55 protein-coding genes (2 of these 55 only partly in view) are annotated in these 56,382 nt (G+C 67.5%); 33 read left to right on the top strand and 22 right to left on the bottom strand.

Annotation, left to right across the window (positions count from 1 at the left end; genetic code table 11):
• The 4 genes from G8A07_RS07285 to G8A07_RS07270 form a co-directional block, all read right to left on the bottom strand.
• Positions 1-563, bottom strand: partial view of a beta-ketoacyl-ACP synthase III gene (locus G8A07_RS07285; protein ID WP_195796392.1) — the 5' portion only. 430 nt of this gene lie to the left of the window's left edge; 563 of the gene's 993 nt are visible here — the first part of the coding sequence; it begins with the start codon at positions 561-563; the stop codon falls past the left edge of the window.
• The gene (plsX, locus tag G8A07_RS07280; RefSeq protein ID WP_195796391.1) at positions 560-1,666 is read right to left on the bottom strand and encodes a phosphate acyltransferase PlsX; all 1,107 of its coding nucleotides are present in this window, start codon (positions 1,664-1,666) and stop codon (positions 560-562) included. Before plsX ends, G8A07_RS07285 begins: the two co-directional genes overlap by 4 nt.
• A gap of 211 nt (positions 1,667-1,877) precedes the next feature.
• Positions 1,878-2,060: a 50S ribosomal protein L32 gene (rpmF, locus tag G8A07_RS07275; protein ID WP_133604370.1), complete on the bottom strand. Its 183-nt coding sequence runs from the start codon at positions 2,058-2,060 to the stop codon at positions 1,878-1,880.
• A gap of 265 nt (positions 2,061-2,325) precedes the next feature.
• The gene (locus G8A07_RS07270) at positions 2,326-2,895 is read right to left on the bottom strand and encodes a DUF177 domain-containing protein (protein WP_195796390.1); all 570 of its coding nucleotides are present in this window, start codon (positions 2,893-2,895) and stop codon (positions 2,326-2,328) included.
• A gap of 43 nt (positions 2,896-2,938) precedes the next feature.
• On the opposite strand from G8A07_RS07270, the gene G8A07_RS07265 reads away from it, so the two are divergent.
• Together G8A07_RS07265 and G8A07_RS07260 are read left to right on the top strand one after the other, a co-directional pair.
• Positions 2,939-3,559: a Maf family nucleotide pyrophosphatase gene (locus tag G8A07_RS07265; protein ID WP_195796389.1), complete on the top strand. Its 621-nt coding sequence runs from the start codon at positions 2,939-2,941 to the stop codon at positions 3,557-3,559.
• Positions 3,556-4,347: an SAM-dependent methyltransferase gene (locus G8A07_RS07260; protein ID WP_195796388.1), complete on the top strand. Its 792-nt coding sequence runs from the start codon at positions 3,556-3,558 to the stop codon at positions 4,345-4,347. Before G8A07_RS07265 ends, G8A07_RS07260 begins: the two co-directional genes overlap by 4 nt.
• A gap of 6 nt (positions 4,348-4,353) precedes the next feature.
• On the opposite strand, the gene G8A07_RS07255 is transcribed toward G8A07_RS07260, so the two are convergent.
• Positions 4,354-5,829, bottom strand: a complete 1,476-nt coding sequence (locus G8A07_RS07255) for a DEAD/DEAH box helicase (protein ID WP_195796387.1) — start codon at positions 5,827-5,829, stop codon at positions 4,354-4,356.
• Positions 5,830-5,858: 29 nt separating this feature from the next.
• Complete coding sequence (locus tag G8A07_RS07250; RefSeq protein ID WP_195796386.1) at positions 5,859-6,995, bottom strand: glycosyltransferase; 1,137 nt, start codon at positions 6,993-6,995, stop codon at positions 5,859-5,861.
• A gap of 141 nt (positions 6,996-7,136) precedes the next feature.
• Here G8A07_RS07250 and G8A07_RS07245 point away from each other — a divergent pair, with 141 nt between their 5' ends.
• From G8A07_RS07245 to G8A07_RS07100, 30 genes are all read left to right on the top strand, one after another.
• Positions 7,137-9,119 (top strand): SLBB domain-containing protein, encoded by a 1,983-nt coding sequence (locus G8A07_RS07245; protein ID WP_249937256.1) that lies wholly within the window; start codon positions 7,137-7,139, stop codon positions 9,117-9,119.
• Between the two features lie 36 nt (positions 9,120-9,155).
• Positions 9,156-10,331, top strand: a complete 1,176-nt coding sequence (locus G8A07_RS07240) for a Wzz/FepE/Etk N-terminal domain-containing protein (protein ID WP_249937255.1) — start codon at positions 9,156-9,158, stop codon at positions 10,329-10,331.
• Between the two features lie 154 nt (positions 10,332-10,485).
• The gene (locus tag G8A07_RS07235; protein WP_195796385.1) at positions 10,486-10,872 is read left to right on the top strand and encodes a MarR family EPS-associated transcriptional regulator; all 387 of its coding nucleotides are present in this window, start codon (positions 10,486-10,488) and stop codon (positions 10,870-10,872) included.
• A gap of 27 nt (positions 10,873-10,899) precedes the next feature.
• A complete protein-coding gene (locus G8A07_RS07230) occupies positions 10,900-11,892 on the top strand; it encodes an FAD-binding oxidoreductase (protein ID WP_195796384.1) in 993 nt (330 codons plus the stop codon).
• Between the two features lie 40 nt (positions 11,893-11,932).
• Complete coding sequence (gene rfbF / locus G8A07_RS07225; RefSeq protein WP_195796383.1) at positions 11,933-12,706, top strand: glucose-1-phosphate cytidylyltransferase; 774 nt, start codon at positions 11,933-11,935, stop codon at positions 12,704-12,706.
• Positions 12,697-13,773, top strand: a complete 1,077-nt coding sequence (gene rfbG / locus G8A07_RS07220; RefSeq protein WP_249937342.1) for a CDP-glucose 4,6-dehydratase — start codon at positions 12,697-12,699, stop codon at positions 13,771-13,773. Before rfbF ends, rfbG begins: the two co-directional genes overlap by 10 nt.
• Positions 13,770-15,122: a lipopolysaccharide biosynthesis protein RfbH gene (gene rfbH, locus G8A07_RS07215; protein WP_195796381.1), complete on the top strand. Its 1,353-nt coding sequence runs from the start codon at positions 13,770-13,772 to the stop codon at positions 15,120-15,122. The genes rfbG and rfbH overlap by 4 nt, the downstream gene beginning before the upstream one ends.
• Positions 15,122-15,976 (top strand): transketolase, encoded by an 855-nt coding sequence (locus tag G8A07_RS07210; RefSeq protein ID WP_195796380.1) that lies wholly within the window; start codon positions 15,122-15,124, stop codon positions 15,974-15,976. Before rfbH ends, G8A07_RS07210 begins: the two co-directional genes overlap by 1 nt.
• Complete coding sequence (locus tag G8A07_RS07205) at positions 15,973-16,887, top strand: transketolase family protein (protein ID WP_195796379.1); 915 nt, start codon at positions 15,973-15,975, stop codon at positions 16,885-16,887. The genes G8A07_RS07210 and G8A07_RS07205 overlap by 4 nt, the downstream gene beginning before the upstream one ends.
• Complete coding sequence (locus G8A07_RS07200; protein WP_195796378.1) at positions 16,865-17,875, top strand: NAD(P)-dependent oxidoreductase; 1,011 nt, start codon at positions 16,865-16,867, stop codon at positions 17,873-17,875. The genes G8A07_RS07205 and G8A07_RS07200 overlap by 23 nt, the downstream gene beginning before the upstream one ends.
• 26 nt (positions 17,876-17,901) lie before the next feature.
• On the top strand, positions 17,902-18,894 hold the full coding sequence (locus tag G8A07_RS07195) for a glycosyltransferase (protein ID WP_195796377.1): 993 nt from the start codon (positions 17,902-17,904) through the stop codon (positions 18,892-18,894).
• Positions 18,891-20,138: a lipopolysaccharide biosynthesis protein gene (locus G8A07_RS07190; protein ID WP_195796376.1), complete on the top strand. Its 1,248-nt coding sequence runs from the start codon at positions 18,891-18,893 to the stop codon at positions 20,136-20,138. Before G8A07_RS07195 ends, G8A07_RS07190 begins: the two co-directional genes overlap by 4 nt.
• 26 nt (positions 20,139-20,164) lie before the next feature.
• Positions 20,165-21,388 (top strand): O-antigen ligase, encoded by a 1,224-nt coding sequence (locus G8A07_RS07185; protein WP_195796375.1) that lies wholly within the window; start codon positions 20,165-20,167, stop codon positions 21,386-21,388.
• Positions 21,389-21,438: 50 nt separating this feature from the next.
• Entirely contained in the window at positions 21,439-22,425 is a 987-nt protein-coding gene (locus G8A07_RS07180) for an NAD-dependent 4,6-dehydratase LegB (protein ID WP_195796374.1), read from the top strand.
• Positions 22,426-22,434: 9 nt separating this feature from the next.
• Positions 22,435-23,583, top strand: a complete 1,149-nt coding sequence (locus G8A07_RS07175; RefSeq protein ID WP_195796373.1) for a LegC family aminotransferase — start codon at positions 22,435-22,437, stop codon at positions 23,581-23,583.
• Between the two features lie 2 nt (positions 23,584-23,585).
• Complete coding sequence (neuC, locus tag G8A07_RS07170; RefSeq protein ID WP_195796372.1) at positions 23,586-24,752, top strand: UDP-N-acetylglucosamine 2-epimerase; 1,167 nt, start codon at positions 23,586-23,588, stop codon at positions 24,750-24,752.
• 30 nt (positions 24,753-24,782) lie between these two features.
• Positions 24,783-25,856: an N-acetylneuraminate synthase gene (neuB, locus tag G8A07_RS07165; protein ID WP_195796371.1), complete on the top strand. Its 1,074-nt coding sequence runs from the start codon at positions 24,783-24,785 to the stop codon at positions 25,854-25,856.
• Positions 25,853-26,497: an acetyltransferase gene (locus G8A07_RS07160; protein ID WP_195796370.1), complete on the top strand. Its 645-nt coding sequence runs from the start codon at positions 25,853-25,855 to the stop codon at positions 26,495-26,497. Before neuB ends, G8A07_RS07160 begins: the two co-directional genes overlap by 4 nt.
• Before the next feature lie 39 nt (positions 26,498-26,536).
• Complete coding sequence (locus G8A07_RS07155; RefSeq protein ID WP_195796369.1) at positions 26,537-27,583, top strand: nucleotidyltransferase family protein; 1,047 nt, start codon at positions 26,537-26,539, stop codon at positions 27,581-27,583.
• The gene (locus tag G8A07_RS07150; RefSeq protein ID WP_195796368.1) at positions 27,580-28,620 is read left to right on the top strand and encodes a Gfo/Idh/MocA family protein; all 1,041 of its coding nucleotides are present in this window, start codon (positions 27,580-27,582) and stop codon (positions 28,618-28,620) included. Before G8A07_RS07155 ends, G8A07_RS07150 begins: the two co-directional genes overlap by 4 nt.
• On the top strand, positions 28,617-29,300 hold the full coding sequence (locus tag G8A07_RS07145) for a cytidylyltransferase domain-containing protein (protein WP_195796367.1): 684 nt from the start codon (positions 28,617-28,619) through the stop codon (positions 29,298-29,300). The genes G8A07_RS07150 and G8A07_RS07145 overlap by 4 nt, the downstream gene beginning before the upstream one ends.
• Positions 29,297-30,079: an oxidoreductase gene (locus G8A07_RS07140; RefSeq protein WP_195796366.1), complete on the top strand. Its 783-nt coding sequence runs from the start codon at positions 29,297-29,299 to the stop codon at positions 30,077-30,079. The genes G8A07_RS07145 and G8A07_RS07140 overlap by 4 nt, the downstream gene beginning before the upstream one ends.
• A gap of 11 nt (positions 30,080-30,090) precedes the next feature.
• Positions 30,091-31,416 carry a hypothetical protein gene (locus tag G8A07_RS07135; protein ID WP_195796365.1) on the top strand — a complete coding sequence of 442 codons (1,326 nt, stop codon included), beginning with the start codon at positions 30,091-30,093 and terminating at the stop codon, positions 31,414-31,416.
• Entirely contained in the window at positions 31,413-32,564 is a 1,152-nt protein-coding gene (locus G8A07_RS07130) for an N-acetyl sugar amidotransferase (protein WP_195796364.1), read from the top strand. Before G8A07_RS07135 ends, G8A07_RS07130 begins: the two co-directional genes overlap by 4 nt.
• The gene (gene hisH, locus G8A07_RS07125) at positions 32,561-33,175 is read left to right on the top strand and encodes an imidazole glycerol phosphate synthase subunit HisH (protein ID WP_195796363.1); all 615 of its coding nucleotides are present in this window, start codon (positions 32,561-32,563) and stop codon (positions 33,173-33,175) included. The genes G8A07_RS07130 and hisH overlap by 4 nt, the downstream gene beginning before the upstream one ends.
• A 3-nt stretch (positions 33,176-33,178) precedes the next feature.
• Positions 33,179-33,976, top strand: coding sequence for an AglZ/HisF2 family acetamidino modification protein (locus tag G8A07_RS07120; RefSeq protein WP_195796362.1), 798 nt, complete (start codon positions 33,179-33,181; stop codon positions 33,974-33,976).
• Between the two features lie 8 nt (positions 33,977-33,984).
• The gene (locus G8A07_RS07115; RefSeq protein WP_195796361.1) at positions 33,985-35,019 is read left to right on the top strand and encodes a polysaccharide biosynthesis protein; all 1,035 of its coding nucleotides are present in this window, start codon (positions 33,985-33,987) and stop codon (positions 35,017-35,019) included.
• Between the two features lies 1 nt (position 35,020).
• Entirely contained in the window at positions 35,021-36,136 is a 1,116-nt protein-coding gene (locus tag G8A07_RS07110; RefSeq protein WP_195796360.1) for an NAD-dependent epimerase/dehydratase family protein, read from the top strand.
• Complete coding sequence (gene wecB, locus G8A07_RS07105; RefSeq protein WP_195796359.1) at positions 36,133-37,266, top strand: non-hydrolyzing UDP-N-acetylglucosamine 2-epimerase; 1,134 nt, start codon at positions 36,133-36,135, stop codon at positions 37,264-37,266. The genes G8A07_RS07110 and wecB overlap by 4 nt, the downstream gene beginning before the upstream one ends.
• Positions 37,267-37,273: 7 nt before the next feature.
• Positions 37,274-38,512, top strand: a complete 1,239-nt coding sequence (locus G8A07_RS07100) for a glycosyltransferase family 4 protein (protein WP_195796358.1) — start codon at positions 37,274-37,276, stop codon at positions 38,510-38,512.
• Here G8A07_RS07100 and G8A07_RS07095 read toward each other — a convergent pair whose 3' ends face one another.
• From G8A07_RS07095 to G8A07_RS07045, 11 genes are read right to left on the bottom strand one after another with little or no spacing between them, the layout of a single operon-like run.
• Positions 38,513-40,396 carry a nucleoside-diphosphate sugar epimerase/dehydratase gene (locus G8A07_RS07095; protein WP_195796357.1) on the bottom strand — a complete coding sequence of 628 codons (1,884 nt, stop codon included), beginning with the start codon at positions 40,394-40,396 and terminating at the stop codon, positions 38,513-38,515. It lies immediately after the preceding gene.
• Between the two features lie 13 nt (positions 40,397-40,409).
• A complete protein-coding gene (locus G8A07_RS07090) occupies positions 40,410-41,006 on the bottom strand; it encodes a sugar transferase (RefSeq protein WP_195796356.1) in 597 nt (198 codons plus the stop codon).
• A 10-nt stretch (positions 41,007-41,016) separates the two neighbouring features.
• Entirely contained in the window at positions 41,017-42,189 is a 1,173-nt protein-coding gene (locus tag G8A07_RS07085; protein WP_195796355.1) for a DegT/DnrJ/EryC1/StrS aminotransferase family protein, read from the bottom strand.
• Positions 42,186-42,899, bottom strand: a complete 714-nt coding sequence (locus tag G8A07_RS07080) for a class I SAM-dependent methyltransferase (RefSeq protein WP_195796354.1) — start codon at positions 42,897-42,899, stop codon at positions 42,186-42,188. Before G8A07_RS07080 ends, G8A07_RS07085 begins: the two co-directional genes overlap by 4 nt.
• Positions 42,896-44,113: a glycosyltransferase family 4 protein gene (locus G8A07_RS07075; RefSeq protein WP_195796353.1), complete on the bottom strand. Its 1,218-nt coding sequence runs from the start codon at positions 44,111-44,113 to the stop codon at positions 42,896-42,898. The genes G8A07_RS07080 and G8A07_RS07075 overlap by 4 nt, the downstream gene beginning before the upstream one ends.
• Positions 44,110-45,189: a glycosyltransferase gene (locus tag G8A07_RS07070; RefSeq protein WP_195796352.1), complete on the bottom strand. Its 1,080-nt coding sequence runs from the start codon at positions 45,187-45,189 to the stop codon at positions 44,110-44,112. The genes G8A07_RS07075 and G8A07_RS07070 overlap by 4 nt, the downstream gene beginning before the upstream one ends.
• Positions 45,186-45,755 carry an acyltransferase gene (locus G8A07_RS07065; RefSeq protein ID WP_195796351.1) on the bottom strand — a complete coding sequence of 190 codons (570 nt, stop codon included), beginning with the start codon at positions 45,753-45,755 and terminating at the stop codon, positions 45,186-45,188. The genes G8A07_RS07070 and G8A07_RS07065 overlap by 4 nt, the downstream gene beginning before the upstream one ends.
• Positions 45,739-46,995 (bottom strand): lipopolysaccharide biosynthesis protein, encoded by a 1,257-nt coding sequence (locus G8A07_RS07060; protein ID WP_195796350.1) that lies wholly within the window; start codon positions 46,993-46,995, stop codon positions 45,739-45,741. The genes G8A07_RS07065 and G8A07_RS07060 overlap by 17 nt, the downstream gene beginning before the upstream one ends.
• 5 nt (positions 46,996-47,000) lie before the next feature.
• Positions 47,001-48,095, bottom strand: coding sequence for a DegT/DnrJ/EryC1/StrS aminotransferase family protein (locus G8A07_RS07055; protein ID WP_195797643.1), 1,095 nt, complete (start codon positions 48,093-48,095; stop codon positions 47,001-47,003).
• Between the two features lie 5 nt (positions 48,096-48,100).
• Positions 48,101-48,676 (bottom strand): acyltransferase, encoded by a 576-nt coding sequence (locus G8A07_RS07050; protein ID WP_195796349.1) that lies wholly within the window; start codon positions 48,674-48,676, stop codon positions 48,101-48,103.
• Positions 48,677-48,680: 4 nt separating this feature from the next.
• On the bottom strand, positions 48,681-49,745 hold the full coding sequence (locus G8A07_RS07045) for a Gfo/Idh/MocA family protein (RefSeq protein WP_195796348.1): 1,065 nt from the start codon (positions 49,743-49,745) through the stop codon (positions 48,681-48,683).
• Positions 49,746-49,819: 74 nt separating this feature from the next.
• Between G8A07_RS07045 and lysS the strand changes: the two genes are divergently transcribed.
• Complete coding sequence (gene lysS / locus G8A07_RS07040) at positions 49,820-51,340, top strand: lysine--tRNA ligase (RefSeq protein ID WP_195796347.1); 1,521 nt, start codon at positions 49,820-49,822, stop codon at positions 51,338-51,340.
• Positions 51,341-51,429: 89 nt separating this feature from the next.
• Here lysS and G8A07_RS07035 read toward each other — a convergent pair whose 3' ends face one another.
• The 5 genes from G8A07_RS07035 to G8A07_RS07015 form a co-directional block, all read right to left on the bottom strand.
• Positions 51,430-51,888, bottom strand: a complete 459-nt coding sequence (locus G8A07_RS07035; RefSeq protein ID WP_195796346.1) for a DUF4148 domain-containing protein — start codon at positions 51,886-51,888, stop codon at positions 51,430-51,432.
• A 148-nt stretch (positions 51,889-52,036) separates the two neighbouring features.
• Positions 52,037-54,178, bottom strand: a complete 2,142-nt coding sequence (locus G8A07_RS07030) for a bifunctional diguanylate cyclase/phosphodiesterase (RefSeq protein WP_195796345.1) — start codon at positions 54,176-54,178, stop codon at positions 52,037-52,039.
• A 157-nt stretch (positions 54,179-54,335) separates the two neighbouring features.
• Positions 54,336-55,124, bottom strand: a complete 789-nt coding sequence (locus G8A07_RS07025; protein ID WP_195796344.1) for an enoyl-CoA hydratase — start codon at positions 55,122-55,124, stop codon at positions 54,336-54,338.
• A 46-nt stretch (positions 55,125-55,170) separates the two neighbouring features.
• Positions 55,171-56,226 carry a DUF3108 domain-containing protein gene (locus G8A07_RS07020; protein ID WP_195796343.1) on the bottom strand — a complete coding sequence of 352 codons (1,056 nt, stop codon included), beginning with the start codon at positions 56,224-56,226 and terminating at the stop codon, positions 55,171-55,173.
• On the bottom strand, positions 56,211-56,382 hold the final stretch of the coding sequence (locus tag G8A07_RS07015; RefSeq protein ID WP_195796342.1) for a M61 family metallopeptidase. 1,574 nt of this gene lie beyond the right edge of the window; only the last 172 of its 1,746 coding nucleotides appear in the window; the start codon falls outside the window, past its right edge — the gene reads right to left on this strand; it ends in the stop codon at positions 56,211-56,213. The genes G8A07_RS07020 and G8A07_RS07015 overlap by 16 nt, the downstream gene beginning before the upstream one ends.

Raw genomic sequence — 56,382 nt, 5'->3', positions numbered from 1 at the left:
GCCAGGATGCCCGGCGCGTCGGAGGCGCCGAGCACGACCGCGCCGGCGCCATCGCCGAACAGCACGCAGGTGGTGCGGTCCTTGAAGTCGAGGATGCGCGAGAACACCTCGGCACCGACCACCAGGGCCTTGTTCGCGGCGCCGGTCTTGATCATCGAGTCGGCCACGGTCAGCGCATAGACGAAGCCCGAGCAGACAGCCTGCACGTCGAAGGCGGCGCAGCCCGCGACGCCCAGCTTCTGTTGCAGCAGCGCGGCGGTCGAGGGGAACACCATGTCCGGCGTCGAGGTCGCGACGATGATCAGGTCGATCTCTTCGGCCGCCACGCCGGCCGCTTCCAGCGCGGCGCGCGCGGCCGGCAGGGCCAGGTCGCTGGCGGTCACGCCTTCGGCGGCGAAATGGCGGGCGCGGATGCCGGTGCGCTCGACGATCCATTCGTCCGAGGTCTCGATGCCGTCACGGGCCAGCTGGGCGGCCAGGTCGGCGTTCGTCAGGCGTTGCGGCGGCAGATGGCTGCCGGTGCCGAGGATGCGGGCGTAGCGGGGGGATGGGGATGTGCTCATGCAGCTTGCGCGGCGGCAGGCGCCGCCTTGTCTCCTGCATCGCCTTCAACGGCCGCGGGCATGGCCTGCAGCGTGGCGATGATGCGATCGTGAACCCGGTCCAACAACCGGTTGCGGGCGGCATCATACGCCCGGTTCAGCGCCTGCTCGAAAGCGAAGGCATCGGCCGAGCCGTGGCTCTTGAACACCAGGCCGCGCAGGCCCAGCAGCGCCGCACCGTTGAAGCGGCGATGGTCGAGCCGGCCCTTGAAGCGCTTCAGCACCGGCAGCACCAGCAGCGCGGCCAGCTTGGTCAGCGCGTTGCGGCCGAATTCTTCCTTGATGATCGCGGCGATCATCGCGGCCAGGCCCTCGGCCGTCTTCAGCGCGACATTGCCGACGAAGCCGTCGCAGACCACCAGGTCGGTCGTGCCCTTGAAGATGTCGTTGCCTTCCACATTGCCATGGAAGTTCAGCTGGCCGGCCGCATCGGCCTGGCGCAGCAGTTCGCCGGCGCGCTTGATCGTCTCGCTGCCCTTGATGGCCTCCTCGCCGATGTTGAGCAGGCCCACCGTGGGTTCGTCGCGCCCTTCGACCGCCGACACCAGGGCCGAGCCCATCACCGCGAACTGCAGCAGATGCTCGGCCGTGCAGTCGACATTGGCGCCGAGATCCAGCACGGTCGTGTAGCGGCCGGTCTGATTCGGCATCACGGTCGCGATCGCCGGACGGTCGATGCCCTCCAGCGTCTTCAGCAGGTAGCGGGCCACCGCCATCAGCGCGCCGGTGTTGCCGGCCGAGACGCAGGCCTGGGCCGGCGCCGGGGCGCCGTCGACGCTCTTGAGCTGGCCGATCGCCACCCGCATCGACGAATCCTTCTTGCGGCGCAGCGCCACCTCGACCGGATCGTCCATCGTCACGACCTCGCTGGCCGGCACGATGCGGCAGCGCGGCCAGGCCGCGGCCTCGGCCAGCGCCTCGGGGCGCCCGACCAGCAGCAGCTCGGCCCGGGGGTGCGCGGCCAGGAAGGCACGGCAGGCCGGCAGGGTCACCGACGGGCCATGATCGCCGCCCATGCAATCGACGGCGAGGCGCAGGGGCAGACTGGAATCAGAAGCAGGCATCAAAGGCAGAGGAGCTGCTTTTGGCAGCGGCTGTCGTTCGAAGGCGCCGACCTTACGCGAGGCGGGGAGGCCTCACAAGCGGGAGGCACCCGCAGGACTGCGCCGGACACAAACACAAAAACCCGGCACCGCATCAGAGCAGTCCGGGTCTTGTTCTCTTCACCACCACATCGCATGCCGCATGGTGCGGCAGGCGCAGGATGAATTCAGATCAGGCGTCGGCCTTGGTTTTCAGGACCTTGCGGCCACGGTAGAAACCGTTGGGGCTGATGTGGTGACGCAGATGCACCTCACCGGTGGTCGGCTCGATCGCGGTACCCGGGTTCACCAGGGCATTGTGCGAACGGTGCATGCCACGCTTGGAAGGCGACTTCTTGTTTTGCTGAACGGCCATGAAATTTCTCCTAGGGCTTCGGTGGTTGAGGCCTGCTGCGAACCCGAAACCCGGATCTGCTACCGCCGCCCCATCATTGATCACTTGTCGCCAGACTCAACATCCGGCCAGTCGGCCCCCTCTTCGAGGACCCATCCCGGCGACCACCTGTACCGCGAACCCGAAGCCTGGACGACTCCTGCGCATGCACAAACGGCCCTCAAGCCGGGAAAGCCAAATATTCTAGCACAGGTGCGGGAGATATGCCCCACACCATCGTGCGGACCTACTTTTTCTTCAGCGCGGCCAGGGCCGCGAAGGGATTCGGCCGCGGCGCCTCGGACTCCAGCGCCGCCTCGCCGGCCGATTGTGGCAGCGCTTCGGGGCAGGTTTCGTGACGGGGCACCAGCGGCAGGTCCAGCAGCAGCTCGTCCTCGACCAGCTCGCGCAGATCCAGCGAGCGGCCCAGCGCCAGCACCTCGTCCTCGCTGTCGGCATCCAGCTCGGCCGCCTCGTTCTCGTCGCGCACGAAGCGGAACCAGCGCGAGAACTGCAGCGCCTCGCGCACCGGCTGCAGGCAGCGCTGGCAGGTCAGCGCCACCTCGGCCGAGGCCTCCAGGCGCATCCAGGTCTGGGCCTCGCCGCCGCGCGGTTGGCGCAGCTCGCCCTGCACCGCCCATTGCACCTCGGGCCAGCCGGCCACCGGCGCCTCGGGCGCCGCGCCCTCGGCCAGGCGTTCCAGTTCGGCCGCCGGCCAGGCGCCGGAGAGGCTGGCGCCATCGCGGGCCAGGGCCGCGACATCCAGCTTGCGAGGAGCCTGGGGCTTGGCCGCCCCCCTGTTACTGCGCGTGTTCATGCCGCAAGTGTAGAGGGCCGGCGATGGGAGAATCCGCGCCATCATGAGCCACGAGATACCGCAAGAGCCGCGCCGACTGATCCTCGGCTCCAGCTCCCCCTACCGTCGCGAACTGCTGCAGCGCCTGCGCCTGCCCTTCGAGACCCACAGCCCCGCGATCGACGAAAGCCCCCTGAGCGGCGAGACCCCGGCCGCCACCGCCGCGCGCCTGGCCCTGGCCAAGGCGCGGGCCGTCGCCGCCCTGCACCCCGACGCCATCGTGATCGGCTCCGACCAGGTGGCCGATCTGGAGGGGCGCGCACTCGGCAAGCCGGGTCATCACGCCGGCGCGCTGGCGCAGCTGCGCGCGATGAGCGGGCGGACCGTGTCCTTTCACACCGCCATCGCGGTCGTCTGCGCCGCCGACAGCTTCGTCGCCGAGGATCTGGCGCCGGTGCAGGTGCGCTTCCGGGACTTGAGCGAGGCCGAGATCGAGGCCTATCTGCGGGCCGAGCAGCCCTATGACTGCGCCGGCAGCGCCAAGGTCGAGAGCCTGGGCATCACGCTGCTGGACTCGGTGCAGTCCGACGACCCCACCGCCCTGATCGGCCTGCCGCTGATCCGCACCGCCGCGCTGCTGCGCCGCGCGGGCCTGAGCATCCTGAGCGGAGACCGCCTCGCATGAACAAGACCCCTACCGGCAAGCTGTACCTGATGCCCAACACGCTGGACTTCGGCGTGCCCGGCGCCGAGGTCGACCTGCAGCAGGTGCTGCCGCTGCACGCGATCCAGATCGCCGCCCGCCTGGGCCATTGGGTCGCGGAGAACGCCAAGACCACTCGCGCCTTCCTGAAACGCGTCGACGCGGTGCAGGCCCTGGCCCAGCCGCTGCAGAGCCTGCAGATCGTCGAGCTGCCGCGTCCGGGCAAGGGTGGCGGCAGCAGCAAGACACCCGCCTCCCCATCACCCACCGATGCCTGGGGCGCGCTGCTGGCACCGACCCTGGCGGGACATGATCTGGGCCTGATCTCGGAGGCCGGGCTGCCGGCGATCGCCGACCCCGGCGCGCAGCTGGTGGCGGCCGCCCATGCACAGGGCGTCGAGGTGGTACCACTGTCGGGGCCGAGCTCGCTGCTGCTGGCGCTGGCGGCCAGCGGCCTGAACGGCCAGAGCTTCGCCTTCGTCGGCTACCTGCCGGTCGAAGGACCGGCGCGCATGACGCGCATCCGCGAGCTGGAGGTACTGTCGCAGAAGGCGCAACAGACCCAGCTGATGATCGAGACGCCCTACCGCAACGAAGCCCTGCTGCAGGCCCTGCTGCAAGGCCTGCGGCCGACGACGCGGCTGTCGGTCAGCTGCGGCCTGAGCCTGACGCAGGGCTGGACACACAGCGCCACGGTGGCGCAATGGCGCACCCAGCCGCGAGCGCTGCCGGACAAGGTGCCGGCGGTGTTTGCGCTGCTGGCGCCCTGAGCCCGATCAGGACTCGGTGGAAGTCGCCGCGGGCTGCGGCGGCTTGGCGCCGAACAGGGCCGCCACCTTCTTCTTGGGCTTGATGTAGGGCGACAAGCCCTTGCCGCCATGGGTCGAGGTGGCCGCGGCGCGGTCGCCACCCTTCTCCCAGGCGGGAGCCTCGCCACCGCTTGCGCTGGGCTCGTAGGGCTTGTCGAAGAAGGGGTCGCGCGGGGCCGGTGCCGGACGCGGCGCGCGCGGGGCGGCCGGCGCGGCATGGAACGACGAAGGCGCTTGATCACCATAGTCGCGACGGGGCGGGCGGCGCGGCCGCTCTTCTTCCAGCTCCAGCGGCTCCAGTTCCATCTTGCGCTTGATCAGCTTCTCGATCTCGCCGGTCAGGCGCGCATCGGACTTGGTGACCAGGGTGATCGCGATGCCCGAGGCGCCGGCGCGGCCGGTGCGGCCGATGCGGTGCACATAGTCCTCGGCATTGAAGGGCACATCAAAGTTGAACACCGCCGGCAGATCGGCGATATCCAGGCCGCGCGCGGCCACGTCGGTACAGACCAGCACATCGACCTCGCCGCGCTTGAAGGCGTCCAGCGCCTTCAGCCGCTCGTCCTGCGACTTGTCGCCATGCAGCGCATTGGTGCGCAGGCCGTCGCGCTCGAAGGAGCGCGCCAGGCGGGCGCAGCCCAGCTTGGAATTGACGAAGACGATGGCCTGCTTGATCTCGCGCTCGCGCAGGATCTTCAGCACCGCGGGGCGCTTTTCCTCGTCGGTGACGCTGTAGAAGCGCTGCTCGACGGTCGAGGCCGTCGCGTTCGGGCGCGCCACCTCGACCAGCACCGGCGCCTGCAGATAGCTTTCCGCCAGGCGCTTGATCTCGGGCGAGAAGGTGGCCGAGAACAGCAGGGTTTGACGCGCCTTCGGCAGGTAGCTGAGGATGCGCTGCAGGTCCGGCAGGAAGCCGATGTCCAGCATGCGGTCGGCCTCATCCAGCACCACATACTCGACCTGGTTCAGCACCGCGTTCTTGGCCTCGATATGGTCCAGCAGGCGACCCGGCGTGGCGATCAGCACCTCGACGCCGCCCTTGAGCTGCAGGGTCTGCGGCTTCATGTCGACGCCGCCGAACACGCAGGCCGAGCGCAGATTGGTGTGCTTGGCGTAGGCCTTGACGTTGTTGGCCACCTGGTCGGCCAGCTCGCGGGTCGGCGCCAGCACCAGCGCGCGCACCGGATGCCGCGCCGGCGAGGCGCTGGAGTTCTCATGCCGCAGCATGCGCTGCAGCAGCGGGATCGAGAAGGCGGCGGTCTTGCCGGTACCGGTCTGGGCCGCCCCCATCACGTCACGCCCTTCCAGCACGATCGGGATCGCCTTGGCCTGGATGGGCGTCATCGTCGCATAGCCCTGGTCGGCCACGGCGCGCAGCAGCTTGGGATCGAGCGGCAGCGTGTCGAAACGAGGAGCCGGCGTGGTGATGGTTTCTTCGGTCATAACGTGGGATTATCGCCCAGGCGCGCCATTTACCTGGGTTTGCCCTGAGCCTCGTCAACCTCGCCCGGCGTCGATCCGGCACGAAAGACCAGCCATTTGGGCGTACGGAAGCGCACGATGCGCCAGTACAGGCCCACATAAAGCACGCCGAACACCAGCATGCAGCCGGCCAGGATCGGCGTGGAATCCCAGAACAGCAACGCCGGCACCAGCGAGGTGACGCACAGCATCCACAGATAGGGCGCCGTCATCGAATTGCGCTTGGTGATCGCACGCGCATCCTTGGCGCCGACCGCCCAGCGCATCAGGCGGCGATACACCAGCGAATGCAGGTGAATGCCGTCCGGATCGCCCGGCGAGGCATCGCGCAGGAAGCGCCGGCGGTAGATCGAGAACACCGTCTCGAACACCGGGTAGATGCAGACCATCAGCGGGAACAGCGGCGACACCTGCTCATGGCGCGCGATCAGCAGGATGCCGATCTCGGCCAGGAAGAAGCCCATGAAATAGGCCCCGCCGTCGCCCAGGAAGATCAGGCCGGCCGGATAGTTCCAGACGAAGAAGCCGAGGATCGCCCCGACCCCGGCCAGCGCCCACAGCGCCAGCTCGAGATCACCGACCTCGTAAGCCACATAGGCGAACACCAGCAGCATCAGGCTGACGCACATCGAGGACAGGCCGTTGAAGCCGTCGATGATGTTGACCGAGTTGGCCACGCCGGCGACCACGAAGACGGTCACCAGCATCGCACCCACGGTGGTCGCGACGAGCCAGTCGAGCCCGGGGATGTCGGTCCGCGTGATCAGCGCACCGATCACCCAGCCACCCAGGGCCGCCGACACCGCGGTGGCGAGCAGGCGCTTGGCCGGCGAGACCTTCTTCGTGAAATCCTCGATCAGGCCGGCGGCGAAGGCGGGTAGACCACAGAGCAGCAGCAACAGGCCCATCTTGGCTTGCCCGTGACTTTGGAGCCACATCAGCAGCACGCCACCAACCAGCCCGGCAAAGATGCCGACGCCGCCGATGCGCGGCACCGGCCGCGCGTGAAATTTCTGCGGCCCGGAAAGATCATGGTCGGCCGACAGGTGGCCATGCCTGGTCGAAGAGCGCACCACGAGCAGGGTCACGATGGTGGCGACCAGGAAAGGAATGAGCAAAAACAACATGACCGCCAGTGTACGAGGCCCGCCACCCCGAATATGAAGGGGGCAGGTCCGGCGCCCACTTAGAATGTCGCGCCGACAGCACACCCTGCCGGGCGCCACCGGGCGCCAGGATGTCATCGACCCAACGCCGAGACTGCTCTCATGAATGTTCGCGCCCGAAGCGCTTCCCCGTTGCCCTTTTCTGCCGCGTCGATGCGCTCGACAGCGTTCGCAGCAGCACTTGCCGGAGCCCTGCTTCTCGGCCTGAGCAACTCCGCCGCAGCGCAGAGCAACACCGGCTACAACAACAACGCCGACCAGAACGACAGCATCGGCCCGGTGCGATTGAGCGCCCCACGCAGCCAGGCATCCTCGCAGCCGCGGGAGCTTGAGGCACAGCGCAAGACCGTACGCCAGGCCTACAGGCCCGGCGAGTTCGAGATCTATGTAAACAAGCTACTAGGCTGGACGCCCCCCCCGGCGGCCCCGGAGTCGCAGCAACAACCGGTCGACCCACAGCGCCTTGGCGCCGAGCGCGAATTGATCGTCAAGCGCCTGGGCGCAGATCTGGTGCTAGCGGAGGCCGGCGGGGATCTGGCTGCCTCGATCGACACGCCGCGCCAGGTTCCGCTCGACTATGCGATCGGCTTCGGCGACGAGATCCAGCTGACCATCTGGGGTTCGGTCGATGCCGATCTTCGACTGACCGTGGACAATGCCGGACGCATCGTCGTGCCGCGCGTCGGCCCGGTCATGGTGGCCGGCCTGCGCTACGGCGACTTGAACGAGGCCATCAGCCGCCGCGTCGGCCAGGTCTTCAAGAACTACCAGGTCAGCGCCTCGCTGGGCCGACTGCGCGGCATCCGCGTCTATGTCACCGGCTTCGCCCAGCACCCCGGCAGCTACAACATCAGCAGCCTGTCCACCCTGGTCAACGCCCTGACCCAGGCCGGAGGCCCCTCGGCAGCCGGCAGCTTCCGCCAGATTGAGCTGCGCCGCGCCGGCAAGCCAGTTGTGAGGTTCGACCTCTACGATCTACTCCTGAAGGGCAACCGCAGCGCCGATCTGCCATTACAGGCCGAAGACGTGGTGCATGTTGGCCCCGTAGGCGCTCAGGTCGCGCTACTGGGCAGCCTCAACAAGCAAATCATCGCCGAGATCAAGCCGGGCGAAACCATTGACGACGCCTTAGCTATGGCCGGAGGCTTCAACCCGGTGGCGGACCGCACCCGGGTATCCGTTGAGCGCCTGAGTGACCGCAATGACCGCCGCGTAGCCGAGCTACCGCTGCCAGCGAGCGCTGGCGGCGTCGTACAGAATGGCGACATCATTCGCGCCTTCAGCAGCGTGGTTGCGTCCCTGCCCCAGCACAAGCAATACAAGCGCGTGCGCGTTGAGGGGGAAGTCCAGCGCCCGGGCGAGTACGTACTCCCCCCCAACAGCACACTTAACGAAGCCATACAGACCGCCGGCGGTGTGACCCCCCTGGCCTTCATCTTCGGCACCGACTTCTCTCGAGAGAGCGTGCGGGTCAAGCAGCAGGAGAACTACGACCGAGCCCTGCGCGACCTGGAAACCGAGTTCGCCCGCGCCACCACGACTCAGCGCGCAACAAATGCGGAAGATTCCGCAATACAACAGGCACGCGCTAGCAGCACGACACGCCTGATCGAACGCCTTAAGGCCGTCAAGCCTACCGGCCGCATCGTGCTGCAACTGAACTCTGACGCCTCAGCGCTGCCCGATCTGACACTGGAGGAAGGCGACCGCATCCTGATTCCAGCGCGCCCCACTACCGTAGGCGTGTTCGGCAGCGTCTTCAACAACGGCAGCTTCCTCTGGAAGAACGGGAGTTCCGTGGATGACGCCGTGCGCCTGGCCGGCGGACCAACCCGGGGGGCCGACACCGGCAGCACCTTCGTGCTTCGCGCCAACGGCAGCGTGGTCAGCGCCCAGCAGACCCACGGCGGTTGGGTGAGTTTTGGCAGCGCTCTGAGCAACGTAGCCGCCCTGCCTGGCGATACGGTGTTCGTACCCGAAGAACTTAACAAGACGACCTTCATCCAGTCAGCGAAGGAGTGGACGCAGATCCTCTACCAGTTCGGCCTGGGTGCAGCGGCACTACAGACCCTCAAGAACAAATGACACCAAACACGGCCTGATCTGCGGAGACTTGCACTCGTGAACCTGAACACCATTCCAGAGACTCCCAATAGCGCGCGCCCCTCCCAAGCCGATAATATTGACCTGATCGAAATGCTCACCGTGCTCGCGAGGAGGTGGCGCCTGCTTGTTGCTGCCCCACTAACCGTGGGCGTCCTTGCCCTGGGCATCAGCTACCTGATCAAGCCAACCTTCACCGCGCGAACCAGCTTTCTACCTCCTCAGCAGCAGCAGAGTGCGGCCGCATCCGCCCTTGCCTCACTGGGCGCATTGGCAGGACTCGCTGGCGGTAGTGCCAGCATGAAGACGCCTGGCGATCAGTACGTTGCTCTAATGCAGAGCACCAATGTCGAAGATCGCATCGTTGACCGGTTCAAATTGATGGAGCTGTACAAAGCCGAGTACCGGTTCGAAGCGCGAACGAGGCTGGAGCAGAATGTGCGTATTGGCCTAGGAAAAAAGGATGGGCTAATCACTATAGAGGTCGACGACACAAACCCGGCACTGGCGGCGGACATTGCCAATCAGTATGTGACGGAGTTGCGCCGCCTTTCATCGGAGCTAGCACTGACCGAAGCACAGCAACGTCGCACCTTCTTCGAGGGCGAGCTCAAGACGACCCGAAGCAAGTTGACACAGGCTCAACAGGCCTTGCAAAGCGGTGGATTCAACGCCGGGGCGCTGAAGGCCGAGCCCAAAGCCGCCGCCGAAAACTATGCCCGATTGAAGGCCGAATTCACTTCGGCCGAGGTTCGCTTGCAAACCCTGCGACGAGCTCTCACCGAAACCTCTCCCGAGGTCCAACATCAAGCCACGATGACCAGCGCGCTTCGCTCGCAATTGGCCCGGCTTGAAACACGCGAAGACAGTTCGACCAATGCTGACTACGTCGGTCGCTATCGTGAGTTCAAGTACCAGGAGGCGCTGTTCGAGCTGTTCTCCAAGCAGTACGAGATAGCGCGCCTGGACGAAAGCCGCGAAAGCACCATGATTCAGGTCATTGACGTGGCAACCCCTCCCGAACACAAGAGCAGACCCAAGCGGGGCGCAATCGCAGTTGTAGCCACAATTAGCACCCTGCTTATCCTCATGATCTACGTGCTGTCCAAGCATTTCTGGGACCAAGCCAAGAAAAACCCCGCCAACGCGGAGCGAATCAAGCAGCTGCGTGGCGCCTGGGGCAGCAAGCCCTAAGGCAGACCGGTTGGCGCAGCCCTTTCACAGCCACAGATGAACCAGACCAGCCAGGGAGGCTAGGGGCGGGGCCGAGGCTTGCAACATCAGGGCAGCAGAAAGGATTCGCTGAGCAGTGTTACAGTCACGCGTTCAAGTCTTGAACAGACTCTGCATGAATACGCCTCCCCAGCCTTCCGGCAAGCTTGATTACGAACTACTGTGCGCGCTCGATAGCCGTGACTACACCAGCCAACGATTACTGGCAGATCGTCTCGGGGTGAGCGTCGGGAAAATCAACTACTGCCTGCGCGCCGTTGTCGACCGGGGTTGGGTCAAGGTCAACAACTTTCGCCGCGCGGACAACAAATGGGCCTATGCCTATTTACTGACTCCGAGCGGCATGAGCGCCAAGCTGCAGCTCGCCCGGGCCTTCCTAGAGCAGAAGGAGCATGAGTACGCGCAGTTGCAGTGGGAGATCCAAGCGCTGCGCGACGCTGTTAGCCCCGCGGAATCGCAAGATATGCCCCCCCCTCCGCAGGAGCAGGGCGAGCCTTCCTGACAGACGGACCTGTCGCCGTTTCCAGTCATGCAAACCATCATCATCAGCAGTGGCAAGTCGTTCGATGCCAAGGACGGCGAAACCATCCTTGACGCGGCTCTGCGGCAACACGTCGTGCTGGACTACAGCTGCCGCACCGGCCGCTGTAGCAGTTGCAAGGGCCGCGTGCTTTCCGGCACTACGCAGCCCCTACACGACGAACTTGGCCTCAACGCACAGGAGCGCGCCGAGGGCTTCATCCTGACTTGCGTTCGACAGGCCTGCGGCCCGGTGGAGCTGGAGATCACCGATCTTGGCGACATCGCCCTGCCCGAAGCCAAAACCCTGCCCTGCCGGGTTCAGACCCTGGACCGTCTGACACACGATGTCCTGCGTGTGGTGCTGCGCCTGCCTCCGACGGCCGCGCTGGAGTTCCTGCCAGGCCAGTACATCGACGTCATCGGCGCCGAGGGCCTACGCCGCAGCTACTCGATCGCCAACGCAGCACGCGCGGACAAACTGATCGAGTTGCACATTCGCGAGGTGCCGGATGGCGCCATGAGCCGCTACTGGTTTCATCAGGCCAAGGTCAACGATCTGCTGCGCCTGCGCGGCCCGCTTGGCACCTTCTTCCTACGTGGGCATGCGGACAAGGATCTCGTGCTGCTGGCCACCGGAACCGGCATTGCGCCGGTCAAGGCCATTCTCGAAGGCCTGGCCGGGCAAGCCGAGGATATGCAGCCTCGCAGCATCACCATCTACTGGGGTGGACGCCACCGTGATGACCTCTACTGGCAGCCACCGGACCAGCCACGCGTGCGGTTCGTGCCTGTCCTCTCCCGCGCCGACGATACCTGGCACGGGGCCAGAGGGCACGTCCAGAACGTGCTGCTGGCAGAGCGTGGAGATCTCTCGAGCACCCTTGTATACGCCTGCGGCTCCGATGCCATGATCCACGCTGCGCAGTCGCAGTTGCGTACCGCGGGACTATCCGACCGCCAGTTCCACTCCGACGCCTTCGTGTGCTCGGCCCAGATCTGAACACCTTTTCGATCTCACGATCTCCCCATAGGACCTTTTCATGAAAGCAGTGATTCTGGCCGGTGGCCTGGGCACACGACTCAGCGAGGAAACCTCCACCCGCCCGAAGCCGATGGTCGAGATCGGGGGCAAACCCATCCTCTGGCACATCCTGAAGATGTATTCACACCACGGTGTCAACGACTTCGTGATCTGCTGTGGCTACAAGGGCTATGTCATCAAGGAGTACTTCGCCAACTACTTCCTGCACACGTCCGACGTCACCTTCGACATGCGCAACAACCGCATGGAAGTCCACCACAAGCGCGCCGAGCCCTGGAACGTCACGCTGGTGGACACCGGCGACGAATCGATGACCGGCGGCCGGCTGCGCCGCGTGGCCGACTACGTGCGCGATGAAGAAGCCTTCTGCTTTACCTACGGCGATGGCGTCGGTGACATCGATATCTCCGCCACGATCGACTTCCACAAGCGTCACGGCAAGGCCGCGACCCTGACGGCCACCTTCCCGCCCGGCCGCTTCGGCGCGCTCGACATCAAGGACCGCCAGGTCATGAGCTTCAAGGAGAAGCCCAAGGGTGACGGCGCCATGATCAACGGCGGCTTCTTCGTGCTGACGCCGCGCGTCCTCGACTATCTCGAGGACGACGCCACCGTCTGGGAGCAGCAGCCGCTGCAAGGCCTGGCCGCCGACGGCCAGCTGATGGCCTACGAGCACCACGGCTTCTGGCAGCCGATGGACACGCTGCGCGACAAGCACCTGCTCGAAGAGCTGTGGGCCTCGGGCAAGGCGCCCTGGAAGAGCTGGACATGAGCCTCGCACAGACCGATTCGGCGTTCTGGCAGGGCAAGCGCGTCCTGCTGACCGGCCACACCGGCTTCAAGGGCAGCTGGCTGAGCCTGTGGCTGCAGTCCATGGGCGCGACGCTGCGCGGCGTCTCGCTGACGCCGCCGACCGAGCCCGCGCTCTTCGACGTCGCCCGCATCGCGGAGGGCATGGAACACCGCATCGCCGACATCCGCGACTTCGCCGCGGTGAAGGCGCAGATGGACGAGTTCCAGCCGGAGATCGTCATCCACATGGCGGCGCAGCCGCTGGTGCGCCTGTCCTACCACCAGCCGGTGGAGACCTACGCGACCAACGTAATGGGCACGGTGCACGTGCTCGAGGCCGCGCGCCACGCCGGCTCGGTCAAGGCCGTCGTCAACATCACGACGGACAAGTGCTACGAGAACCGCGAGTGGGTCTGGGGCTACCGTGAAGACGAGCCGATGGGCGGCCACGACCCCTACTCCAACAGCAAGGGCTGCGCGGAGCTGGTGAGCAGCGCCTACCGTAAGTCCTTCCTGAAGGACGCCGGGATCGCGATGGCGACGGCCCGCGCGGGCAACGTCATCGGCGGCGGCGACTGGGCGCTGGACCGGCTGATCCCCGACATCCTGCGCGCGCTGCAGGACAAGGAACCGGTGCTGATCCGCAACCCGCATGCGATCCGCCCGTGGCAGCACGTGCTGGAGCCGCTGTCGGGCTACCTGCTGCTGGCCGAGCGCCTCTACACCCAAGGCCAGGCCGACGCCGAAGGCTGGAATTTCGGTCCGCGCGACGAGGACGCCCGTCCCGTGCAGTGGATCGTGGAGCACCTGTGCGGGTCCTGGGGGGACGGCGCCTCATGGACCCTGCAGCCGGGAAACCATCCCCACGAGGCCAGCTTCCTGAAGCTGGACATCTCCAAGGCGCGTCAGCGCCTGCAATGGGCGCCGCGCTGGTCGCTCGAGACCGCGCTCCAGCACATCACCGACTGGCATCAGGCCTGGCTCTCGGGCCAGGACATGCGCGCCATCTGCCTGAATCAAATCTCTCAATACCGATCCGACGTATGACCACCTCCACCGTCAACTTCCAGCCGCAGCTCGACAAGCTCCGCAGCCAGATCAGCGAGCTGGTCCAGCAGTACGCCGATATCGCGTATGCCCCCAAGCCCTTCGTCCCGGGCCAGACCCAGGTCCCGGTGTCCGGCAAGGTCATCGGTGCCGGCGAGCTCAAGATGATGGTCGACGCCTCCCTGGACGGCTGGCTGACCACGGGCCGCTTCAACGCCATGTTCGAACAGCGCCTGGCGCAGTTCCTGGGCGTGAAGTACCTGATCACGGTGAACTCCGGCTCGTCGGCGAACCTGGTGGCCTTCTCGGCGTTGACCAGCCCCAAGCTGGGCGACCGCGCCATCAAGCAGGGCGATGAAGTCATCGGCGTGGCCGCCGGCTTCCCGACGACCGTCAACCCGATCGTGCAGTTCGGCGCGGTGCCGGTCTTCGTCGACGTCGACCTGGCCACGCACAACATCGACGCCTCCAAGATCGAAGCGGCGATCTCGCCCAAGACCAAGGCCATCATGCTGGCCCACAGCCTGGGCAACCCGTTCAACCTCGAGGTGGTCACAGCGCTGTGCAAGAAGCACAACCTGTGGCTGGTCGAGGACTGCTGCGACGCGCTGGGCGCGACCTACAACGGCCAGATGGTCGGCACCTTCGGCGACATCGGGACGCTAAGCTTCTACCCGGCGCACCACATCACGATGGGCGAAGGCGGCGCGGTGTTCACCAACAACGCCGAGCTGAAGCTGATCGCCGAGTCCTTCCGCGACTGGGGCCGCGACTGCTATTGCCCGCCCGGCAAGGACAACACCTGCGACAAGCGCTTCTGCTGGACCAAGGAACAGCTGGGCGGCGACCTGCCGGACGGCTACGACCACAAGTACACCTACAGCCACCTGGGCTACAACCTGAAGATCTCGGACATGCAGGCCGCCTGCGCGCTGGCGCAGATGGACCGGGTCGAGGAGTTCATCGCCAAGCGTCGCGCCAACTTCGCCTACCTGAAGGCCAAGCTGGCGAGCGTCGCCGAGTACCTGCACCTGCCCGAGGCGACGCCGAATTCCGAGCCGTCGTGGTTCGGCTTCCCACTGATCGTCAAGGACACGGCGGGCGTGAAGCGCGCGGACCTGATCAACTTCCTGGAAGAGAACAAGATCGCCACGCGCCTGCTGTTCGCGGGCAACCTGACGAAGCAGCCCTACATGGCCGGCCGCAACTACCGCGTCAGCGGCGAGCTGACCAACACCGACGTCGTGATGAACCAGACCTTCTGGCTGGGCACCTTCCCGGCACTGGGCCAGGAGCAGCTGGATTACATCGCCGGCAAGCTGGAAGAGTTCTTCGGAGTCAATTTCTGATGACCACCCTCGCGACCCCTCGCGCGGTGTCGGACGCAGACCGGCCGTTCGCGCCCGCCCGCATGCGCCGCACCGTGCTCGAGATGGCCTACGCCGGCTCGACGGTGCACATCGCCTGTGCGTTCTCGATCATCGAGCTGGTGACGGTTCTGTACCGGGACCACCTCCGTTATCCGGGCAACGATCCACGCGCCGAGGGTCGCGACTTCCTGGTCCTGAGCAAGGGCCACGGCGTGATGGCGCAGTACGCGTGCATGCGTGAACTAGGCTGGCTGGATGACACGCATGTCCAAGGCTACTTCAAGGACGGCAGCGCGCTCAAGGGCCTGTCGGATTCGCGGGTGCCGGGGCTTGAAGTGACATCGGGTTCGCTGGGTCACGGCTTCTCCGTGGGCGTGGGCATCGCCATGGGTCTGAAGCGCAAGGGTACGGCCCAGAAGGTGTACGCCATCGTGGGCGACGGTGAGCTCAACGAAGGTCCGATCTGGGAAGGCGCCCTGGTGGCGGCCCATCACAAGATGGACAACCTGATGCTGATCGTCGACAAGAACGGATTCCAGGCGATGGGCACGACAGATGACGTGCTGGCGCTGGGCAATCTGTCGGCGAAGTTCGCGAGCTTCGGCTTCGAGACGCTGGAGATCGACGGCCATGACGAAGCCGCGGTGGACGCCGCCATCCGTCAGCTCTGGTCAATCGGCGCAGGCAAGCCGAAGGCCTTGATCGCACGCACGGTCAAAGGCAAGGGCGTGCCCTTCATGGAATCCGACAATCGCTGGCACTACACGCGCCTGAACCCGCAGACCTTCGCCGAAGCCATCGACGCGCTCGGCCTTGCCGGAGCATCGAAGTGAGAGAGGCCTTTTCCAACGCGCTGGTGCGACTGGCGCTGGCGGACCCCAAGGTGCTGCTGCTGACGGGCGATCACGGCTATGCGCTGTTCGACGAGTTCCGCAAGCGCTGCCCGGACCAGTACATCAACGCCGGCATCGCCGAGCAGAACATGGTGGGCATGGCGGCGGGCTTGGCACGCGTGGGCTTCCGACCCTTCGTGTACGGCCTGGCCGCGTTCGTGCCGATTCGCACGGTGGAGCAGATCAAGCTGGACATCGCGCATGACGATCTCCCGGTCGTGCTGCTGGGCGACGGCGCCGGCTTCGTCTACAGCCACCTGGGCACCAGCCACCAGTCGACCGAGGACATCGCCTGCACGCGGGCGATCCCGGGACTGGAAGTGCTGTCGCCGTCGGACCGTTTCGAGATGACGGCCAGCATGGACTACGCCTATGCGGCGAACGGTCCGGTGTATCTGCGCATGGGCAAGTCGGACCGCGGCGACGTGCACACGGCGCCGATCGCCCCGCTGCGCGCCGGCGGGCTGGTGAAGGTCCGCGCGGGTCGCGCCGACCGTCCGGGGCTGATCGCCACCGGCTCGATGGTGCGGGCGGCCGCGGACATCGCCCAGGACCTGGACCTCGCCGTCTGGAGCGCGCCGGTCCTCAAGCCGCTGCTGGCCGAGGACGTGTGCGCCGCCGCGCGCGCCACGACCGGCCTGGTGACGCTGGAAGAGCATTCGGTGCTGGGCGGCCTAGGCGCCGCCGTGACCGAGATCACCAGCGAGCACCAGCCCACGCGCGTGCTGCGCATCGGCGTGCCGGACCGGTTCTCCGAACACTGTGGCACCTACAACTACCTGCTCCAGGAACACGGCCTGGATCAGGCGACGGTCGCGACACGCCTCCATGACTTCATCGGTTCGTTCTGATCCGCTGGACCTGCGCGGACGCCGGATCTTCGTGACCGGCGGGACCGGGTTCGTCGGTCGCTGCCTGCTGGATTACTTCCACGAATCGGTACAGGCCTACGGACCCGGCTTCGAGGTCACCGTCCTGAGTCGCTCGCCGCAGACCTTCCTGGACCGGCATCCGGGTCATGCGGGCCAGACCTGGCTGCGCTTCGCGCCGGGCAGCCTGGATAGGCTGCCGACGCCGGAGGCGGGCCGCTTCACCGACGTGCTGCACGCAGCGGCCGATACACACGCCAGCACCGCGCCGCTGGCTTGGCTGGATCAATTGGTTCAGGGCACACGCCAGGTGCTGGACTTCGCGATCGCGTCGGGGGCAGAACGATTCCTGCTGGTCAGCTCCGGCGCGGCCTACGGTCCGGTGCCCGACGGCATCGCCCGGCTGCGGGAAGACGCGCCGTTTGCGCCGGCCACGACGGACGCGAAGTCTGTGTACGGCCAAGGCAAGCGTCTGGCCGAGCATCTCTGCGCGCTCTACAGACAGCAGCACGGGCTGGACTGCGTGATCGCCCGCTGCTTCGCGCTGATCAGTGAACACATGCCGCTGGATGGCCCCTATGCCGCGGGCAACTTCGTGCGGGACGCGCTCGCGGGCCGGGACATCGAGATCCAGGGGGACGGCAGCAGCGTACGGACCTACCTGCACGGCCGCGACGCGGCCCACTGGCTGATCAGCCTGATGCGCCAGGGTGAGCCGGGCGAGATCTACAACGTCGGCTCGGACGCGCCGATCAGCATCCTAGAACTTGCGCAGGCCGTCGCCGCACAGGCGTCGCCGCCGCGGGACGTGCGCGTGCTGAAGCAGACCGCGCCGGGTCTCCGCGCGATGTACGTCCCCGACGTCGAGAAGGCCGGCCGGCTCGGCCTGCGCGTCGACACATCCCTGGTTGAGGCCATCGCCGCGACGATGCGCGCCCTGGCGGGCGCTGCCTCGCCGTCGACAGCCTGAGACCGCAACTTCCACCGCGCCGCCCGATGCTGCTCACACTCGCCATTCCCACCTACAACCGCGCCGAGCGCCTGCGTGCCACGCTGCTCGAGTTCGTTGCGCAGATCGAGCGGGCGGCGCTGACGGACGTGGAGATCGTTGTCTCCGACAACTGCAGCACCGATGCCACGCCGCAGGTCTGCGCCGACATCGCGGTGGCGCATCCGGCCCTGCGGCTGCGCTACTTCCGCAACGCCGCGAACCTGGGCTTCGACGGCAACGTGAACGCGCTGTTCGGTCGCGCGCAGGGTCGCTACCTCTGGACGTTCTCGGACGACGATCAGCCCTCGCCGCAGGGGCTGACCCAGGTCGTGGACCTGTTGCGCCAGCGTGAGATCCGCTTCGCCTTCATCAACTATCAGGTCAGCGTCGCCGGGCAGATGCTGCCGTCGCGTTTCGGCGGCGGACCGAATCGCTGGCTGCCCGCGCGTGACCTGCTCAAGACCATTCGCTTCTCCAACAGCCTGATCAGCGCCTGCCTGTTCTCGCGACAGGCCTGGCTGGACGCGGATCCGGGCAGGTACGTGGGGTCGCTGTGGATCCACTTCTTCATGGCCCGCGAGATCCTGCAGTCGGGCGAAGGCCTGATCGTCGGCCAGCCGATGTTTACCATGGTGCAGAGCGGGCTTGAGCAATCGCGCGCCGAGAAGCGCCGCGAAGGCAGCGACCAGATCGAGTACTACATGCAGGCGCACCTCAAGTTCGTCGAGTACGCCCATGAACTGCCGCGCTTCAGCTTCGACCGCGAGACCTGCGCGCTGGCCAGGTCGCTCGGACAGCGCGAGGACCTTCACCAGGTCGTCAACTTCAAGCTGACCGCGCAGCGGTACGCGCCGCGGCAGCTGATGAAAATCTGGGGACGGTTGCGCCACTACCGGTGGTCCACGCTGCGCTTCTGGTGCGTGACGACGCCGCTGCTGTTCGTCCCCAACGGCGCCATCCGGGCGCTGCGGACAGTGTCGCGGGCGGTGCGCTCATGAAAGTGGTGGGCGCGTTCGGGTTCCTGCTGCGCGGCGGTTCCGCCGGTGCGAAGTTCCTGTTCGTCCTCTATCTGGCCGGCAAGGCCAGCAGCACGCTGCTGGGCCAGGTGGCCGTCCTCATGACGATCGCCACCGTCTTCGCGCAGGTGGCTGGGCTGGAGATCAACCAGGTCATCGGCCGGCAGCTGCACGCGCTGTCCGCCGACGACCGCCTGCGACTGCTGCGCCGGCAGGCCCAGGCCGCGCTGGTCACCTATCTGGTGCTCGCCCCCGCGGCCGTACTGCTGTACGCCAATCTGCTGGCCACGTACTGGATCAGCGCCTGCGGCATCCTGATCCTGGAGCACTTCATCATCGAGGTCTACCGGTTCAACATCCTGATGTTGCGCCCGGTGTATGCGTCCAGCCTGCTGTTCATCAAGAACGTCGCCTGGGTGCTACTCTTCGTGGCGCTCGTCGAATCCGGCGTTGCCGCACCGTCGCTGTCTCTGGTGCTGCATTGCTGGTTCGGGGTCCTGGCTATCACCGCCACCCCGTTGCTACTGACCCGCCATGCCTGGCCCACGCTCAGGGAGTTCCTGTCTGCGTCGACCTGGCCCGCACAGTCGGGCACCCTGGTCTGGCAGGCGCGCACCTTCATCGTCTCCGCGGTCGCAGTCGCCGGCATCGGCGCGATCGACAAGCTGCTGATAGCCGGCAAGTTCCCGGCGGCCGACCTGGGCGTCTACTTCTTCTTCGCCACCTGTGCGTCGATCATCTCGCTAATCGCCTCCTTCAGCATCGGCGCGACAGTCGGGCCGCAATGCATCAAGGTCTATGCCACACAAGGACGCGAGGCCTACCTCCCACACCTGCGCCGCCTCAAACGCCTATACTGGCTGACCGCCGTCGCCACCATGGTCGCCATCATGCTGCCGGCGGACTTCCTGCTCACTCATTTCGGCAAGGCGGACTATCACCGCCACATAGAGATCCTGTACCTGCTGACCCCCAGCGCCGCGCTGGTGGTGATGTGCGAGCCGTACAAGATCAACGCCTACCTCGAACGCCAGGATCTGGTCCTGGTGGCGGGCAACCTGTTCCACCTGCTGAGCGTCACGCTGTGCGTCGCGCTCTTCGCGGTCAAGCGCGATATCGTCTGGGTCTCGGCGGGCGTACTGCTGTCCTCTCTGTTGGTCTATGTTTTCTTCTCGCTGGACCTCGGCTCCCGCCTTGTCAGGCGCCATCGGCCCCGGCTCGCTTGACCTGACCTCTCACCGAATCGACGCCCATGAGCAGGTTTCTGACTTTCCGCCTTCGGAACGCCACACTAGCCCTCCTTGTACTGTGGCTGGTCGTGTCCGCCTTTTACTATGCCCAACAACTGTTCTCGCCCAACTTCTATCTGGGGTACGACGAAGGCACGTTGCACAAGGTCCTGAAGTACTTTGCCTGCCTGACGCTGAGCATCTATTTCTGCCTGGCCGCTCGCGCATACGGACTAATGATCTTCTGCGCACTGATGCTGCTGCTGGCAAGCTACTTCGCGATGGACAGAGGAGGGCTGGAGATCGCCACTCTGTCGATCATGGTCGCGGGCACCATGGCCCCCTTTATCCTGATTCCCTCGTTGTGGGAGGACCGGCTGCTACTGATCGGTCGCGTCATCGTCGTGTGCGGCGCGGGGGTTGGCATCTTCTCGGTCATCGAGATCACGGTGCTGTCGTCTCTATTCGAGTCCGCCTGGGCCGCGAACGGATCAATCCGTTCGATCTCTACGCTGTTCAATCCCAACAACCTCGGCCTGTATGTTGGCGTCGCGCTGCTACTGCTACCCTATATGCGACTTAAGCCGCTGTGGACAGCACTGTGCGGTGCGCTGTTGATGTTCTCTCTGGCGGCCAGTGGCTCGCGCACCGCTTGGGTCGCACTGCTGATTGTGCTCATCTATGCGCTCAGCGTGAGCGCAGACGCAAGAGCACGACTCTCCGGACTGCTGCATCGGCATCTACCTCAATTGCTACTTACTGGCATCCTACTGGCAGGCGTATATGCGGTCTATCTTGCCCTCAGTACGCCACCTGAGGTTGAGATCCAGGTTGCTCACCGCGGCACCGACCTCTACACAGCCAGCATCCGCTGGGACAACTTCGTCACCTTCCTCGGTTTGATCGATGGAAGTCTGCTGTTTCCCGACGTCCTCGGCGAACGCGCTGACTACATTCAGGACAATTTCTATCTGGTGACACTGAACTCCTTTGGTGTCATCGGGCTCCTTTCGTTCTTGGTTTTTTTTGCCACTCACTTCTCGCCGTGGCGAAACTCTAATCCCGATCTCTTCCCCTGGAAGCTGGTCTTCGTCTTCTACATGGTGTCCGGGTTGAGCGGATCGCAGCTCAACTCTTTCCCCAACAACCAGTTGTTCTTCATCTCCATGGGTGCGCTCTGGGTCTATCGACCCGTTTTCGGAGCAGTCAGCTGCGGGGCCAGCAGTGCCGCGGCTTCGTCCAGCTGACAAGCAATGCCACCCAACCCCCAACGCCCTCAAACTGCACAGAACTGAACATGACACAACAACGTGCGCTCATTACCGGTGCCGACGGTTTCATCGGCTCGCACCTCACCGAAATGCTGGTCGCCGAGGGCTACCATGTGAAGGCGCTGTCTCAGTACAACTCCTTCAACTACTGGGGCTGGCTGGAGGACGTGGGCTGCTTGAAGGAGATCGAGGTCCTGAACGGGGACATCCGTGATCCGCACTACTGCAAGCACATCACCAAGGACGTGGATGTCGTCTTCCACCTCGGCGCGCTGATCGCGATCCCTTACTCCTACGTCGCGCCCGACAGCTACGTCGACACCAATATCAAGGGCACGCTCAACATCTGCCAGGCGGCGATGGAGAACGGCGTCAAGCGCGTGATCCACACCTCCACCAGCGAGGTCTATGGCACCGCTCAGTACGTGCCCATCGACGAGAAGCACCCGCTGCAGCCGCAGTCGCCGTACAGCGCCTCCAAGATCGGTGCGGACGCAATGGCGATGAGCTTCTTCAACGCCTTCAACCTGCCGGTCACGATCGCGCGTCCGTTCAACACCTACGGCCCGCGCCAGTCGGCGCGCGCGGTGATCCCGACCATCATCACGCAGATCGCCAACGGCAAGAAGCAGATCAAGCTGGGCGACGTCTCGCCGACGCGCGACTTCAACTACGTGCTGGACACCTGCCGCGGCTTCCTCGAGCTGGCCCGCTGCGACGCGGCGATCGGGGAGACAGTCAACATCGGCTCCAACTACGAGATCTCCGTCGGCGACACGCTGGCGTTGATCCGCGAGCTGATGGGCAGCGACGTCGAGTTCCTCACCGACGAGCAGCGCATCCGTCCGGAGAAGTCCGAGGTCTTCCGCCTGTGGTGTGACAACACCAAGATCCACGGCATGACCGGCTTCAAGCCACGCTTCGACATCCGTGCCGGGCTGCAGGCGACAATCGACTGGTTTACCAATCCGGTCAACCTCCGGAAGTACAAGGCCGACATCTACAACGTCTGAGGCGCGGATATGCTCGACTCTCTCATCCGTTTCGTCCGCGACCAATACCACACCGACGAGTTCATCCCGCTGCATGCACCGGTGTTCCGGGGTCGGGAGCGCGAACTGGTGGTAGACACCATCGATTCGACCTTCGTCTCCAGCGTCGGCGCCTACGTCGACCGCTTCGAGAAGGACATGGCCGCGTTCACGGCCAGCCCGCGCGCCGTGGCGGTGATGAACGGCACGGCCGCGCTGCACATCGCGCTGAAGCTGGCCGACGTGGTGCCGGGTGACCTGGTGGTGACGCAGTCGCTCACCTTCGTGGCCACCTGCAACGCGATCGCCTACTGCAGCGCGGAGCCGCTCTTCGTGGACGTCGACCGCCACACGCTGGGCCTGTCGCCCACCGCGCTGGACGCCTGGCTGTCCGAGCACGCGCTGATTGACGACCGCGGCGACTGCCGCACCCGCGTCGGCCACCGCCGCATCCGGGCCTGCCTGCCGATGCACACCTTCGGCCACCCGGTCGAACTCGACGCGCTGATCGCCGTCTGCGAGCGCTGGCACCTGGTACTGGTCGAAGACGCGGCCGAGTCGCTGGGCAGCTATTACAAGGGCCGCCACACCGGCAACTTCGGCCGGATCGGCGTGCTGAGCTTCAACGGCAACAAGATCATGACTACCGGCGGCGGCGGCATGCTGCTGACCGACGAGGTCATCGGCAAGCGTGCCAAGCACCTAACGACCACCGCCAAGATCCCGCACCCCTACGAGTTTGTGCACGACGAGGTCGGCTACAACTACCGCATGCCCAACCTGAATGCGGCGCTGGGCTGCGCGCAGCTGGAGCAGCTACCGGCCTTTCTCGAATCCAAGCGCGTCCTGGCCGAGCGCTACATCGAGTTCTTCAAGGGCAGCGATCTCCAACCGATTGTGGAGCCCGAAGGCTGCCATTCGAACTACTGGCTGAACGGCGTGATCTGCCAGGACGGCGCGCAGCGCGACGCGCTGCTCAAGTCCACCAACGACGCCGGCGTCATGACGCGTCCCATCTGGGCATTGATGACGCGGCTGCCGCTCTACACGAACGCGCTGCGCGGTCCGCTGGATAACGCCGAATGGCTTGAGGCTCGCGTCGTCAACCTGCCCAGCAGCGTGCTGCCGGCCGGAGCCTGAGCTTGCGTCGCATCGCCTTCTTCACCAGCACCCGTGCCGAATACGGGCTGCTCCGGCCGCTGATGGCAGAGGTGGCGGCACGCCCGAACTTGGCCTTGCAGGTCATCGCGTCGGGCACGCACCTGTCGGAAGCGCACGGCGCCACCTGGCGGGAGATCGTCGCCGACGGGTTCCCGATAGCCGCGCGCGTCGAGATGGCGATCGCATCGGACGACTCGGAAGGCGTGGCGCTGTCCGCGGCCCAGGTGCTGTCGGGCGTCGCGAGCGCGCTGGCCCGGCTCAGGCCCGACGTGCTGGTCCTGCTCGGCGACCGCTACGAACTGCTCGCGGCGGCCCAGGCCGCGGTGCTCGCGCGCGTGCCGATCGCACACATCCACGGTGGCGAAGCCACCGAAGGCGCGATCGACGAGTCCATCCGCCACGCGGTCACGAAGCTATCCCACTGGCACTTCGCCGCGGCGGAGCCCTATGCCGAGCGCATCCGCCAGATGGGCGAAGCCCAGGACCGCGTCTGGAACGTCGGCGCCCCGGCGATGGACAACATCGCCGCGCTGGATCCCGTGCCCAAGGACGACCTGGAGCGCTTCCTGGGCCTGACGCTGCGCGCGCCCGCCTTCCTGGTCACCTATCACCCGGTCACGCTCGAGGAAGACGGCGGCCTGGCGGCGATGCAGGCGCTGCTGGCTGCGCTCGACACCGGCGCCGGTTCCGTCGTCATCACGGGCGCCAACGCCGACCCCGGCGCGAATGCGATCCGCGCGAGCCTGCAGGCCTTCGCGGACGAGCGCCCGGACCGGGTGGTGCTGGTCGAATCGCTGGGCGCGCGGCGCTACCTGAGCCTGATGCGTCACGTTGACGCCGTGGTCGGCAACTCGTCCAGCGGCCTGTTGGAGGCGCCGGCCGTCGGCGTCCCCACGGTGGATATCGGCCCCCGCCAGCAGGGCCGGCTGCGCGCGCCCTCGGTGCTGCATTGCGGCGAAAGCGCAGCGGAGATCCGGCAGGCGCTGGACACGGCGCTCAGCGCCGGCCATCGCGCGATCGCGGCGCGGCGCGAGTCGCCCTACGGCCGACCGGGCGCCGCACGGCGCATCGTCGACCAGTTGTCGACCGTCAACCTCGCCGCGCGCGCCAAACCCTTCGTCGACCGCCGCTGCGCGGCCGACGCCTGACCCTTGCCCGATCGAACGACAGGAAGCCCCATGCCAAACGTATACGTGATCGCCGAAGCAGGCGTGAATCACAACGGGGAACTTGAACTGGCCCGCCGTCTGGTCGACTGCGCGGCCGAAGCCGGTGCCGACGCCGTAAAGTTCCAGACCTTCGATGCCAAGAAGCTGGCCACGCGCGCCGCGCCCAAGGCGAGCTACCAGCAGCACACCACCGACGCCGCGGAGTCGCAGCTCGAGATGCTGCGCAAACTGGAGCTTCCGCGCGAGTGGCACTGGGAGTTGCGCGAGCGCGCCCGCTCGCGCGGCATCGAGTTCCTGTCGACCGCCTTCGACGCCGGCAGCCTGACCTTCCTGGAAGAGCTAGACATGCCCTTCTACAAGGTGCCGTCCGGCGAGCTGACCAATGGTCCGCTGCTGTGGCAGTTCGCCCGCCAGGGACGGCCGCTGGTCGTGTCTACCGGCATGGCGACGATGTCGGAAGTCGAGCAGGCCCTGGCGGTGATCGCCCATGCCTTCAACGCCGAGGCCGAACCCGCAGATGTCGCCGACGTCTGGCGCGGCTGGAGCGATCCGGCCTGGCGCGCCAGCTTGCAGGGCCGCGTCACGCTGCTGCACTGCACCTCGCAGTACCCGACGCCGATGCAGGAATGCAACCTGCTGGCGATGGACACGCTGCGCGCGTTCGGGCTGCCGGTCGGTTACTCCGATCACACCGAAGGGATCCTGATCCCCGTCGCCGCCGTGGCGCGCGGGGCGACCTTCATCGAAAAGCACTTCACGCTCGACCGCGCCATGCCCGGCCCCGACCACAAGGCCTCGCTCGAACCGGCGGAACTGACCCGGATGGTCAGCCAGATCCGCGACCTGCAGCTGGCGCTGGGCGACGGCGCCAAATGCCCGCAGCCGAGCGAATGGAACACCCGGCAAGCGGCACGCCAGCACGTCGTGGCCGCACGTGACATCGCCGCGGGCGCGGTGCTCTCGCGCGACGACCTCACGACCGCGCGCAGCGGCGGCGGCGGGCTGCCCGCCACCGCACTGTGGGGACTGATCGGCGTCGCCGCCGTCCAGGCCTACGCCGCCGGAGAACCGATCACACGATGAGCACTGCTACGCGTCCCCTCGTCCTGCTCGGCGCCGGCGGCCACGCCCGGGTGCTGGCTGCGCTCGCGCGCGCAGTCGGCCATCCGGTGCTGGGCGTCTGCGATCCGACGCTGGCCGCAGACGCCGTCTCCCGCTGGGAGGGCCTGGACGTGCTGGGCGACGACGGCGCGCTCGACCGGCTGCCGCCGAACCGCGCCGCGCTGATGCTGGGCATCGGCCAACTGGCAACGGGCACCTTGCGCGAACGGCTCTACGCCGCCTGGCGCGCCCGGGGGTATGACTTCCCGGCGCTCATCCACCCGACCGCCTGGGTCGCGCCCGGCGTCGTGCTGGGCGACGGCGTCCAGGTGATGGCCGGCGCCGTCATCCAGCCAGGCTGCGAGATCGGCGCGAACAGCATCGTCAACACGCGGGCCGGCGTCGACCACGACTGCCGCATCGGACGCGACGTGCACGTTGCGCCGGGCGCGACGCTGTGCGGCACGGTTACGGTTGAGGACGGCGCCTTCATCGGCGCGGGCGCGACGGTGATCCAGGGGCTGCGCATCGGCGCACGCGCCGTGGTCGGTGCCGGAGTGACGCTGGTGCGGGACCTGACCCCGGCGACGACCGTCCTCGGCGCCGCGAACCGCCTGCGCTGACGGATCGCCTGGACAAGAAGCAGAAAAGAGAAGCAAGTGATGAAAAACTGGAAGACTGTCGCCGTCCCGCCGGACACGCCGCTCGAGACGGCGATCGGCGCACTGGACAAGGGCGGACTGGGCATCGTGCTGGTGACCGACGCCGACGACGTGCTGCGCGGCACCGTGACCGACGGCGACGTGCGCCGCGCGCTGCTGCGCCACAAGAACATGGACACGCCCGTCAGCGAGATCATGTGCGCCACGCCGCAGGTCGCCGACCTGAACTGGTCGCGCGAGAAGCTGCTGGCGGCGATGGAGTCCACCCGGCTGCTGCAGTTGCCGGTCGTGGACGCCGGTCGTCGCGTCGTCGGCATCGAAACGCTGCACGACATGCTGGGCCGCCGGCGCCTGGACAACCCAGTGTTCCTGATGGCCGGCGGTTTCGGCAAGCGCCTGTATCCGCTGACGCAGGACTGCCCCAAGCCGATGCTCAAGGTCGGGGACAAGCCGATCCTGGAACTGATCCTGCAGGGCTTCGCCGATGCCGGCTTCCACCGCTTCTACATCTCGACGCACTACCTGCCAGAGGTGATCCGCGACCACTTCGGCGATGGCAGCCGCTGGAATGTCAGCATCCAGTATGTCCACGAGGAGGAGCCGCTGGGCACCGGCGGTGCGCTGGGCCTGCTGCCGCACGACGAGATCGATCTGCCGATCTTCCTGATGAACGGCGATCTGCTGACGCGCGTGGACTACCGCAGCCTGCTGGACTTCCACGAACGACATGAGGGCTCCGCCACGCTGTGCGTGCGCGAGTACGAGAACCAGATCCCCTATGGCGTCATACAAAGCGATGGCCATCGCATCACGCAGATCATCGAGAAGCCGGTCCAGCGCTGCTTCATCAGCGCTGGCATCTACATGCTGTCGCCCGAACTGGTCCGTCGCGTCGCCCCCGGCGAGCGGATCGACATGCCGACGCTGCTAGAACGCGAGATCGGCGCTGGCCGCGACGTCAACATGTTCCCGGTGCACGAGTACTGGCTGGACATCGGCCGCATGGACGATTTCCAGCGCGCCCAGCAAGAGGTGCTGAACCCGTGAGCACGCCGCGCAAGGCTCTGGTCGTCGGCAGCGGTAGCATCGCTCGACGCCATCTCGCCAACTTCCGTCGGCTGCTGCCCGATGCCGATGTAGGCTGCGTGTCTGCCTCCGGCCGTCCGCTGGCCGACGGCGAGACCGCCGCCACGACGCAGCTACCGTCGCTGGCGGCCGCTGTCGCGTGGGCACCGGACCTGGCCGTGGTCGCCTCGCCGGCGCCGCTGCACCTGGACCATGCCTGCGTGCTGCTCGACGCCAGCATCCCCGTGCTGATCGAGAAGCCGCTGAGCGACAGCCTGGACCGCGTCCGCGACGCCGCGCCCCTGCTGGCGCGCTACCGTGATCGCATCGAGGTCGCGTACAACCTGCGCTTCCTGTCGTCGGCGCGCTGGATGAAGGCCCTGATCGAGGAAGGCCGCGTCGGCCGGATCCTGGGCCTGCGGATCGAGGTCGGCCAGTATCTTCCCGACTGGCGGCCCCAGGCCGACTACCGCCGTCAGGTGTCGGCCAACCGTTCGTTGGGCGGCGGTGTGTTGCTGGAGCTCAGCCATGAGCTGGACTACCTGACCTGGCTGTTCGGTCGTTTTGACCACGTCTTCTGCATCGCCTCCAACAGCGGTCAGCTGGAGATCGACGTCGAAGATCACGCCGACATTCTTCTGTCGCGCGATGGCCTGACCGCGCAAGTGCATCTGGACTTCCTGCAGCGCCGCGCCAGCCGCGACTGCAAGGTGATCGGCGCGACCGGCACGCTGCACTGGGACCTGATCGCCAACCGCATCGTGCTGGACGGCCCAGCGGGCGAGGAAGTCCTGTTCTCGGAGCCCGCGGTCGACCGCAACGACATGTACGTCGAGCAGCTGCGCGGCTTCATCGAGGTCGCCGCCGGCCGCGCCGCGCCGCGCATCACGCTGGACGACGGCCTGGCCGTCCTCGACATGATAGAGGCCATGCGCCAGTCGGCCGCCGCCGGGCGTCAGGTCTCCCTGCCCTTCGGCGCCCTCGGCACTCCCATTCCCTCGATGAATCCGCCCCCATGACCTCACGCACCTTCGCCTTCATCTTCGCCCGTGGCGGCTCCAAGGGCCTGCCCGGCAAGAACATCAAGGAACTCGGCGGCCTCCCACTGCTGGCACACGGCATCCGGCTTGCGCAGGCCATGGACCGCGTGGAGCGGGTCTTCGTGTCCACCGACGACGCACAGATTGCGGCCGTTGCGACGCAGTTCGGTGCCGACGTCATCGAACGCCCCCCGGAGCTGGCAACGGACACCGCGTCGGAGTGGATGGCTTGGCAACATGCGATCAAGCATGTCCGCACACTCGGTCTCGACTTCGACGTCTTCCTGAGTCTGCCCGCCACGAGCCCGCTGCGTAATGCACAGGACGTGGGCAACTGCCTGGACGCGCTGCAGGCCGATGTCGACGTCGTCATCACCGTCACGCCATCGGCGCGCAGCCCCTACTTCAACATGGTCAGCACCGACGCGGCGGGCCTGGCCCACGTTGTGCTGGGAACCGCGGAGTTCAAGCGTCGCCAGGACGTGCCGCCGGTCTACGACATTACGACGGTGGCCTACGTGGCGCGCCCCGGCTTCATCCTGACGCATGAGCGCCTCTTCGAGGGGCGCGTCCGTCCGGTTATCGTGCCCAAGGAACGCGCCGTGGACATCGACGACGCCTACGACTTCAAGCTGGCACAGGCCCTTCTCGACGCATGACCTCCTCTCTTCTCCTACAAGGCAAGACCATTCTCGTCGTCGGCGCGGCCGGCCGCATCGGCCGGATCATCGTGGACGCAGTACTGTCGGCCGGCGGCCGCGCGGTCGCCCTCGACACTGATGCCGCCGGTCTGCAGGCGCTGACGGACGCTCACGGCAAGGACGCTCTCGACTGCGCAACGGTTGACATGGCCGACCGCGTCTCGATCGACCGTTCGCTGGCCGACGCCCACGACCGCTTCGGCGCGGTCGACGGAGCCGTTAATACCGCCTATCCGCGCAACGCGCGCTACGGCCGTCACTTCTTCGACGTCGAGTACGCCGACTTCTGCGAAAACACCGGCCTGCACATGGGTGGGTACTTCCTGTTCATGCAGGCCTGCGCCCGCTACGCACTGGAGCGCCAGCAGCCGTTTTCGCTGGTCAACCTGTCCTCGATCTACGGCTCGATGGCACCGCGCTTCGACGTCTATGCCGGCACGGCGATGACGATGCCAGTCGAGTACGCCGCAATCAAGGCCGGCCTCGAGCACATGACGCGCTACGCCAACGCCTACATGAAGGGTCGCGGCGCAGCATTCCGCGCAAACTGCGTCAGCCCAGGCGGTATCCTGGCCGGTCAGGATGAGCAGTTCCTCGCCCGCTACGGCGAGCACTGCCTGTCCAAAGGCATGCTGGACGCGCAGGACGTGACCGGCGCCATCGTGTTTTTACTCTCTGACGCCGCGCGCCACATCGTCGGGCAGAACCTCATCGTGGATGACGGGTTCTCGACTTGAACTGACCCGACATGACCTCGTACTCCTTCAAGGCCTCCGTGCGCGACCTTCGTCTCGTCGTCGACTACCTGCGCGCGTTGCGCAACGAGATCGCCGTCGACGAACACATTGTGTCGATGGCCGGCCTGGACCCCGCCGTCTTCGGCAAGATCCCCCGACCGGCCCGATGGATCAGCCATGCGCGGCGCCTGCCGGTGCTCTCCCGCTTGGTCCAGTACCTGAGCCTGCCGCTCTGGTACCTCCTCGGACCGATGCTGTTCCAACGCCAGCGCCGCCAGGTCGGAGCCGGCCTGGCGACATCCGTACCGCGCTGCTTCGACGCCGCAGGGCAGATCCTAGGGCTGTCGCCCCGGACAACCGATATTGTCCACGACCGGCACCTGCCACAAATGCCCCACCAATGGCTGGAACTGCCGTGGGCGCCGCTGAGCGGGCTCCCCGCCGACGCGGAAGTGATCCCGGCGATGACGCTGCTGAACGAGGCTGATATCGCCCGCTCGCTCGCGCTGGCCACGCTGGCACATCACGCATTGCAAGGTCGACGCGGGTTGCGCGGCTGGGGGCTGCAGACCTACACGGCGTGGCGCTGGTTCCTCGCCCGGCTGGCCGTCGACAAGCTGCCAGGACCACTGCTGACCGCGGAGCACTTCGACCGTTGGGCCGTGCTCGTGGACGGCTCGGTCTGGCGCACCCGATATCAGCAGCCACTCCGTCGGCTAACCGTCATGCAGCACGGCTCGGTCAACGCGGACGGCCCGCAGCCCGGACTCGGCCTGCGTCTGCCGACACGGTTGCGCGCAGTCGGCCGGCTGCACGTTTATTCCGCCGCCGACGCCGAGGTGTTCAAGCATGAAATCCTCTCGCCGCGCTGCGCCGCACGAGAACCCGACCAAACCTTCTACCGACCGATGGTGCCGCTGGTCGACCTGACCCGAGCCGGCCGGCCAACCATCCTCTTCGTCGGCCATCCGCTGTGCGAAGCCGCCCACTGCGCGTTGATGACCGCGCTGCAACGGTCGGTCGACGTGCAAGCCTTTTACAAGCCGCACCCGACCACTGGCGCAGGCAAACAGGTCGCGGCCTTGCCCTGGACGGTGATCCAGGGCCGTACAGTCTTCCCCCGCGTCGACGTCATCGTCTCCTACCCGTCCACCATGGTGGCCGAGTACGCCGCTCATGACATCCCAGCTGTCGTGCACAGCATGGACATCTCGATCCCCCAGATCCTCGATCGAATCCCGGAGATCATCCAGATAATTCAGAGCCCGCATCCCACTGCGGTGACACAGAATCTCCGTGAGCCGGCGGCTACCCTTTCCAGCATTCAGCAGCAATGAGCACCGATACCTACAAGCCTTACCGCATCTGCACCCGCTGCATCATGGACACGTCCGATCCGAACATCCGGTTCGACGAGCACGGCCACTGCGACTACTGCAACAACTTCGACGCCACCATTAAGCCCAACTGGCACACCGGGACTGAAGGCGAGCGCCAGCTCGCGCAGATGGCCGACGCCATCCGCGAGGCAGGCAAGGGCAAAGACTTCGACTGCATCATCGGCCTGAGCGGCGGCCTGGACAGCTCCTACGCGGCCTACATCGCCAAGGAAAAGATGGGCTTGCGCCCACTGCTCTTCCACGTCGACGCCGGCTGGAACACCGACCAGGCCGTGGGCAATATCGAGAAGCTGGTGGACGGTCTCGGCCTCGACCTCTACACCGAGGTCATCAACTGGGAAGAGATGAAGGACCTGCAGGCCGCCTTCCTGAAGTCGGGCATCCCCGACCAGGACTTGCCGCAGGACGCCTCCTTCTTCTCGTCGCTGTACAAGTTCGCGCGCCAGCACAAGATCAAGCACGTCATCACCGGCTCGAACTTCTCGACCGAGTGCTGCCGCGAGCCCGAGGAATGGGGTGGCTACCTCGGCATCGACACGCTGCTCTTCAACGACATCCACCGCCAGTTCGGTAAGCGTCGCCTGGACACCTTCCCGCTCAAGGACATCCTGGTCTACAAGCTGTACTACCAGAAGATCCTCGGCATGAAGGTGCATCACCCGCTGAACCTCGTGCCCTTCGGAAAGAAGCAGGCCGAGGACGAGCTGGAGCGCCGCTTCGGCTGGCAGCGCTTCCAGCACAAGCACCACGAGTCGCGCTTCACGCGATTCTACGAGGACTACTGGCTGCCGCGCCGCTTCGGCTTCCACAAGCGCCGCGCGCACTTCTCCAGCCTGATCATGACGGGCCAGATGACGCGCGAGGCCGCGCTGGACCGCATTTCGCGGCCGGAGATGGACGAGCACTTCCTGAAGCAGGAGTTCGAGTACGTCGCCCACAAGCTCGACCTCACCGTCGAGGAACTGCAGCAGATCTTCGAGCTGCCCAAGAAGACCTACCGCGACTACCGCAACAAGCGCTGGATGATCGGCTTCGGCGCCAATGCGATGCGCTGGCTGGGACTGGAAAAGAGGTACTTCCGATGATCCGCATCGTCGACTACGGCGTCGGCAACATCCAGGCCTTCCTGACGATGTTCAAGCGCCTGGGCCTGGAGGCCACCCGCGCGCGCAGCGCCGCAGAACTCGAAGGAGCCACGCGCCTGATCCTCCCCGGCGTCGGCGCCTTCGACACCGCCATGGCCCTGCTCAATCAGTCGGGCATGCGTCCGCGGCTCGAGGAAATGGTGCTGGGACAGCAGGTGCCCGTCATCGGCATCTGCGTCGGCATGCAGATGCTCGCCGGCGGCAGCGACGAGGGCGAGCTGCCTGGCCTCAACTGGGTACCCGGCCGCGTTAAGGCCTTCGCCAACACACCCGCTTCCAAGAACCTGCCCATGCCCCACATGGGCTGGAACGACCTGAAGGTGCGCCCGGGCAACAAGCTCTTCACCGACTTCGAGCCCGAGCCCCGCTTCTACTTCCTGCACTCGTACTACTTCGAGGCCGAGGACAAGGCGGACGTCGCTGCCACCGCCGAGTACGGCCTGGACTTCGACTGCATCGTGTCCCGGGGCCATATCCACGGCGTGCAGTGCCACCCCGAGAAGAGCCACCACTTCGGTGCGCAGCTCTTGAAGAACTTCGCGGAGCTCTGAGCCATGCTGCGTCCCCGCATCATTCCCTGCCTACTCGTCCACAAGGGCGGGCTGGTCAAGACCCAGCAGTTCAAGGCGCCGAAGTACGTCGGCGACCCCATCAATGCCGTCAAGATCTTCAACGAGAAGGAATCCGACGAGCTGATGGTGGTCGACATCGACGCCGCCGTGAACAAGGTAGAGCCCAACTACGCGCTCATCGCCAAGCTGGCCGCCGAGTGCCGAATGCCCCTGTGCTACGGCGGCGGCGTCACCACCGCCGAGCAGGCCGCGCGCATCATCGACCTGGGCGTAGAGAAGGTCTCGGTGAGCTCCGCCGCCGTGGCCGCCCCCTCGCTGCTCACGCGCATGGCCGAGGCCATCGGCCGCCAGAGCGTCGTGGCCGTGCTGGACGTGCGCAAGAAGACCGGCCTGTTCAGCAAGGGCTACGAGCTCACCACCCATAACGCCAAGACCGCGCACAAGCTCGACCCAGTCGCCTTCGCGCGTCAGCTCCAGGACGCGGGCGCTGGTGAGATCGTCATCAACTCCGTCGACCGCGACGGAGAGATGAAGGGCTACGACATCGAGCTCGCAAAGCAGATGCGGGGCGCGCTCAAGGTGCCGCTGACCATCCTCGGCGGCGCCGGTTCGCACGAGCACGTCGGCGAGCTGCTCGCCGCCTGCGGCGTCATCGGCGCGGCCGCCGGCAGTCTCTTCGTCTTCAAGGGCCAGTATCGCGCGGTCCTGATCAACTACCCGACGCCGCAGCAGAAGGACGACCTCTGCCGCGCCGCGTTGCGCTCGCACTCCAAGCTCTGACACCAGCCATGTTCACCGACAAGACCCTGCTCATCACCGGCGGCACCGGCAGCTTCGGCAATGCCGTCCTGCGCCGCTTCCTGGACTCCGACCTGCGCGAGATCCGCATCTTCTCCCGCGACGAGAAGAAGCAGGACGACATGCGCAAGCGCTACAACAGTCCGAAACTGAAGTTCTACATCGGCGACGTGCGCGACGCGCGCGCCGTCGAGACCGCCATGCGCGGCGTGGACTTCTGCTATCACGCCGCCGCGCTCAAGCAGGTACCGTCCTGCGAGTTCCACCCGATGGAGGCGGTCCGTACCAACGTGCTCGGCACCGAGAACGTGCTGGAGGCCGCCATCCGCGCCGGCGTCAAGCGCGTGGTCTGCCTGAGCACCGACAAGGCCGTCTACCCGATCAATGCCATGGGCATCTCCAAGGCGATGATGGAGAAGGTCATGGTTGCCGCCTCGCGCAACCTCGAGGGCACCGGCACCGTCATCTGCGGCACCCGCTACGGCAACGTGATGGCCTCGCGCGGCTCGGTGATCCCGCTGTTCGTCGAGCAGGTCCGGGCCGGCAAGCCGATCACCATCACCGACCCGAACATGACGCGCTTCATGATGACGCTCGACGATGCCGTCGAACTCGTCCTGTACGCGTTCCAGCACGGTAACAACGGCGACATCTTCGTGCAGAAGGCCCCGGCCGCAACCGTCGCCGTGTTGACCGAGGCGATCCTGTCGCTGATGGGCAAGCCCCAGCACGAGGTGCGCGTCATCGGCACGCGCCACGGCGAGAAGCTGTACGAGGCGCTGCTAAGCCGTGAGGAACGCGCCGCGGCCGAGGATCTCGAGGGCTATTTCCGGGTGCCGCCGGATGGCCGTGACCTCAACTACGGCAAGTTTGTCGAGCAGGGCGAGGTGAGCATCTCCGAGAGCGAGGACTACAACTCACACAACACCGACCGCCTGGACGTCGAGGGCATGAAGCGCCTGCTGCTGAAGCTGGACTTCATGCGCCGCATCGCCGCCGGCGAGATCGCCCATGCGGAGGACTGACATGCGCATCGCCCTGACCGGCGGCCGGGGATTCATCGGCCGCAACCTGCAGGTCCGGCTCCAGGAGCTGGGCCACCAGGACCTGGTGCTGATCCCCCACGATGTGCCGCCGGCGGACCTGCCCGACCTGCTTGCCGGTGTGGACCGCGTCTTCCACCTGGCCGGTGTCAACCGCCCGCAGGACCCGGCCGAATTCGGTACCGGCAACCACGACTTCACGCAGCGCCTGTGCGACGCGATGGCTGCACAGGCCACGCCGCCCGCCGTGGTCTACGCGTCCTCCACGCAGGCCGCGCTCGACAACGCCTACGGCCTGAGCAAGCGAGCCGCCGAGGACGCGCTCTTCGCCTATGGCCAGCGTACCAGCGCCGCCGTGCATGTGTTCCGGCTGACCAATGTCTTCGGCAAGTGGTCGCGCCCGAACTACAACTCGGCGGTAGCGACCTTCTGCCACAACATCGCCCGCGGCGAGCCCATCGTGGTCAATGCGCCAGAGGCGCCACTCAAGCTGATCTACATCGACGACGTGGTGCGCCACCTCGTCGCGCTGCTCGAGGACAATGCGCCCGCGTCCGGCCTGCTGCCGGCCGGCCCCGAGTACGAAACCACCGTGGGCGCGTTGGCCGACCAGATCCGCGCCTTCCACGCGAGCCGCGAGAACATGGTTACCGAGCGTGTCGGCACCGGGCTGACCCGTGCGCTGTACGCGACCTACGTGAGCTTCCTGCCCCTACCCGCCTTCGAGTACCAGGTGGCCCGCCACGCCGATCCGCGCGGCGTGTTCGTCGAAATGCTCAAGACCACCGACAGCGGCCAGTTCGGCTACTTCACGGCCTTCCCCGGCATCACCCGCGGCGAGCATTACCACCACACCAAGACCGAAAAATTCCTGGTGATCAAGGGCACGGCCAGCTTCGGCTATCGCCACATCATCACCGACGAGACCCACGAGATCATCACGAAGGGCGGTGAGGGCCGCATCGTCGAGACCATCCCCGGCTGGACCCACAACGTGAGCAACGTCGGCGACGACGAACTGGTCGTGCTGGTCTGGGCCAACGAGATTTTCGACCGTCAGAAGCCCGACACGGTCGCCCAGAAGGTGCAGCAAGCATGAAGAAACTGAAAATCGTCTCGGTCGTCGGCACCCGACCCGAGATCATCCGCCTGTCGCGCGTGCTGGCGCGCCTGGACGAGCACTGCGATCACGTGCTCGTGCACACCGGCCAGAACTACGACTACGAGCTCAACCAGGTCTTCTTCGACGACCTGGGCGTGCGCAAACCCGACCACTTCCTCAACAGCGCCGGCGCCAACGCAGCGCAGACCATCGGCAACCTGATCATCGCCGTCGACAAGGTGCTGGAGCAGGAGCAGCCCGAGGCGCTTCTGGTGCTGGGCGACACCAACAGCTGCCTGGCCGTGATCCCGGCCAAGCGCCGCAAGATCACGATCTTCCACATGGAAGCCGGCAACCGCTGCTTCGACCTGCGCGTGCCGGAAGAGACCAACCGCCGCATCGTCGACCACACCGCCGACATCAACCTCACCTACAGCGACATCGCCCGCGAGTACCTGCTGCGCGAGGGCCTGCCGCCCGATCAGGTGATCAAGACCGGCAGCCCGATGTTCGAGGTGCTCACGCACTACCGCAATCGCATCGACGCCTCCGACGCGCTGACCCGTCTGGGCCTGGAACCCGGCCGCTATTTCGTGATCAGCGCCCATCGCGAGGAGAACATCGAGTCCGACCGCAGCTTCACCAAGCTGTGCGCGGTGCTCAACGGCCTGGCCGAGGACCATGACCTGCCCGTCATCGTATCCACGCATCCGCGCACACAGAAGCGCATCACCGCGATGGGCGTCAACTTCCATCCGCAGGTCCGCCTGCTCAAGCCGCTGGGCTTCCACGACTACGTGAAGCTGCAAATGCACGCCAAGGCGGTGCTGTCGGACAGCGGCACCATCACCGAGGAATCGTCGATCCTCAACTTCCCCGCGCTCAACCTGCGCGAGGCGCATGAGCGGCCGGAAGGCATGGAAGAGGCATCGGTGATGATGGTGGGCCTGGAGCTCGACCGCGTGCGCCAGGCCATGGGCATCCTCGAGACCCAGCCGCGCGGCGCCGAGCGCTCGCTGCGCCAGGTCGCCGACTACAGCATGCCCAACGTCTCGGACAAGATCGTGCGCATCGTCCACAGCTACACGGACTACATCCAGCGCGTCGTATGGCGCCGCTACGAGTAAGCCGGCGGTGAGGATCCTTGTCGTCAGCCAGTACTTCTGGCCGGAGACCTTTCGCGTCAACGAGATCGTCTCGGAGCTGACCGCCCGAGGGCACGAGGTGACCGTGCTCACCGGCCGGCCCAACTACCCCGAGGGCGTGCTGCATCCCGACTTCGCCGCCGACCCATCGCGCTTCTCGCGCTACGCCGGCGCCGACGTGCTGCGCGTGCCGCTGCGCCCGCGCGGCCAGGGCAGCCTGAAGCTGGTGCTGAACTACTGGAGCTTCGTGTTCTGGGGCTGCCTGAAGGGCCCGTGGCTGCTGCGCGGCCGCGGCTTCGACGCGATCTTCGTCTTCGAGACCTCGCCCATCACCTCGGCGCTGCCGGCGATCCTCCTGAAGTGGATCAAGCGCGCGCCATTGTCGATGTGGGTGCTGGACCTGTGGCCGGACACGCTCCAGGCGGTGGGCATGGTCAAGACCGAGCGCCAGCTCAAGGCGGTCGGCCTGCTATGCCGCTTCATCTATCGCCGCTGCGACCTGATCCTCGGACAGTCGCGCGCGTTCATCGAACCGATCCGGCGCTGGGCGGGCTCGTCCGAGCGCTTCCGCTACTTCCCGCAGTGGTCGGAGGAAGTCTTCGACGCGAACGCCGCGCCCGCCGCACCCGCGCCCGCGCCCGCGCCTGAGGTCACCGCCCTGGGCCCGGGCTTCAACATCATCTTTGCCGGCAACATCGGCGACGCGCAGGACTTCCCGTCACTGCTGCGAGCGGCCGAGCTGACACGCGACCGCGAGGACATTCGCTGGGTGATCGTCGGTGACGGGCGCGCCGCACCCCAGGTGCGCGCCGACATCGAGCGCCTGGGCTTGTCGCGCAACATCGTCATGCTGGGCCGCCATCCGGTCGAGCGTATGCCGGCGTTCTTCGCGGCGGCAGACGCGCTGCTGGTGTCGCTCAAGGCTGAACCCATCTTCGCGATGACGATTCCCGGCAAGGTGCAGAGCTATCTGGCTGCCGGCAAGCCGCTGCTGGGCATGCTGGACGGAGAAGGCGCCCGCGTGATCGAGGAATCCGGCGCTGGCCTGGTGGCCCCCTCCGGCGACGCACAAGCCCTGGCGCGGCAGGCACGGGCTCTGGCGGATCTGTCCGCCGAGACGCGTGCACGCATGGGCGACAGCGGTCGCCGATACGGCGCCACGCACTTCAAGCGTGCCGCACTGATGACGCAGCTTGAGGGCTGGCTGGCAAACCCCTTGGCGACCTGATCAGGCCCGGCCGCCGTAGCTCAGCGGCAGCTGGGTCAGCAGCTCACGGGTGGGAGCCCCGTCCCCGGTACGTCCGCCCGCCTCCAAGGCCGCAAGCAAGGTCCTGACCGCCTCGTCGTCCGCGATCCGGTCACCCAGGCGGGCGATGCGCAGGGCCGGAATGCGCGTGGGCAGCGTGGTGTCCTCGCTGCCCAACAGCTCTTCGTAGAGCTTCTCGCCCGGCCGCAGTCCGGAGAACTCGATCCGGACCTCCTTGAGGTCCTTGCCGCTCATGCGGATCATGGTCCGCGCGAGCTCGACGATCTTCACTGGCTCGCCCATGTCGAGCACGAAGACCTGCCCCGTCTCCCCGATCGCCCCGGCCTGCACCACCAACCTCGCCGCCTCCGGAATCGTCATGAAGTACCGCGTGATGTCCGGATGCGTCACCGTCACCGGCCCGCCCTTGGCGATCTGTTCCTTGAACTTCGGGATCACGCTGCCGCTGGATCCCAGCACATTGCCAAAGCGCACTGCCATGAACTTGGTCGCATAGCCGTTCTGCTCTGAATCACCGGCCATGTGGCTGATCACCAGCTCCGCCGCGCGCTTGGTGGCGCCCATCACATTGGTCGGGTTCACAGCCTTGTCGGTGCTGATCAGCACGAAGCGCTCGGCGCCATGTTCGCCGGCAGCCAGGCAGGCGTGGTAGGTGCCTAGCGTGTTGTTCCTCAGCGCCGCCCAGGCATTCTCCTCCTCCATCAGCGGCACATGCTTGTACGCCGCCGCGTGGAACACGATCTGCGGCTTGTACTTGCCGAAGACGAAGCGCAGGTGCTCCAGGTCCTTGACGTCGCCGATCAGGCGTACCAGGGGGATGTGGGGGAACTTCTCGCTGAGCTCCTGCTCGATGGTGTAGAGCGCGAACTCGCTCAGCTCGTAGAGCACGATCTTCGCCGGGCCGTAGCGCGCCACCTGGCGGCACAGCTCGGAGCCGATCGAGCCGCCGGCGCCGGTGATCAGCACCACCTTGGCGTTGAGGCATTCGCTGATGCCGCCCTCGTCCAGCTCCACCGGCTCGCGGCCCAACAGGTCTTCGGGCTCGATGTCGCGCACCTGCTCCACATGGCGGCCGGCCAGCAGCTCCTGGCTGCTGGGCACGGTCAGCACCGGCAGGCCGGTCTGGCCGGCCAGGTCCAGCGCGCGGCGGCGCTGGGCCGTCGTGGCCGCGGGCATCGCGACGATCAGATGGGTGATGCCATGCAGCTCCGCATAGCGCGGCGCCTCCTCCAGGCTGCCCAGCACCGGCACGCCGCCGACCCGGGCGCCGCGCTTGGCCGGCGCATCGTCCAGATAGCCCACCACCACCCAGCCCTGGCTGTGCTGGATGCCGGCCACCAGCAGCCGGCCCGCGTCGCCCGCGCCCATCACCAGCGCGCGGCGCTGCTCCTGGGCGCTGCCGCTGATGCGGCTGCGCATATGCTCGTAGAGCATGCGGTAGCCCATGCGCAGCATCGCCAGGCCCATCAGGGTGAACAGCGGGTGCAGGGCCAGCACGGCGCGCGGCACCTTGCTCAGCTGGGCCATCAGCACCAGGGTCGCGCCCACCAGGCCGGCGATCGCGCAGGCGGCGGCCAGGCGCTTGATCTCGCCGAAGCCGGAAAAGCGCCACATGCCCTTGGGCACATGCAGCCCGCGCAGCACCAGCGCGTACAGCAGCACGAAGCCCAGCAACACCCAATGGTCGTAGGCCGGCCGGGCCGAGAACCAGCGCTCGAAACCAAGGCGGAACAGATAGGTGGCCTGCCAGGCCAGCGCCACCATCAGCGCGTCCAGCAGCAGGGCCAGGCCCTCGCGGTGCGGGCGAATGCGGGTCAGCAGGGCATCCAGGGACAACCAGTTCATAGCTTCAACATCGTCAATGACGGCGCAGCGCGCCCAGGGTGGCCAGGATCACACGCAGATCGGTGCGCAGACTGGCGCGCCGCACATAGGCGGCCGCCAGGCGCAGCTTGGTCGGCATCACCACCTCCACATACTCGCGCTCCGGATCGGCCGCCGCGGCCAGCAGCTCGCTCTCGTTGCGAAAGCTCAGCGAGGCCGGGTCGGTGATGCCAGGCCGCACCGACAGCACGATCTCGCGCAGCTTGGGCGGGTACAGCGCCACATAGCGCGGCACCTCGGGCCGCGGCCCGACCAGGCTCATCGCGCCACGCAGCACATCCCACAGCTGCGGCAGCTCGTCCAGCTTGCTGGCGCGCAGCAAGCGCCCCGCGCGCGTGATGCGGGCATCGGCGCCGATCGTGATCTGCGGCCCCAGCGCGGGGGCATCGACCCGCATCGTGCGGAACTTGTGGATGAAGAAGGGCCGGCCGAAGCGCCCCACCCGCTCCTGCAGGAACAGCACCGGCCCGCGCGAGTCGAGCCGGATCCACAGCGCGATCAGCAGCAGCAGCGGCGCCAGCAGCAGCAAGCCCAGCGCCGCCAGCAGCAGGTCGAACAGGCGCTTGGCCATGGCCCGGTCCTCAGTCCTCGCCCAACGCGATGCCGCGCACCGCGTCGATCACGCGCTGCACGTCGGCGTCCGTCATCGCGGTGTAGAGCGGGATGCTGAGCATGCGCTCGAAGGCTTTCTGCGAATGCGGGAACTGCTCCGGCGTCAGGCCGTAGCGCTCGCGCCAGTAGGGATGCAGGTGCAGCGGGATGTAGTGCACGCTGCAGCCGATGCCCTTCGCATACATGCGCTCGATGAAGGCATCGCGCTCGATTGCCAGATCGTCGGCCAGGCGCAGCACATACAGATGCCAGCTGTGCACATCGCCCTCCGGCGCCTGCGGCGGCAGCAGCAGCGGCAGGTCGACAAAGGCCCGGTTGTAGGCCTCGGCGATCTGCTCGCGCCGCTGCTGGAAGGCCGGCAGGCGCTTGAGCTGATGCAGGCCCAGCGCGGCGGCGATATCGGTCAGGTTGTACTTGAAGCCCGGCGCGACGATCTCGTAGTACCAGCTCGGCGTCTTCGCGGTGAAGCGGTCGAAGGCGTCACGGTTCATGCCATGCAGGCGCATCACCCGGGCGCGCTGGGCCAGCTCCGCGTTGCGCGTCACCAGCATGCCGCCCTCGCCGGTGGTCATGGTCTTGTTGGCATAGAAGCTGAACACCGTGGCGTCGCTGCCCATGGTGCCGATCAGCTCCTTCTCCAGGGTGGTCGGCAGCGCATGGGCCGCGTCCTCGACCACGCGCAGGCCATGCTTGCGCGCGATGTCCAGCACCGCGATCATGTCCACCGCCAGGCCGGCGTAATGCACCGGCACGATGGCCCGGGTGCGCGGCGTGATCGCGGCCTCGATCTGCGCCACGTCGATGTTCAGCGTGCGCGGATCGATGTCCACCAGCTTCACATCGGCGCCGAGATAGCGCACCACCTCGGCGGTCGCGGTGAAGGTATGCGTGGTCGTGATCACCTCGTCGCCGGGGCCGATGCCCAACGCCTCCAGCGCCAGGTGCAGGCCGGCGGTGGCCGAGTTGACCGCGATGCACTCGATCTGCGGCTCGTCCAGGAACTCGGCGAAGGCCGCCTCGAAGCGCTTGGCCTTGGGCCCGGTCGTGACCCAGCCGCTGCGCAGCGTGTCCACCACCTCGGCGATCTCCTCCTCGCCGATCTCGGGCAGCGCGAAGGGCAGGAAAGGCAATTCGGAACTCATGTTTCTTGCTTCTGGATCACGGCCAGCACATGGGTGCGCAGCCAGGGAATGCTGTTGAAGACGCCGTAGGCGCCGGGGGGCAGATAACGGCAGACCCGGCGCGCCAGCGGCGGCGCCAGGGTCAGGCGTTGCCAGCTCAACTGCCCCTCGGGGAACAGCGCCCGCACGCGGGAGACTGGCACGCCGCGCACATCGCGGTTGCGTGGATTGTCGACGATGAAGTCGTACCAGAGCACCGCCCCGCCCGGCTTCAGCCAGGTCCACATCGCCTCGGCAAGGCCCTGCTGCACCCGGTCGCTCAGGATGGACGAGAACACGGTGGACTGCAGCACCAGGTCCTGGCTGCCGGCCTCCAGCCCCGCCTGCGCGGCATCACCCAGGCTCAGACGCACGGCCGGCGGCAGCACCGCGCGGGCAGCCTCATAGCGCTCGGGCAGCAGCTCGATGCCGCTCAGATGCTCGGGCGCCAGCCCCAGGCGCAGCATCTCCAGCAGATTGCCGCCGGCCCCGCAGCCCACCTCGGCCAGCCGCCAGTCCGCCGGCCGCCCGGGCCGCCGCGCCAGCACCCGCAGCAGCGCGCGCTGGCGCTCCTGCAGCATCTGCCAGACCTCGGGCCGCAGCAGGCTGTAGCGGTCGGGCTCGACCGTGGCCGCGCGCCGCGCATAGCGCTCGGCGATGGCTTGCAACTCCTGCTGCTTGTGCTGGGTCATGAGAGTGCGTCGATGAAACGTCGGGCCAGTACGGGATAGGTATGGTGCGCCAGCACGAAGCGGCGGCCGCGCTCGCCCATCGCGGCGCGCTCCGCCGTCGGCAGCGCGGCCAGGCGCTGCAGGCCCTCGGCCACCGCGCGCGGGTCTTCCGGCGCCACAGTCAGGCCGGCACCGGCCTCGGCCACCGGATCATTGCCGGCCTCGACCGAATGCAGCACGGGCCGGCGCGCCATCATGTAGTCCATCAGCTTGTTCGGCGCGATGCCGAAGCGGTAGATCGGGGTGCGCTGCCAGCCGATGTAGGCGATGTCGAAGGCCGCCAGCAGCGCCGGGATCTGCGCCTTCGGGATCGCGTCGAACAGCGCCACATTGCCCAGGCCCTCGTCGCGTACCCGCGCCGCCAGCCGCGCCTTCTCATGGCCGCCGCCCACCATCACGATCTGCAAGGGCTGGCCCTTCAGCAGCTTGGCCGCGTCCAGCAGCGTGTCCAGCGCATTCGGCAGGCCATGCGAGCCGGCATAGCCGACGATCAGCTTGCCGGCCGCGCGCTGGGTGGCGATATGGGCCGCGATCTCGGACTGCAGGCCCGGCGCCCGCTCCTCGTCCCATTCGTCCAGGGTGATGCCGTTGGGCACGATGTGCAGCTTGGCCAGATCCAGGCCATGGGCGGCCATGTGCTCCTGCACCTTGGGCAGCATCGAGACCACCCGGTCCGCGTCGCGGTAGGCATCGTTCTCGGCCTTCTGGCACAAGAGCGCGAAGGGATGCTTCGGCGACATGCCCGACAGCTCGATCGGCGACAGCGGCCACAGGTCATGCACCTCGTAGACCAGCTTGGCCTCGGCCTGGCGCGCGATCTTGCGCGCCACCCAGATGTCCATCGGGTAGGTGCTGGAGGCGATCACCGCGTCGGGCGCGAATTCGCGCACCAGGATGTCGGCGTCCTTGGCGACCTGGCGGCAGAAGGACCAGATATTGCGCACCCGGCCCAGGCCGTTGCCCTGGTAGGCCGGCGTCGGATACCAGCAGTAGGAGATGCCGTCGATGGTCTCGCCCAGGCGCTCCGGCTGCTGGGTGCGCACATGCGAGTAGGACGCGGCCAGGATCAGCACCTGATGCCCGGCGCGCACCCATTCGCGCGCCAGGTAGTAGGGGCGGTATTCCATGCCGTACTGTGGCGAGCCGGCGTAGTGGTTGATCAGCAGGATCTTCATTTAATCTGTGATGACAATTCTTGCAGCCGCGCGACAAAGCGCGCCACCGCCGGTGCAAACAGGCCATGCTCGGCCACCCAGGCGCGGTTGGCGCGCCCGGCGGCCGCCGCGTCCAGGCCCGCCAGCGTCGAAACATCCGGCAGCGCGCCATCGGCCAGGATCAGGCCCTGCCCCGCGTCCGGCGCGATCAGCTCGCGATTGGCCGGCAGCTCGGCCAGGATCGGCACGCATTGATGCGCCATCGCCTCCAGCACCGAGACCGCGACCGAATCGCTGGCCGGCAGGCTCAGGTACCAGCGCGCCTTGGCATACCAGCCGGCCTGGGTCCGGGCATCCAGCCGGCCGACGAACTCGACACGGCCCTGCAGGCCCAGCACCTGCACCTGCCGCTCCAGCGCGGCGCGCAGCGAGCCGTCGTTGGCCACCACCAGCCGCGCCTCCGGCTGCTGCCGCGCCAGCGCGGCGAAGACCTCGATCACCCGCTGCGGCCGGTAGATCGGCTCCAGGCCGCGGTTGGCGAAGAACAGCCAGGGCTGTTTCGGCCCCAGGTCCTGCGCGGGCAACTCCTCCAGGCCGAAGGGAAAGGTCATCACCTCGCCGGCACCGAGATCTTCTTGCTGCATGCGCTCGGTCATGTGGCGCGAGTCGGAGGTGCAAAGCGCGCAGGCGCGCAGCACGCGCCGCGTCAGCCAGCGGTAGGCCGCGCCCTGCCGGGGCGTGACCAGGATGTCGCTGCCCCAGGCCGAGCCGGCGATGCGCGCGCGCAGGCGCCAGCCGGCCTTGGCGGCCCAGGCCAGCGTGCCATGCGAGGTCAGGTAATGCGCGTTGATCCAGTCGGCGTCGACCCGGGACAGCCAGGCGCCCAGCGCCGGTAGTTTCCTCAGCACCGCCACATTGCCGCCGGCATGGGCGGCCGCGCTGCCCAGCGCCAGGCGCCGCTCGGCCGGCAGCAGGGCCTCGAACTCCGGTAGGAAGCCGCGGCTCGAAGCCGCCCACAGCTCGACCCGCGGCCGCAGCGCGCGCGCCCATTTCAGCAGATGCGGGCTTTCGCCGTCGCCGAGGAGAACCAGCCTCATCGCGGCAGTTCTCCTGCCCAGGCTTCGTAATGAGCAGCCAGCTCGGGATGCTGCGCCAGCAGCACCGCGTCGCGCTCGCGCACATCGCCCACCTGGCGCGCCGGCTGGCCGGCCATGATCGCGAAGGCCGGCACCTCGCCGCGCACCTGCGCATAGGCGCAGATCAGGGCGCCGCGGCCGATGCGGGTGTTGGCCTCGATCAGGCTGTGCGGACCGACGAAGACGTAAGGCCCGATCTCGATCGGCCCCTTGATATAGCCCGGCACCGGGGCCTGCTGGCTGGTGTAGGCGCGTCCCAGCAGCCGGATCGAGCGATGCGAGCTGTGCGTGACGATGCTGCAGAAGTTGGTGATCTGCACGCCCTCGCCGATCGAGAGTCCGGCGCTCGCGTCGATGAAGTTGAACTGGCCGATGAAGACATGGTCGGCCAGCCTGAGGCCGGCCTCGCCCTCGATACAGGTGCTGGGCGCGATGCGCGTATGCGGCGCGCCGGCCTCGCCGAACACCATGCGAAAGAAGAGCTGCCGCCACAGGGCGCGGCGCATGCGGTTAAGCCAGGCTCTCATGCGGGGGCGCTGCGGTGAAGGGAGGAAAACGCTTCCAGGTCGCGAGCGCCCAGAAGAAGAAGCCGAAGTACAGCGCCATCGCGGCCGAGACCCCCCAGGCCGCGCCGATCAGGCCGCCCAGGTGCAGACCCAGCGCCAGGCCGGCGACGAACATCAGCTGGCCCACCAGCGCCAGGCGCAAGGCCCAGCCCTGGGCCTGCCAGGCCATCGTCGCCACCGACAGCGGCGAGGCGATGAAATGCAGCGCGATATAGGGCGCCAGCGCCTGGGCCAGATGGCCAGCGTCCATCCAGCGCTCGCCGAACACCCAGGCGAACAGCTGCGGCCCCCACAGCAGCAGCGCAACCAGCAGCGGCAGCGCCAGCGCGGCCAGCGCCGCCATCACCTGGCGCACGACGGCCAGCGCCTCGGCCGCATCCGCGGCCCGCACCAGGCGCGGATACAGGGTCTGCGACAGCGCCCCGCCCACCAGGCCGGCCGGCGCCTTCAGGTAGCGCAGCGCCAGCGCCCAGTAGCCGGCCGCCGCATCGCCGGACAGGCCGGTGATGATCAGCAGGGCCAGGCTGTCCTGCAGCGCGCCGGCGAAGGCATGCGGCGTGTTCAGCAACGGGAAGTCGCGATGCCGGCGCGCGATCGCCTTCAGTTCGGCGCCGCGCTGCGCCACCAGCACCCGCCAGCCGCCCACCGGCGCGGGCCGCGCCAGCAGCAGCGCGGCCGCCAGGCCCGCCAGCACCGGCCCCAGCATCAGGCCCCAGGCGCCGATGCCGGCCAGCCCCAGCGCCAGCTGCAGCACCGCCGCGCCGCCGTACTGCAGCACCCGCGCCGCGGCCAGCTGAGCGAAGCGCTGCTGGCGCGTCGCCCACAGGGTCATGCCCTGCGCCGCCGCGCCGGCCAGCACGGCCAGCGGCAGGGCCAGCGCCAGCTCGCCCCCGCGCCAGACCCACAGCAGCAGTCCGGCCGCGATGCAGGCCGCCGTGACGCCCAGCAGCACGCGCAGGCACAGGCCCATCAGCAGCGCCGCGGCGCCGTCGTCGCGCTCCAGCGGCAGCGCGAACTCGTAGCGCGCGCAGCCCACCACCGCCACATTGGTGGCCAGGGTCCACATCAGCGCGAACTGGCCGAACTCGGTCGGCGAATAGAGGCGCGTCAGCCAGGGACCCAGCAGCAGCGGCAGGGCCTGGGCCAGCGCGCCGCCGGCCAGCAGGGTCAGCGTGGAGCGCCACAGCCCCCCGGCTTGCATCGCCCTCAGCGCTCCGCCAGCGCGCGGCGCAGCGCGGCTATCACCTGGTCCTGCTGCGCCTCGCTCAGGTCGGCACTCATCGGCAGGCTGATCACCCGCTCGGCCGCGGCCTCGGCATGCGGGAAGCTGAGCTCGGGGCGGGCATAGGCCGGCTGACGATGCAGCGGCTTGGGGTAATGGATCGCGGTCGGGATGCCGGCCTCGTTCAGCGCCTGCTGCACGGCCGCGCGGTTCTCGACCATCACGGTGAACTGGGCCCAGACGCAGTCACGGTCCGCGCGCACCGCCAGGCGCTGCAGCGGCAGGCCCTCCAGTTGCTGCTGGTAGCGCGCGCCGATCTTCAGGCGCTGCGCGATCTCCCAGTCGAAGCGCTCCAGCTTGCCGAGCACCACCGCGCATTGCAGCGTATCCATGCGGCCGCCGACGCCGACGCGGGTGTGGGTGTAGCGCTGGCTCTGGCCATGCACGCGGATCTCGCGCGCGGCCTGGGCCAGCGCGTCGTCGTCGGTGAACAGCGCGCCGCCGTCGCCGTAGCAGCCCAGCGGCTTGCTGGGGAAGAAGCTGGTGGCGCCCCAGGTGGACAGGCCACAGCTCTTGCGGCCCTTGTAGCTCGCGCCGAAGCTCTGCGCGGCGTCCTCGATCACCGGGATGTGGCCGTGGCGCGCCGCGATCGCGTTGATCTCGTCCATGTCGGCCACCTGGCCGTACAGGCTGACCGGCATGATGGCGCGGGTCCTGGGCGTGATCGCGGCCTCGAGCAGGCGCGCGTCGAGATTGCAGCTGTCGGGCTCGATGTCCACATAGACCGGCACCGCGCCCAGCAGCGCGATCACCTCCACCGTCGCGGCGAAGGTGAAGGGCGTCGTGATCACCTCGTCGCCGGGCTTCAGGTCCAGCGCCAGCAGCGCGATCAGCAGGGCTTCGGTGCCGCTGGCGACCGTGACGCAATGCTTGACGCCCACATGGGCGGCCAGCCGCTGCTCCAGCTCCTTGACCTCGGGCCCCATGATGTACTGGCCATGGTCCAGCACCTTCTGGATACGCGCGTCGATGTCGCTCTTCAGCGCCGCGTACTGCGATTTCAGGTCGATGAAGGGCAGAAGACTCATTGGGGGATCAGCTCCACATGCTCGCCGACGAGGCGGTAGCGTTCGCCGGTGGCCGGGCAGCTCGCCTGGCCTTGGGCATCGAATTGCAGGCGCTCGCCATGCCGGCTCATCCAGCCGATGCGCCGCGCCGGCACGCCGACCATCAGCGCATGCGGCGCCACATCCTTCTGCACCACCGCGCCGGCGCCGACGAAGGCGTATTCGCCGATGGTCGTGCCGCAGACGATGGTGCAGTTGGCGCCCAGGGTCGCGCCCTTCTTCACCAGGGTGCGGCGGTACTCGTCCTTGCGCACCACCGCCGCGCGCGGGTTGTAGACATTGGTGAACACCATGCTGGGGCCGCAGAACACCTCGTCCTCCAGGGTCACCGCGTCGTAGACCGAGACGTTGTTCTGCACCTTGCAGCCATCACCGATCACCACGTCGTTGCCGACATAGACGCCCTGCCCCAGCGAGCAGCGCGCGCCGATCCTCGCGCCGGGGCTGACATGGGCGAAATGCCAGACCTTGCTGCCCTCGCCCAGCTGCGCGCCCTCGTCGACGATGGCGCTGTCGTGTTTCCAGTAGCTCATGTGCTTAAAACACCAAGGGCAGGCCGACGCGCTGGCCGTCGCGCGCGCTGCGGTAGGCCGCGATCAGGATCTCCAGCGAGCGCAGGCCCTCGTAGCCGTCGACCTCGGCGCTGGCCTCGCCGCGCAGGCTGCGGATCACGTTGTCGTAGTAGAGCGGGTGGCCGAAGCCGTAGACGCTGCCGGTCTCGTAGCTGGCGTTCTTCACCGCCTCGTCGTCCGGATGCGGCTCGGCGAAGGCCCAATGCTCGATCTTGTTGACCGCGGTACCGCCGATCTTGACCGTGCCCTTCTCGCCCAGGATGGTGATCGAGCCCTCCAGGTTCTGCGGCCAGGTCAGCATCGTGACGTTGATCGAGGCCAGGCCGCCATGGCGCAGCCGCGCCGACAGCACGCCGGTGTCCTCGGCCTCGATGTCGCGCGCCAGGGTCGCGGTGTAGGCATGCACCGAATCCACCGGGCCGACCAGCCAGTCCAGCAGGTCGACGTAATGGCTGGCCTGGTTCATGAAGGCGCCGCCGTCCAGATCCCAGCGGCCGCGCCACTTGGCGGCGTCGTAATAGCTCTGCGGCCGGGTCCAGAACACATTCACCGTGCTCATGTAGATGCGGCCGAAGCGGCCCTCGTCGATCGCGCGCTTGACCAGCTGCACGGTCGCGTTCAGGCGGTTCTGCTTGACGACGAAGAGCTTGACGCCGGCGTCGCGACAGGCGCGCACCATGGCCTGGCCTTCCTCGAACTTGGTCGCCATCGGCTTCTCGGTCAGCACATGGCGGCCGGCCTGGGCAATGCGTATGGCCTGCTGCGAATGCAGGCCCGAGGGCGTGGCCAGCACGACGATGTCCGGCTCGCTGCCACTCGCCAGCAGCGCCTGCAGCGAGGCGAAGCCCGAGGCGCCGGTCGCGGCCACCGCGGCGGCCAGCGCCTCGGGCCGGTTGTCGCAGACGGCCACCAGTTCGGCGCGTTCCCCATGCTTGGCGATGGCCTCGACATGGTTCTTGGCGATGCGGCCGCAACCGACCAGGGCGAAACGGATCTTGCGGTCCAGAATGGGGAGCGAAACGACGGACATGGGCGGCCGGAAGCGGGCGAAGCCTGAGATTCTACGAGCGGCGGCTAAAATCGCAGCAAATTCAACGAGTTGATATGACCCAGCCGACCACGCCCCAGGCCAGCGCCGCCGCCCCGCAAGACGAGAACCAGCTGATCACCGAACGCCGCGAGAAGCTGGCCGCGCTGCGCGCCAAGACCCAGGTCCCCTTCCCCAACGACTTCAAGCCCCAGCACCGCGCGCTGCCCCTGTCGCAGCAGTACGGCGCGCTGGACAACGAGACCCTGGAGCCGCAGGGCGTCAAGGTCAGCGTGGCCGGCCGCCTGATGCTCAAGCGCATCATGGGCAAGGCCTCCTTCGGCACCCTGCAGGACGCCACCGGCCGCATCCAGCTCTTCGTCACCAAGGACGGTGTCGGCGAGGAGAGCTACGAGAGCTTCAAGCACCTGGACCTGGGCGACATCGTCGGCGCCGAAGGCACCCTGTTCAAGACCAAGACCGGCGAGCTGTCGGTGCGCGTCTCGACCCTGCGCCTGCTGACCAAGAGCCTGCGCCCGCTGCCGGACAAGTTCCACGGCATGAGCGACCAGGAGCAGAAGTACCGCCAGCGCTATGTCGACCTGATCACCGACGAGGACGCGCGCAAGCGCTTCGTCGCGCGCAGCCAGGGCGTGTCGGCGATCCGCAGCTTCATGGTGGAAAACGGCTTCCTCGAGGTCGAGACGCCGATGCTGCACCCGATCCCGGGCGGCGCCAACGCCAAGCCCTTCACCACCCACCACAACGCGCTGGACCAGGAGATGTTCCTGCGCATCGCGCCGGAGCTGTACCTGAAGCGCCTGGTGGTGGGCGGCTTCGAGCGGGTGTTCGAGATCAACCGGAACTTCCGCAACGAAGGCATCTCGGTGCGTCACAACCCCGAGTTCACGATGATGGAGTTCTATGCGGCCTACTGGACGCATCACGAGATCATGGACTTCACCGAGGCCGTGCTGCGCCACGCCGCGATCGCCGCCACCGGCAGCGCCGCGCTGACCTATGCCGGCAAGCCGGTCGCGCTGGACAAGCCGTTTGCACGCCTGTCGGTGCGCGATTCGCTGGTCAAGTTCGCCGGCCTGAGCGAGGCCGAGGCCGACCAGCCCGAGCTGCTGCGCGCCAAGATCCTGGCCGCTGGCGAGGAAGCCCCGGCGCGCTGGAGCCTGGCCGAGCTGCAGTTCGGCCTGTTCGAGGCCGTGGTGGAGGAAAAGCTCTGGGAGCCGACCTTCATCATCGACTATCCCGTAGAGGTCTCGCCGCTGGCCCGCGCCTCCGACGCCAACCCCGCGATCACCGAGCGCTTCGAGCTCTTCATCACCGGCCGCGAATACGCCAACGGCTTCTCCGAGCTGAACGATGCCGAGGACCAGGCCGCGCGCTTCCAGGCCCAGGTGGCCAACAAGGATGCCGGCGACGAGGAAGCGATGTTCTTCGACGCCGACTTCATCCGCGCGCTGGAATACGGCATGCCCCCGACCGGCGGCTGCGGCATCGGCATCGACCGCCTGATGATGTTGATCACCGACAGCCCGTCGATCCGCGACGTGATCCTGTTCCCGGCCTTGCGCCGGGAATCGTGATCCCGCCGGCCTTGCGCCGCGAGACCTGAACCCTCTCGCCCATGAGAAAAGCGGCCCGCGGGCCGCTTTTTCATTTGGCGCTACGACGCTTACTGCGCGCTCTTGGGCTGGCCGGCCAGTCGCTGGGCCTGGGCGCCCTGGTTGATGCCCGCCAGCTCGGCGTAGCTGGGGTTGTTGCTGTTCAGCACGGCCAGCTCGCCATTGGCGCGGGCGCGCTCCAGCTCGGCCACCACCTCGGCGCGGGTCTTGGTCGAGACGCCCTGCTTGGCGAACACCGGGCCGTAGGCCTCGTAGTCGACGCGGGCGATCTCGCCGGCGCTGCGGGCGCGTTCCAGCTCGGCCAGCACGGCGGCGCGGGTCGTGTTGGACTTGGCCTGGAACTGGCCGCGCTCGAAGGCGCTGGGGTTCTCGCTGTTCAGCACGGCCAGCTCGCCGCTGGCGCGGGCACGCTCCAGCTCGGCGACGACTTGCTCGCGGGTCAGGCCTTGGGCCATGGCGGCACCGGCGGCGATCAGGGACAGGGCGATAACAGACAGCTTCTTGATCATGATGTGACTTCCTTGTTGGGTTGAAGGACTCGGGCGTCTTGCCTGTTGTCCATGGCCTCAACTGTAGAAACTCACCGACCGGTAAAAAACCAGCCAATCATGAATTGAGCATTCAAAGAATAAGAAGAATCCATGAAAGAGCCGCGCCTCAGCCCCCCGTCTGCGCGACCATCGCCCCTTCGTTCGGCCAGCGGCGCGCCAGGGCCTCGAACTCCGCCAGCGGCAGCGGCCGGCCGTAGAGCCAGCCCTGGAAGGCATGGCAGCCCTGCTCGGCCAGCAGCTCGCGCTGCGCCGGCGTCTCCACCCCCTCGGCGATCACCTCCAGGCCAAGGTTGTCGCCCATCTGGATGATGGCGCGGGCGATCGCGCGGGCGTTCGGCTCGCTCAGCAGGTCGCGTACAAAGCTCTGGTCGATCTTCAGCTGGGTCAGCGGCAGGCGCTTCAGATAGGCCAGCGAGGAATAGCCGGTGCCGAAGTCGTCCAGCGAGAAGCGCAGGCCTAAAGCACGCAGTTGCTCCATCAGCCGGATCACCGCCTCCACATCCTCCAGCAATGCGCTCTCGGTCAGCTCGATCTTGAGCCGCTCGGCCGGCACGCCGCCGCGCGCCAGCAGCTGCTGCATCAGGCCCAGGAAACCCTTCTGGCGCAGCTGGATCGCGCTCAGGTTCACCGCCAGCGACAGCGGCGCCAGCGCCGCATCGCCGGCCCAGCCGGCCAGCACCCGACAGCATTGCTGCAGTGCCCATTCGCCCAGCGGCACGATCAGCCCGGTCTGCTCCGCCAGCGGGATGAACTGGGCCGGCGAGATCCAGCCGCGCTCGGCATGCTGCCAGCGCAGCAGCAGCTCGCCGCCCAGCAGCGCGCCGTCGCGCCCCACCTGGGGCTGGCAATGCAGCTCCAGATGCTGCAGGTCGATCGCCTGGCGCAGCGCCGCCTCCAGCGCCGCGCGCTCGGCCAGCGCGGCCTGGGTCACCGGGTCGAAGAAGCACAGCCGGTTGCGCCCGGCCGCCTTGGCCTGGTACATCGCATGGTCGGCGTGCTTGAGCAGCTCCTCGCTGTCGGTCGCGCGCTCGCCCCACAGCACGATGCCGATGCTGGGCGTGCTGTGGTGAGTCAGGCCGTCCAGCAGATAGGGCTGGCCCAGCACGCGCAGCAGCTTCTCGGCCGCCGACTCGGCATGCAGGCCGGCCTCCTCGCGCTGGGCGCCCAGGTCCTGCAGCAGCACGACAAATTCGTCGCCGCCCCAGCGCGCCACCGTGTCGTCGGCACGCAGCGCCGCCTGCAGGCGCTGGGCCACGCCCTGCAGCAGCCGGTCGCCCATGCCATGGCCCAGGGTGTCGTTGATCGACTTGAAGTTGTCCATGTCGATGAACAGCACCGCGCCATGCCGGCCCTTGCGCCGCGCCGCGGCCAGCGCCTGGTTCAGCCGGTCCAGCAGCAGGCGCCGGTTCGGCAGGCCGGTCAGCGCGTCGTAGAAGGCCAGGCGCTCGATCTCGGCCTCGGCCTGCTTGCGCGCGCTGATGTCGCGCGTCAGCCCGATGAACAGCGGCCGGCCCTCGCGTTCGACATGCGAGACCGCCAGACTCAACGGAAACAGGCTGCCGTCGCGGCGCCGCCCCTGCACATCGCGCCCCTTGCCGATGATGCGGGCCGGCCCACCGCCCAGGTAGCGGGCGATATAGCCGCCATGGCGGCTGCCGTCCGGCTCCGGCATCAGCAGGCCGATGTCGCGGCCCAGCAGGGCCTCGGCCGGGTAGCCGAACATCGTGCAGGCGGCCGGGTTGACCGACTCGATGCGGCCCCGGGCATCGATCGTGATCACCCCGTCCACCATATGGTCCAGGATCGCCTGGCTGTGGCGCACCTGGGCGCGCAGCGCCTCCTCGCCGGTGCGCAGCGCATCGATGTCCAGCAGGGTGTTCTGCAGGCGCCGCGCCGCGCCGGCGCCGTCGCGCGCCAGCACCCGCCCGCGCCCCAGCAGCCAGACCCAATGGCCATCGCGGTGGCGCAGCCGAAACTGCTGCTCGTAGCGATCGCTGCGCCCGGCCAGGCAGTCCTGCAGCCGCGCCAGCAGCGGCGGCGCATCGTCGGGGTGCAGCTGCTCGCACCAGCGCTCGAACTCGAGGGGCAGGTCTGGCCGGCCCAGCAGCGCGGCGCAGCGCGCGTCGAAGCAGGTGCGCCCGCTGGCCACCTGCCAGTCCCACAGGCCCAGGCCCGCGATCTCGAGCGCCTGGCCCTCGGCGCAGGGCAGGCCGTCGGCCGCCCGGTCGTCGGCCAGGGCCGGCATCATTCGCCCGCGCAGGCAACGGCCCAGGCGCGAGAACAGGGAGACAAGAGAGGGGGAAACGGCAGGGATCATCGGACGGCCAAGGCAGGCGCCGACCATACCGAGCCCGGCGAGCGCGCCGCTTGACATGCATCAAGCGACGCCACTCCCCGCTGCGGGATCAGCGCTGCTTGAAGGCCGGCTTGCGCTTGTTCAGGAAGGCGTCCATGCCCTCGCGCTGGTCCTCGCTGCCGAACAGCGCATGGAAGTAGCGCCGCTCGACCTGCACGCCGTCGGTCAGCGGGCCCTGGAAGGCCAGGTTGACCAGCTCCTTGATCAGCATCACCGAGGGGCCGGAGAAACCGTTGATGGTCTCGGCCGCGGCCAGCGCCTCGTCCAGCAGCTTGTCCGCCGGCACCACGCGCGACACCAGGCCGGCGCTCTCGGCCTCGGCCGCGTCCATCATGCGGGCGGTCAGCAGCAGGTCCATCGCCTTGCTCTTGCCCACCGCGCGCGGCAGGCGCTGCGTGCCGCCGGCGCCGGGAATGATGCCCAGCTTGACCTCGGGCTGGCCGAACTTGGCGCTATCGGCCGCGATGATGAAGTCGCACATCATCGCCAGCTCGCAGCCACCGCCCAGCGCGAAGCCGGCCACCGCGCCGATCACCGGCTTCCTGACCTGCAGGATGGTTTCCCAGTTCTTCGAGATCAGCCCGCTCTTGAAGGCACTCATGAAGTTGTGCGGCGCCATCGTCGGGATGTCGGCGCCGGCCGCGAAGGCGCGCTCGGAGCCGGTCAGCACGATGCAGCCGATGCCCTCATCGGCATCGAAGGCCAGCAGGGCCTGGCCCAGCTCGTCCATCAGCTGGTCGTTCAGCGCATTGAGCTGCTTGGGGCGGTTCAAGGTGATCAGGCCGGTCCTGCGTTCACCCTCGCCGCGCACCTCGGTCAGGATGCATTCGTAAGTCATCGGGGTCTCCTTGTCTGGTGGATTGATGAAATCGCTGGCGGCTACTTTACTGTGCCGCCTGCAGCGGCGGCGCCTTCAGCATCAGGTCGATATAGGTCTGCTCATCCTGCGCGATGCGCAGCCGCACCGGCAGGTACTGCAGGCCCGGCGCCAGCCAGACCTCGGCCTTCAGGTCGCTGGTCCTGGGCAGCCGCTCCAGCTGCGGGCGCAGATGCCAGGCCGGCAGCGGGCCCATCGGGGTGTAGAGCAGCTCCTCGCCGACCACCTCGTAGCGCCATTGGTAGAGCCGGCGCGGCAGGGCCAGCGGCAGCTCCAGCACCCGGCCCGGCTCCAGGCGCTCGCGCCCGGTCAGGAACAGCCAGGTCAGCTGCACGAACTGGCTGGCGGCGTCCTGCGCGCCGGCCGGCAGGGGCTGGGCCGGCCCGCGCGGCAGGCGCAAGACCTGGCCCTCGCGATCGAAGCGCACCGTGACGCGCTGGCGTTCGCGCAGCAGCATCTTGGTGTCCTCGTCGTAGCGCTCGGGCGCGATGCCCGCGGCGGTCAGCAGCCCGTCGCTGCTCATGCGCCGGCTGATCAGCGGCGCGAAGCTGGCGCCGACCCGCACCTCCAGATGCACCTGGTAGCGCCGCCCCTCGCGCAGCCATTGCACCTCGGCCTCGCCGTTGACCTCGCCGCGGTAATGGCCGTTCAGGGTGTAGCGCAGCCGGGTCGAGGCCGGCCATTCCGGGCCCGGCTCCGCGGCATCCGGCGGCGGCTCCGGCAACGCCAGATCCCCGAGCGGCTCCGGCGCGGCCGGCGGCTCGATCGCCGCCGCGGGCAGCTCGGCCGGCAGGCCGGGCGCCAGCTCGGCGCTGGCCAGCGGCGGCGGCAGGCGCCGCGTCATGGGCCGCGGCGGCGTCTTCACCACCTGCGGGCTCAGCTCGCGCACAAAGGCCACGGCCAGGCGCGGCGGCGGCGCGCTCGCGGCCTCGCCGAGCCAGTCCTCATGCAGGCGCCACAGCAGGCGCCCGAACAGGGCATGCATCAGCAGCACTGCGGCCAGCAGCAGCAGCGCCGCGCCGGCACGGCGGCGCGTCAGGGAACAGTTCAGCCGGCCAGCCATGCGCGGCGCAGGCTCTGGGCGCGCGCCGAGGGTTTGTCGGCCGGGCTGAGCCGCACCGGTGCGCCGGCCAGCGGCTCCAGCGGCAGATTCAGCACCAGGGTCAGCACGCGCTGGTCGCGCACCACCAGCAGCTCCAGGCGCTGCGGCGTCACGAGC

The organism is Roseateles sp. DAIF2 (genome assembly GCF_015624425.1).
In the GTDB taxonomy this organism is placed as follows: Bacteria; Pseudomonadota; Gammaproteobacteria; order Burkholderiales; family Burkholderiaceae_C; genus Kinneretia.
This window is presented reverse-complemented; position numbering and strand designations above follow the sequence as displayed.

What these genes read in the sequence shown, in the direction of transcription:
- plsX (WP_195796391.1), bottom strand. Translation starts at nt 1,666, where the DNA reads ATGCCTGCTTCTGATTCCAGTCTGCCCCTGCGCCTCGCCGTCGATTGC.
- rpmF (WP_133604370.1), bottom strand. Translation starts at nt 2,060, where the DNA reads ATGGCCGTTCAGCAAAACAAGAAGTCGCCTTCCAAGCGTGGCATGCAC.
- G8A07_RS07270 (WP_195796390.1), bottom strand. Translation starts at nt 2,895, where the DNA reads ATGAACACGCGCAGTAACAGGGGGGCGGCCAAGCCCCAGGCTCCTCGC.
- G8A07_RS07265 (WP_195796389.1), top strand. Translation starts at nt 2,939, where the DNA reads ATGAGCCACGAGATACCGCAAGAGCCGCGCCGACTGATCCTCGGCTCC.
- G8A07_RS07260 (WP_195796388.1), top strand. Translation starts at nt 3,556, where the DNA reads ATGAACAAGACCCCTACCGGCAAGCTGTACCTGATGCCCAACACGCTG.
- G8A07_RS07255 (WP_195796387.1), bottom strand. Translation starts at nt 5,829, where the DNA reads ATGACCGAAGAAACCATCACCACGCCGGCTCCTCGTTTCGACACGCTG.
- G8A07_RS07250 (WP_195796386.1), bottom strand. Translation starts at nt 6,995, where the DNA reads ATGTTGTTTTTGCTCATTCCTTTCCTGGTCGCCACCATCGTGACCCTG.
- G8A07_RS07245 (WP_249937256.1), top strand. Translation starts at nt 7,137, where the DNA reads ATGAATGTTCGCGCCCGAAGCGCTTCCCCGTTGCCCTTTTCTGCCGCG.
- G8A07_RS07235 (WP_195796385.1), top strand. Translation starts at nt 10,486, where the DNA reads ATGAATACGCCTCCCCAGCCTTCCGGCAAGCTTGATTACGAACTACTG.
- G8A07_RS07230 (WP_195796384.1), top strand. Translation starts at nt 10,900, where the DNA reads ATGCAAACCATCATCATCAGCAGTGGCAAGTCGTTCGATGCCAAGGAC.
- rfbF (WP_195796383.1), top strand. Translation starts at nt 11,933, where the DNA reads ATGAAAGCAGTGATTCTGGCCGGTGGCCTGGGCACACGACTCAGCGAG.
- rfbH (WP_195796381.1), top strand. Translation starts at nt 13,770, where the DNA reads ATGACCACCTCCACCGTCAACTTCCAGCCGCAGCTCGACAAGCTCCGC.
- G8A07_RS07210 (WP_195796380.1), top strand. Translation starts at nt 15,122, where the DNA reads ATGACCACCCTCGCGACCCCTCGCGCGGTGTCGGACGCAGACCGGCCG.
- G8A07_RS07200 (WP_195796378.1), top strand. Translation starts at nt 16,865, where the DNA reads ATGACTTCATCGGTTCGTTCTGATCCGCTGGACCTGCGCGGACGCCGG.
- G8A07_RS07195 (WP_195796377.1), top strand. Translation starts at nt 17,902, where the DNA reads ATGCTGCTCACACTCGCCATTCCCACCTACAACCGCGCCGAGCGCCTG.
- G8A07_RS07190 (WP_195796376.1), top strand. Translation starts at nt 18,891, where the DNA reads ATGAAAGTGGTGGGCGCGTTCGGGTTCCTGCTGCGCGGCGGTTCCGCC.
- G8A07_RS07185 (WP_195796375.1), top strand. Translation starts at nt 20,165, where the DNA reads ATGAGCAGGTTTCTGACTTTCCGCCTTCGGAACGCCACACTAGCCCTC.
- G8A07_RS07180 (WP_195796374.1), top strand. Translation starts at nt 21,439, where the DNA reads ATGACACAACAACGTGCGCTCATTACCGGTGCCGACGGTTTCATCGGC.
- G8A07_RS07175 (WP_195796373.1), top strand. Translation starts at nt 22,435, where the DNA reads ATGCTCGACTCTCTCATCCGTTTCGTCCGCGACCAATACCACACCGAC.
- neuB (WP_195796371.1), top strand. Translation starts at nt 24,783, where the DNA reads ATGCCAAACGTATACGTGATCGCCGAAGCAGGCGTGAATCACAACGGG.
- G8A07_RS07160 (WP_195796370.1), top strand. Translation starts at nt 25,853, where the DNA reads ATGAGCACTGCTACGCGTCCCCTCGTCCTGCTCGGCGCCGGCGGCCAC.
- G8A07_RS07155 (WP_195796369.1), top strand. Translation starts at nt 26,537, where the DNA reads ATGAAAAACTGGAAGACTGTCGCCGTCCCGCCGGACACGCCGCTCGAG.
- G8A07_RS07145 (WP_195796367.1), top strand. Translation starts at nt 28,617, where the DNA reads ATGACCTCACGCACCTTCGCCTTCATCTTCGCCCGTGGCGGCTCCAAG.
- G8A07_RS07140 (WP_195796366.1), top strand. Translation starts at nt 29,297, where the DNA reads ATGACCTCCTCTCTTCTCCTACAAGGCAAGACCATTCTCGTCGTCGGC.
- G8A07_RS07135 (WP_195796365.1), top strand. Translation starts at nt 30,091, where the DNA reads ATGACCTCGTACTCCTTCAAGGCCTCCGTGCGCGACCTTCGTCTCGTC.
- G8A07_RS07130 (WP_195796364.1), top strand. Translation starts at nt 31,413, where the DNA reads ATGAGCACCGATACCTACAAGCCTTACCGCATCTGCACCCGCTGCATC.
- hisH (WP_195796363.1), top strand. Translation starts at nt 32,561, where the DNA reads ATGATCCGCATCGTCGACTACGGCGTCGGCAACATCCAGGCCTTCCTG.
- G8A07_RS07120 (WP_195796362.1), top strand. Translation starts at nt 33,179, where the DNA reads ATGCTGCGTCCCCGCATCATTCCCTGCCTACTCGTCCACAAGGGCGGG.
- G8A07_RS07115 (WP_195796361.1), top strand. Translation starts at nt 33,985, where the DNA reads ATGTTCACCGACAAGACCCTGCTCATCACCGGCGGCACCGGCAGCTTC.
- G8A07_RS07110 (WP_195796360.1), top strand. Translation starts at nt 35,021, where the DNA reads ATGCGCATCGCCCTGACCGGCGGCCGGGGATTCATCGGCCGCAACCTG.
- wecB (WP_195796359.1), top strand. Translation starts at nt 36,133, where the DNA reads ATGAAGAAACTGAAAATCGTCTCGGTCGTCGGCACCCGACCCGAGATC.
- G8A07_RS07095 (WP_195796357.1), bottom strand. Translation starts at nt 40,396, where the DNA reads ATGAACTGGTTGTCCCTGGATGCCCTGCTGACCCGCATTCGCCCGCAC.
- G8A07_RS07090 (WP_195796356.1), bottom strand. Translation starts at nt 41,006, where the DNA reads ATGGCCAAGCGCCTGTTCGACCTGCTGCTGGCGGCGCTGGGCTTGCTG.
- G8A07_RS07085 (WP_195796355.1), bottom strand. Translation starts at nt 42,189, where the DNA reads ATGAGTTCCGAATTGCCTTTCCTGCCCTTCGCGCTGCCCGAGATCGGC.
- G8A07_RS07080 (WP_195796354.1), bottom strand. Translation starts at nt 42,899, where the DNA reads ATGACCCAGCACAAGCAGCAGGAGTTGCAAGCCATCGCCGAGCGCTAT.
- G8A07_RS07075 (WP_195796353.1), bottom strand. Translation starts at nt 44,113, where the DNA reads ATGAAGATCCTGCTGATCAACCACTACGCCGGCTCGCCACAGTACGGC.
- G8A07_RS07070 (WP_195796352.1), bottom strand. Translation starts at nt 45,189, where the DNA reads ATGAGGCTGGTTCTCCTCGGCGACGGCGAAAGCCCGCATCTGCTGAAA.
- G8A07_RS07065 (WP_195796351.1), bottom strand. Translation starts at nt 45,755, where the DNA reads ATGAGAGCCTGGCTTAACCGCATGCGCCGCGCCCTGTGGCGGCAGCTC.
- G8A07_RS07060 (WP_195796350.1), bottom strand. Translation starts at nt 46,995, where the DNA reads ATGCAAGCCGGGGGGCTGTGGCGCTCCACGCTGACCCTGCTGGCCGGC.
- G8A07_RS07050 (WP_195796349.1), bottom strand. Translation starts at nt 48,676, where the DNA reads ATGAGCTACTGGAAACACGACAGCGCCATCGTCGACGAGGGCGCGCAG.
- G8A07_RS07045 (WP_195796348.1), bottom strand. Translation starts at nt 49,745, where the DNA reads ATGTCCGTCGTTTCGCTCCCCATTCTGGACCGCAAGATCCGTTTCGCC.
- lysS (WP_195796347.1), top strand. Translation starts at nt 49,820, where the DNA reads ATGACCCAGCCGACCACGCCCCAGGCCAGCGCCGCCGCCCCGCAAGAC.
- G8A07_RS07035 (WP_195796346.1), bottom strand. Translation starts at nt 51,888, where the DNA reads ATGATCAAGAAGCTGTCTGTTATCGCCCTGTCCCTGATCGCCGCCGGT.
- G8A07_RS07030 (WP_195796345.1), bottom strand. Translation starts at nt 54,178, where the DNA reads ATGATGCCGGCCCTGGCCGACGACCGGGCGGCCGACGGCCTGCCCTGC.
- G8A07_RS07025 (WP_195796344.1), bottom strand. Translation starts at nt 55,124, where the DNA reads ATGACTTACGAATGCATCCTGACCGAGGTGCGCGGCGAGGGTGAACGC.
- G8A07_RS07020 (WP_195796343.1), bottom strand. Translation starts at nt 56,226, where the DNA reads ATGGCTGGCCGGCTGAACTGTTCCCTGACGCGCCGCCGTGCCGGCGCG.